This is a genomic window from Pseudomonas sp. YuFO20 (assembly GCF_035064975.1).
In the GTDB taxonomy this organism is placed as follows: Bacteria; Pseudomonadota; Gammaproteobacteria; order Pseudomonadales; family Pseudomonadaceae; genus Aquipseudomonas; species Aquipseudomonas putida_AE.
Genome location: NZ_JAXDEO010000001.1, coordinates 112,150 through 168,556 on the forward strand (window position 1 = coordinate 112,150; position 56,407 = coordinate 168,556).

Sequence of the window (56,407 nt, forward strand, 5' to 3'; positions counted from 1 at the left end):
ATCACCGGCTGCAGGCGCGAGGCCACGGCGTTGGCTTCTTCGAAAGGCGTGGCGCCGTAGAGCATGATGCCCGGACGTACCCAATCGCTCGGCACCTGCGGCCAACCGAGCACCGCCGGCGAGTTACGCAGGCTGACTTCGGCCGACAAACCCTGGCGCGCCGCTTCGAACACCGCGACCTGCTCGGCACTGGCCTGGCTGTGCAGCTCATCGGCGCGGGCGAAGTGGCTCATCAGCACGATCTTCGCCACGTTGCCGCTGGCCAGTAGGCGTTGATAGCCCGCCTGATAATCCTTCGGATGCAGGCCGACCCGGTGCATGCCCGAATCGAGCTTGAGCCAGACCGTGATCGGCTTGCTCAAGGCAGCTTTCTCGATGGCTTCGAGTTGCCACAGCGAATGCACCACGCACCAGAAATCATGCTCGACGATCAGCGACAACTCATCGGCTTCGAAAAAACCTTCCAGCAGCAACACCGGCGCGCGAATGCCCGCCGCGCGCAACTCCAGGGCCTCTTCGACGCAGGCCACGGCAAACCCGTCCGCCTCGGCTTCCAGCGCCTGGGCGCAACGCACCGCGCCATGGCCATAGGCATCGGCCTTGATCACCGCGAGGGCACGGGCTCCCGTGACTTCACGGGCGATCCGGTAGTTGTGACGCAGGGCTTGAAGGTCGATCAGGGCACGGGCAGGACGCATGGCGGCAGACTTCTGGTCGGTCGTTAAAAAAAACCGGTGCTGCCGACGGCGTAAACCGCCAGTAGCACCGGAAGAGGGATCTTTCTGAGCTGTTTACTGCAAGGTAGTCATGGCAGAGCGGCTACAACCGTGGCGCGAGGCCTTATTGGTGAGCTGGCGCAGGGCTGACATGCTTTGCAGTATCCTGGGTTTTGCTGCCATAACGGGAAATATCGAGGCCTTCGGCGCTGATCTGCGGCTTTCTCTTGGCCATCAGGTCCGCCAGCAAGCGACCGGAGCCGCACGCCATGGTCCAGCCGAGAGTGCCGTGACCGGTGTTCAGGAACAGGTTCTTGAACGGGGTCGCACCGACGATCGGCGTGCCGTCCGGCGTGGTCGGACGCAGGCCGGTCCAGAAGCTGGCTTCGGCCAGGTTGCCGCCCTGAGGATAAAGGTCGTTGACGATCATCTCCAGGGTTTCCCGGCGACGCGGGTTCAGCGACAGGTCAAAACCGGCGATCTCCGCCATGCCGCCAACGCGGATGCGGTTGTCGAAACGGGTGATCGCGACCTTGTAGGTCTCGTCGAGAATGGTCGAGGTCGGGGCCATTGCCGGGTTGGTGATCGGCACGGTCAGGGAGTAACCCTTGAGTGGATACACCGGCGCCTTGATGCCGAGCGGCTTGAGCAGTTGCGGCGAGTAGCTGCCGAGCGCCAGTACGTAGCGGTCAGCGGTTTCCAGCTTGCCGTCGATCCACACGCCGTTGATGCGGTCACCGGCGAAGTCGAGGCGCTGAATGTCCTGGCCGAAACGGAACTGCACACCGAGGTTGGCGGCCATTTCGGCGAGCTTGGTGGTGAACATCTGGCAGTCGCCGGTCTGGTCGTTCGGCAGGCGCAGGGCACCGGCGAGGATGTCGGTGACGCTGGCCAGGGCCGGTTCGACGCGGGCAATGCCTTCGCGGTCGAGCAGTTCGAACGGCACGCCGGACTCTTTCAGCACGGCGATGTCTTTCGCGGCGCCATCAAGCTGGGCCTGGGTGCGGAACAGTTGCGTGGTACCGAGGCTGCGGCCTTCGTAGGCGATGCCGGTTTCAGCGCGCAATTCGTCGAGGCAGTCACGGCTGTACTCGGACAGGCGGACCATGCGCTCCTTGTTCACCGCGTAACGGCTGGCGGTGCAGTTGCGTAGCATCTGTGCCATCCAGAGGTACTGATCGATGTCGGCAGTGGCCTTGATCGCCAGGGGTGCATGGCGCTGCAGCAGCCATTTGATGGCCTTGAGCGGCACACCCGGCGCGGCCCACGGCGAGGCATAACCCGGCGAAACCTGCCCGGCGTTGGCGAAACTGGTCTCCATGGCGGCCGCTGGCTGCCGGTCGACCACCACCACTTCAAACCCGGCACGCGCCAGATAATAAGCACTGGTGGTACCGATGACGCCGCTGCCCAAGACCATGACGCGCATTTTCATTTCCCTCATCGCGGCTAACCGCTGACGTTTGTTGTTCAGAGCTTCAGATGTGCGCAGTTTAAAAAAGATTTGCCAGTGCTTTTCACTATATAACCGCCTATATTTGGCGACAATTCTCGGCAAAAACCCTTTTCACGGAGGCGCATCCCCTATGCGTACCAACACTCAGACCAAACGTGAGCTGGACAAGATCGACCGCAACATCCTGCGGATCCTGCAAGCGGACGGGCGCATATCCTTTACCGAGCTTGGGGAAAAAGTGGGGCTCTCGACCACGCCCTGTACCGAGCGGGTGCGCCGCCTGGAGCGCGAGGGGATCATCATGGGCTACAACGCCCGGCTCAATCCGCAGCACCTCAAGGGCAGCCTGTTGGTGTTCGTCGAGATCAGCCTCGATTACAAGTCCGGCGATACCTTCGAAGAGTTCCGGCGCGCGGTCCTGAAGCTGCCCCACGTGCTGGAGTGCCATTTGGTGTCAGGGGATTTCGACTACCTGGTGAAGGCACGGATATCCGAGATGGCCTCGTACCGCAAACTGCTGGGCGACATCCTGCTCAAGCTGCCGCATGTGCGCGAGTCCAAGAGCTATATCGTGATGGAAGAGGTGAAGGAGAGTTTGAGTTTGCCGATTCCGGATTGAAGATCAAAAGATCGCAGCCTGCGGCAGCTCCTACAGGGGAACGCAATCCCATGTAGGAGTTGCCGCAGGCTGCGATCTTTTAAACCAGCACCTGCCGATTCGAGGCCATGTACTCGAATACCTGCTTCTCCACCCGCGGATGAATCAACTCCACCGGCCCTCGCCCATTGGGGCACGGCAGGGTCTTGGTGGTGCCAAACAACCGGCAGATCAGCGGCCGCTCGTCATATACCGTGCAGCCGTTCGGCCCCAGGTGAACGCAGTTGAGTTCGTCCATCGCCGCCTCCTGCTCGGCGCGGCTCTTGCGCGGCAGACGGGACATTTCCTCCGGCGAAGTGGTGACCGGGCCGCAGCAGTCATGGCAACCGGGCACGCACTCGAACGAGGGAATCTGTTGGCGCAGCGTGCGAATTTTCTGACTGTTGCAACTCATCTAAAACACTACCGATCTCGGAACAGGGTCGGATTCTGACGTAAAAGCCCCGATCCAGACAGCACCGGCCGACCAGTGTTGCCCGCCTACGAGGTCCGGCTTATGCTCCGTCAAATTTTCCAGACGCTCGAATCAGGATCACGCACATGAATGGCCGTGCCCAGCCGCCTGCCGCGAATCACCAGCACACCGGCTCTTATTATGCCGCCAGCAGCCTGCCCCAGCCCGACCATCCGGTGCTCACCGGCGAGATGGTGGCTGACGTTTGCGTGGTCGGTGGCGGGTTCTCCGGGTTGAACACCGCGCTGGAACTGGCTGAGCGCGGCCTGAGCGTGGTGCTGCTCGAAGCCCATAAAATCGGCTGGGGCGCCAGCGGCCGCAACGGCGGGCAGTTGATTCGGGGGGTTGGCCATGGCCTGGATCAGTTTGCCAATGTGATCGGTACCGACGGCGTACGTCAGATGAAGCTCATGGGCCTGGAAGCGGTGGAAATCGTCCGACAGAGAGTCGAGCGGTTTCGCATTCCCTGCGACCTGACCTGGGGCTATTGCGACCTTGCCAACAAGCCTCGCGACCTCGAAGGCTTCGCCGAAGACGCCGAAGAACTGCGCAGTCTCGGTTACCGCTATGAAACCCGACTGCTGCAAGCCCATGAAATGCACACGGTGGTGGGCTCCAAACGCTACGTCGGCGGGCTGATCGACATGGGCTCCGGTCATCTGCATCCGCTGAACCTGGCCTTGGGCGAAGCCGCGGCCGCCCGGCAACTGGGGGCCCGGCTGTTTGAACAGTCGGCCGTCACGCGCATCGATTACGGCCCCGAGGTCAAGGTGCACACCGCCCAGGGCTCGGTCCGGGCCAAGACCCTGGTACTGGGCTGCAACGCCTACCTCAATGAACTCAATCCCGAACTCAGCGGCAAAGTGCTGCCCGCCGGCAGCTATATCATCGCCACCGAGCCTTTGAGTGAAGAGCAGGCCCACGCCCTGCTGCCGCAGAACATGGCGGTCTGCGATCAACGGGTGGCACTGGATTACTACCGACTCTCGGCGGACCGACGACTGCTGTTCGGCGGCGCCTGCCATTACTCGGGGCGAGATCCGAAAGACATCGCGGCCTATATGCGCCCGAAAATGCTGGAGGTCTTCCCGCAACTGGCCAGCGTGCGGATCGATTATCAATGGGGTGGGATGATCGGCATCGGTGCCAATCGCCTACCGCAGATCGGGCGGCTCAAGGACCAGCCGAACGTGTATTACGCCCAGGCCTATTCCGGTCATGGGGTGAACGCCACGCACCTGGCGGGCAAGCTGCTGGCCGAGGCCATCAGCGGTCAGCACGGTGGAGGCTTCGACTTGTTTGCCCAGGTGCCGCACATCACCTTCCCCGGCGGCAAGCATCTGCGCTCGCCGTTGCTGGCGTTGGGGATGTTGTGGCATCGGATGAAAGAGTTGGTCTGAACAATTCGAGGCGTCTGTGCCGACGCTTTCGCGAGCAAGCCCGCTCCCACATTTGATATGTGATCGAACACAAAATCCGTGTTCACCAAGATCCAATGTGGGAGCGGGCTTGCTCGCGAATCGATTTAAAGAACACCACTTGAGTCAGATCCGCCAGAACGGCTTAAGCCCCTCCTCCCGCGCCTGCTCGCGCGTCAGCCCGACATCCTTGAGCTGTTCCGCCGTCAGCGCCAGCAATGCCTTGCGCGTGTGCAGTCGCTGCCAGAACAGACCCCAGCGGCTCAGGTGGGACGGCGCATTGCGCATGGGCGCATGGCGCGCACCGTCCCTTTGCCCTGCCGTCAGTTCCTGACTGTGTAACGTCAGCCGCACATCGCTCAAGCCGTTCATTTTGATTGCTCCTGTTTACTTGGGTAGCCAGAGCTTTCATGATGCGGTTGCGAGCAAATGCATTACAGATTCAAAAGACCTGTATTAGATCCATACAGATTCGCCGTTTATGCCGCTGAATCCTGAATTTTTGCCCGATCTGTACTGGTCTACCCCCTCTCCCACGCCGAGACTGCACCATGACCCTTTACGTCAACCTCGCCGAATTGCTCGGCACGCGTATCGAACAGGGCTTCTATCGTCCCGGTGACCGCTTGCCCTCGGTGCGGGCGCTGAGCGTCGAACACGGGGTCAGCCTGAGCACGGTGCAGCAAGCCTATCGGGTGCTGGAAGACAACGGTTTGGCCATGCCACGACCGAAGTCCGGGTACTTCGTGCCCGTCAGCCGCGAACTGCCGGACCTGCCGGCGATTGGCCGTCCAGCCCAACGGCCGGTGGATATTTCGCAATGGGACCAGGTGCTGGAACTGATCCGCGCCGTGCCGCGCAAGGACGTGGTGCAACTGGGTCGCGGCATGCCGGACATCACCAGCCCGACCATGAAACCCTTGCTGCGCGATCTGGCGCGCATCAGCCGGCGGCAAGACATGCCGGGCCTGTATTACGACAACATCCACGGTAACCTCGAACTGCGCGAACAGATCGCCCGCCTGATGCTCGACTCGGGCTGCCAGCTGGGGCCCGGCGACCTGGTGGTGACCACCGGTTGCCACGAAGCGCTGTCCACCAGTATTCGGGCGATCTGTGCACCCGGGGACATTGTGGCGGTGGATTCGCCGAGTTTTCACGGTGCCATGCAGACCCTCAAGGGGCTGGGCATGAAAGCCCTGGAGATTCCCACCGACCCGCTTACCGGGATCAGCCTGGATGCCCTGGAACTGGCACTGGAGCAGTGGCCAATCAAGGCCATACAGTTGACCCCCAACTGCAACAACCCGCTGGGCTACATCATGCCGGAGTCACGCAAACGCTCGTTGTTGACGCTCGCACAGCGTTTCGACGTGGCGATCATCGAAGACGATGTGTATGGCGAACTGGCCTATTCCTATCCGCGCCCACGCACGATCAAGTCCTTCGACGAGGACGGCCGCGTGCTGCTGTGCAGTTCGTTTTCCAAGACCCTGGCCCCTGGCCTGCGCATCGGCTGGGTCGCGCCCGGGCGCTATCTGGAAAGGGTGCTGCACATGAAATACATCAGCACCGGCTCGACCGCTCCGCAACCCCAGATCGCCATCGCCGAATTCCTCAAGGGCGGCCATTTCGAACCGCATTTGCGGCGGATGCGCACGCAATACCAGCGTAATCGCGACATGATGATCGACTGGGTCGCTCGCTACTTCCCACCGGGCACTCGCGCCAGCCGCCCCCAAGGCAGCTTCATGCTCTGGGTCGAGCTGCCGGAAGGATTCGACACGCTGAAACTCAATCGCGAACTGCACGATCAAGGCGTACAGATTGCCGTCGGCAGCATCTTTTCCGCATCGGGCAAATACCGCAATTGCCTGCGCATGAACTACGCTGCCAAACCAACGGCACAGATTGAAGAAGCCGTGCGCAAGGTCGGCGCTGCAGCCATCAGACTGCTGGCTCAAGCCGACTGACCTTTTTGATCACACCAGCGTCCATATGCCTACACTGCCGCCACCCGGAACGATCCCACGTGACAGCCAGACAGTCCCTGCTTGCTCTTGTGTTACTCACTTCGTTCCTCGGCGGCTGCGCCAACTTCGACCTGCAGGTTGAACCGAGCCAGGCGCTACCGGCGAGCGGCTCGGCATTCGGCCGATCGGTCCAGGCCCAGGCCGCCACCCATGAGGGGAAATCGGGCTTTCGCCTGCTGTCCGACAGCACCGAGGCGTTTACCGCCCGCGCCGAGCTGATTCGCAACGCGCAAAGCAGCCTCGACCTGCAGTACTACATCGTGCATGACGGCATCAGCACGCGGATGCTGGTTTCTGAATTGCTCAAGGCCGCGGACCGCGGCGTACGGGTGCGCATCCTGCTCGATGACACCACCAGCGATGGCCTGGACAAGACCATCGCCACGCTGGCGGCGCATGCACAAATCCAGATCCGCGTATTCAACCCGTTGCATCTGGGTCGCAGCACCGGCGTGACGCGCACCATCGGCCGGTTGCTCAATGTGTCGCGGCAACATCGACGCATGCACAATAAACTGTGGCTGGCCGACAACAGCATGGCGATTGTCGGTGGGCGCAACCTGGGGGATGAGTATTTCGATGCCAAGCCCAACCTGAACTTCACCGACATCGACATGCTCAGTGTCGGGCCGGTCGCCGAGCAGTTGGGGCACAGTTTCGACCAGTACTGGAACAGCGCCCTGAGCAAGCCGATCGCTGAATTTGTCTCCAGCAAACCGACTGCCGACGACCTGCAAAACACCCGCACCCGGCTGGAAGAATCCCTGGAGGAATCGCGCAAACAGAACCACGCGCTCTATCAACAGTTGATGAAATTCACCACGCAGCCGCGCCTGGATATCTGGCGCGAAGAGCTGATCTGGGCATGGAATCAGGCGCTGTGGGATGCACCGAGCAAGGTCCTGGCCGACGGCGAGCCTGACCCTCAGTTGCTACTGACGACCCAGTTGGCGCCCGCACTCGATGGCGTCAGCAAAGAGCTGATCATGATCTCGGCCTATTTCGTGCCTGGGCCACCGGGGCTGGTCTACCTGACCGGACGGGCTGACGCCGGTGTAACGGTACGCCTGCTGACCAACTCACTGGAGGCCACTGACGTGCCGGCGGTGCATGGCGGCTATGCACCGTATCGCAAGGCGCTGCTGGAGCACGGCGTGCAACTCTTCGAACTGCGCCGCCAGCCCGGAGACAGCAGCGGTAGCGGACCTCGGCTGTTTTCCAGCAAGTCTTACGGCGATTCCGATTCCAGCCTGCACAGCAAGGCCATGATCTTCGACCAGCAAAAATCCTTCATCGGCTCGTTCAACTTCGACCCGCGCTCGGTACTGTGGAACACCGAGGTCGGGGTGCTGGTGGACAGTCCGGAACTGGCGGCCCACGTTCGCGACCTGGCGTTGCAGGGCATGGCACCGGCCTTGAGTTACCATGTGCAGCTGAAGAATGAACAGGTCGTATGGACCACCGAAGACGACGGCAAAATGCACACCATGACCGAGGAACCGGGCAGCTGGTGGCGGCACTTCAATGCCTGGCTCAGCGATATCGTCGGGCTGGAGCGGATGCTTTAAAAGATCGCAGCCTTCGGCAGCTCCTACAGATGTACGCATTCCCCCTGTAGGAGCTGCCGCAGGCTGCGATCTTTTGATCTTATGCGGGCTGTATCGCGCCAAACGCACCCTGGCGCGACACCAATATCACCAACCCAAACGCCCCCGCCGCCATCAGCAACGGCAACGCATGCCCGCTGATCCACTGGCTGCCGGCACCGGCGATCAACGGCCCGAGCAGGCAACCGATGCCCCACAGCTGGGCAATGTGCGCATTGGCCCGCACCAGCGCATCGTCGCGATACCGCTCGCCAATCAGGATCAGCGACAAGGTAAACAGCCCGCCGGCACTGGCACCGAACAGCACCCACAGCGGCCAGATCAGCAGGGTCTCGATCAGCAACGGGATCGCCAGGCTCGACACCAGCAGCACTACCGCGCAGCCGGTAAACAGCGCACGCCGCGACACGCGATCAGCCAATGCACCGATGGGCAGTTGCAGCAAGGCATCCCCCACCACTACGGTGCTGACCATCGCCAGGGCGATTTCCGTGGTGAAGCCCTGGCGCAGACAGTACACCGGCAGCAGCGTCAGGATCATCGCCTCGAAGGCGGCGAACAGCGACACCGCCCAGGCAATGGCCGGCAGGCCACGGCAGAAGGTCAGCAAATCACCGAAGGTCACGCTGCAGGCCTCGCTGCCGGGCGCACCACTGCGTCCCAGCAACAGGAGCGGCGCCGCCACCAGCAGGCCGACGCCCACCCAGAAACCATAATCGTGTTCGGTACCCAGCACGCCCAGCAGGATCGGCCCGGCCAACTGGCTCAACGCGTAACTGCTGCCGTACAGCGCCACCAGCCGTCCACGCCACTCTTCGACCACCAGCTGGTTGATCCAGCTTTCACCGAGGATGAAGACCAGGGTCAGGATCACGCCGATCATCAGGCGCAGCACCAGCCAGATCGGATAACTCGGCAGCAGCGCAAGCAACCCGATGGACACCGCCCCGGCCCACAGGCACAGGCGCATCAGATTGGCCGTACCCAGACGGGCCGCCAGATGACTGGAAATCTTCGCGCCCAGCAGCACACCAATGGCCGGCATGGCTGCCATCACGCCGATGGCAAACGAGCCGTAACCCCAGCTTTCCAGGCGGAACGACACCAGCGGCATGCTGACACCCAGGGCCAGGCCGACACTCAAGACAGACGCCAACACGGCGAAATACGTCGCCCAACGCATGTTCCACGCTCCTGTGGATATTTTTATGGCCTGCACAAAACACTGTGGGAGCGGGCTTGCTCGCGAAGAGGCCATCACATTCAACATCAATGTTGACTGTCACACCGCCTTCGCGAGCAAGCCCGCTCCCACAGGGGATCTACGTCGTTAAGAAAACCGACTTATAGCTTGATCCAGGTCGCCTTCAGCTCGGTGTACTTGTCGAACGCATGCAGCGATTTGTCGCGACCATTACCAGACTGCTTGAAGCCGCCGAATGGCGCCGTCATGTCGCCACCGTCGTACTGGTTGACCCACACGCTACCGGCACGCAGTGCACCGGCGGTCAGGTGAGCCTTGGAGATGTCCTTGGTCCACACTGCCGCGGCGAGGCCGTACGGCGTGTCGTTGGCGATCGCGATGGCTTCTTCGGCGGTATCGAAAGCGATGACCGACAGCACCGGCCCGAAAATTTCTTCCTGGGCGATCTTCATCGCGTTGCTCACGCCATCGAAAATCGTCGGCTCAACGTAGGTGCCACCGGTTTCCTGCAGCGTGCGCTTGCCACCGGCAACCAGCTTGGCGCCATCGCTGTGACCCGATTCGATGTACGACAGCACGGTGTTCATCTGCTGGGTGTCCACCAGCGCACCGACGTTGGTCGCCGGGTCCAGCGGGTTGCCCGGCTTCCAGGCTTTCAGCGCTTCGATCACCAGTGGCAGGAACTGGTCCTTGATCGAACGCTCCACCAGCAGGCGCGAACCGGCGGTGCAGACTTCGCCCTGGTTGAACGCAATGGCGCCGGCAGCGGCTTCGGCAGCCTCTTGCAGGTTCGGTGCATCGGCGAACACGATGTTCGGGCTCTTGCCACCGGCTTCGAGCCAGACGCGCTTCATGTTCGACTCGCCAGAGTAGATCAGCAGCTGCTTGGCGATCTTGGTCGAACCGGTGAACACCAGGGTGTCGACATCGTTATGCAGGGCCAGGGCCTTGCCGACGGTGTGACCGTAACCCGGCAGCACGTTGAGCACGCCTTTCGGGATCCCGGCTTCAACGGCCAGGGCTGCGATACGGATGGCGGTCAGCGGGGATTTTTCCGACGGCTTGAGGATCACCGAGTTACCGGTGGACAGCGCCGGGCCGAGCTTCCAGCAAGCCATCATCAGCGGGAAGTTCCACGGCACGATGGCGCCGACAACGCCGACTGGCTCGCGAGTGACCAGGCCCAGTTGATCATGCGGGGTAGCGGCCACTTCATCGTAGATCTTGTCGATGGCCTCGCCGCTCCAGCTCAGGGCTTGCGCCGCGCCAGGAACGTCGATGTACAGGGAGTCGCTGATCGGCTTGCCCATGTCCAGGGTTTCAAGCAGGGCCAGTTCTTCGGCGTGCTTTTTCAGCAGGCCGGCGAAACGGATCATGGTGGCTTTGCGCTTGGTCGGCGCCAGGCGCGACCAGGCACCGGAATTGAAGGTGGCGCGGGCGTTTTCAACAGCGCGTTGGGCATCGGCGGCATCGCAGCTGGCGATCTTGCCCAGCAGGCGACCATCGACCGGGCTGATGCACTCGAAGGTCTCGGCGGAGACAGCATCGGTGTATTCGCCATTGATGTAGGCGCGGCCTTCGATCTTCAGATCGCGAGCGCGTTGCTCCCAGTCGGCACGAGTCAGGGTGGTCATGCGAGTGTCCTCCTCTTATTGAATACGACACCCGCGTTCTTCGCGGGCGCTGTCAGGAATTCTGCCTGGCCAGCCGGCTTACGGCCCAAGGCAACCACCACCCTAAACCAGCGGCAGGTGAAGTTTCAATATATTTGACATAACGCCGGCAAACGGCCTTGCGATGTTCATTTTAATAAACATAGACTTCGGCATTACCAACCACTCGCACCGCAATGACGGGGGAATACAACAATGAGCATCCAGAACATCGTCGACTTCAGCCAGGCCACCACGGCCGTCGAACGCTATCGCCCAGACCCGGCAAAAGTCCTCAAGGGCGATCCCGAACAAGCAGTGTACAACCACTACAACAGTCCTTGCGGCCAACTGAATGCCGGCGTGTGGGAAGGCGCCGTCGGCCAGTGGCTGGTGAATTTCACCGAGCATGAATACTGCGAAATCGTCCAGGGCGTTTCCGTGCTGCGCGACAACGACGGCAACAGCAAAACCGTGCGCGCGGGCGATCGCTTCGTGATCCCGGCCGGGTTCCGCGGTACCTGGGAAGTGCTGGAGCCGTGCCGCAAGATCTATGTGGCGTTTGAGCAGAAGGCCTGAGGATTTTTGTTGCCAGGGAAGCCCTCTCCCACATTTGTCCGGGTCCACACCGCTCAAATGCGGGAGCGGGCTTGCTCGCGAAGGGGCCCTGACAGGCAACACACAAACCACAGGCAACAAAAAAGGCCCGTATCTCGCGATACGGGCCTTTTTCGTAAGTCGGGAAAAATCAATTACTTGATTTTGCCTTCCTTGTAGATCACGTGCTTGCGAACAACCGGATCAAATTTCTTGATCTCGATTTTGTCCGGGGTAGTGCGCTTGTTCTTGTCGGTAGTGTAGAAGTGACCAGTACCGGCGCTCGAAATCAAACGAATCAATTCACGCATGATTAGCTCCCTTAGATCTTGCCAGCGGCGCGGATTTCGGCCAGCACGACAGTGATGCCACGCTTGTCGATGATACGCATGCCTTTGGCAGATACGCGCAGACGCACGAAACGTTTCTCTTCTTCAACCCAGAAGCGGTGATGCTGCAGGTTCGGCAGGAAACGACGACGGGTTTTGTTATTTGCGTGGGAAATGTTATTCCCAGTCACCGGACCCTTACCGGTAACTTGACAGACTCTCGACATGCCTCAGCCCTCTAAAACCACATGCCCAACCCGGCATGGGTTGGCCGCTTAATCTCTCAGTCATTTGGCGCCAGGCGCCGCGTTTCTTTAAGGGTCTTACCGGCTACACCTACAAACGAAGGAACCGGGCCCCTAGAAAAGAGCGCTGCTTTATACCAGAAAGACTCGAGAGCAACAACATTCGGTGTGCGTTGAGTTGATAAAAAACCCGTTTTTCAGGCGCCAGGCGCCTTGGATCAAGGCTGCCGTCGATTTCTACCGCTCGTCGCAGAGAATTCGCTCGACCGGCAAAATCCAGCTTTTTTCCAACCCGTGCCCACCCGAATCGATCGGCTATAGTCCCCTGAAATCGAAAAAGGGGATAGTCATTTGCAATCCAGCCCACTAGGGTAAGCCTTTTCCAGACTGCACTTGCAGATGGGCCTTCGATCTGTAAAGGAACCCGACCATGCGCCTCGCTGCCCTACCGCTGTTGCTTGCCCCGCTCCTGCTGGGCCCACAGGCCTTCGCCGCCGCCCTGAGCGTCTGCACCGAGGCCAGCCCGGAAGGGTTCGATGTGGTGCAATACAACTCGCTGACCACCACCAACGCCTCGGCCGACGTGTTGATGAACCGCCTGGTGGATTTCGACACCGCCAGCGGCAAAGTGGTCGCCAGCCTCGCGGACAGCTGGGAGGTCACCCCTGATGGCCTGAGCTACGTCTTCAAGTTGCACCCGCAGGTTAAATTTCACCGCACCGACTATTTCAACCCGACGCGCGAATTGACCGCCGAGGACGTGAAGTTCAGCTTCGACCGCATGCTCGACCCGGCCAACCCATGGCACAAAGTCGCCCAGAGCGGCTTTCCCCACGCGCAATCGATGCAATTACCCGCGCTGATCAAGAAGATCGATGCGCTGGACCCGCTGACCGTTCGCTTTACCCTGGATCACCCGGACTCCACCTTCCTCGCCACCCTGAGCATGGGGTTCGCTTCGATCTACTCGGCTGAGTACGCCGACAAGCTGATGAAGGCCGGCACGCCGGAGAAGCTTAACAGCCAGCCGATCGGCACCGGCCCGTTCGTATTCACGCGCTTCCAGAAGGACGCCACCGTTCGCTACAAGGCCAATGCCGAGTACTTCGGCGGCAAGCCCTCGGTCGACCCGCTGATCTTTGCCATCACCCCTGACGCCAACGTGCGCCTGCAGAAACTGCGCCGCAATGAATGCCAGATCGCCCTGTCGCCCAAACCGCTGGATGTCCAGGCCGCGCTGAAAGAGCCGACCTTGAAAGTCGAAAAAACTGACGCCTTCATGACCGCGTTCGTCGCCATCAACAGTCAGCACCCGCCCTTGGACAAACCTGAAGTGCGCCAGGCGATCAACCTCGCCTTCGACAAGGCCAACTACGTCAAGGCCGTGTTCGAGGACACCGCCGAACCCGCCAACGGCCCCTACCCTCCCAACACCTGGAGCTATGCGAAAGCGTTGCCGGGCTACCCCCATGACATCGAGAAGGCCAAGGCGTTGATGGCCAAGGCCGGGCTCAAGGACGGCTTCCAGACCACGATATGGACCCGCCCGTCCGGCAGCCTGCTGAACCCCAACCCGAGCCTGGGTGCCCAGATGCTTCAGTCCGACCTGGCGGAAATCGGCATTCAGGCGGAAATTCGCGTGATCGAATGGGGCGAGCTGATCCGCCGCGCCAAGGCCGGTGAACACGACCTGCTGTTCATGGGCTGGGCCGGTGACAACGGCGACCCGGACAACTTCCTCACGCCGCAGTTTTCCTGTGCTGCGCTCAAGTCCGGCACCAACTTTGCCCGCTATTGCAACCAGGACCTGGACAAGTTGATCAGCGCCGGCAAAACCACCGGCGAGCAAGGCGTGCGCACCAAACTCTATGAGCAGGCCCAGACGCAGATCCAGCAACAGGCGCTGTGGCTGCCGCTGGCTCATCCGACTGCCTTCGCGCTGACGAACAAGGATGTCGAGGGCTACTCGGTCAGTCCGTTCGGGCGGCAGGACTACTCCAAGGTCAACATCAAGTAATAGCCGCCGCACACAAAACCCTGTGGGAGCGGGCTTGCTCGCGAAGAGGGAGAGTCAGTCGCCATCAATGCTGACTGATACACCGCCTTCGCGAGCAAGCCCGCTCCCACATGGGTTTCGCTCGCCCCGACTATCTCCTACATCCAGCCATACTCGGCCATCGACAACGGATCGCCGTCGCCGATGATGAAATGGTCGAGTACCCGCACATCGATAAGGTCCAGCGCCTTTTGCAGGCGCTTGGTCAGCACCCTGTCGGCCTGGCTGGGGTCAGTGTTGCCCGACGGATGGTTGTGGCAGAGGATCAATGCCGCCGCATTGTGAGCCAGGGCGCGCTTGACCACTTGCCGCGGATGGACGCTGGTGTTGTCGATCGAGCCACGGAACAGCACCTCAAATCCCAGTACCTGATGCCTGGAGTCGAGAAACAGGCAGCCGAACACCTCGTGGGGCTCATGGCGCAGCATCGATTTGAGGTAGTCACGCACCGCCTGCGGGTTTTCCAGCGCCGACTTGTCCCGCGCCCGCTCGGCCAGGTGGCGTCTGCTCATTTCTTGAGCAGCCTGCAGCTGCGCAAATTTCGCCGGCCCGAGCCCCAACTGTTTGCTGAACGTTTCCTGATCAGCCTCCAGCAACAAACGCAGGCTGCCAAACTGAGTCAACAGGTGTCGCGCCAGATCCACGGCGCTTTTACCCACCACGCCGGTGCGTAAAAATATCGCCAGCAACTCGGCGTCCGAAAGACTTCCCGAGCCTTGTTCAAGCAACCTCTCCCGCGGCCGTTCCGCCGACGGCCAATCGCGAATACTCATAGCACCTCCCTGTCTGTGGGCGCCGCTGTTCCGTAGCGGTCGCTGTGATATCGTAGCCCATCTTTTTTGCGGGCGATTTCACTCCTGGGGAGGGGGTATCGCAACGCAGTCATCAACGAAATGAAAGGCAGGCCTATGCAGCGGCTGTATCGGAAACGCATTGTTCTGGGCGTCGGCGGCGGTATCGCTGCCTACAAGAGCGCCGACCTGGTTCGCCGCCTGATCGATCAGGGCGCGGAGGTGCGCGTGGTCATGACCCGTGGCGGTGCTGAGTTCATCACGCCACTGACCATGCAGGCCCTGTCCGGGCACCCGGTCCACCTGGACCTGCTGGACCCGGCGGCCGAGGCCGCGATGGGCCACATCGAACTGGCCAAATGGGCCGATCTGGTGCTGATCGCCCCCGCCACCGCCGATCTGATCGCGCGACTGGCCCAAGGCATTGCCGATGACCTGCTGACCACGCTGGTACTGGCGACCGACGCCGTGGTTGCCGTCGCACCGGCGATGAACCAGGCCATGTGGCGCGACCCGGCCACCCAGGCCAACCTGCAAACCCTCGAAAGCCGTGACATCAAAGCCTTCGGTCCGGCCTCCGGTAGCCAGGCCTGCGGTGACGTTGGCCTGGGGCGCATGCTCGAAGCCACGGAACTGGCCCAATGCGCGGCAGACTGCTTCCAGCGCCAGGCCCTGACCGGCAAGCACGTGCTGATCACCGCCGGCCCGACCCAGGAAAACATCGACCCGGTGCGCTACATCACCAACCACAGCTCCGGAAAAATGGGCTTTGCCCTGGCCGAAGCGGCGGTGGAAGCCGGCGCCCGCGTCACCCTGATCACCGGCCCGGTGCATCTGCCAACGCCGGATCGTGTTACGCGCATCGACGTCGTCAGCGCCCGCGACATGCTCGCCGCGTGTGAAGCGGCGATTCCCTGCGACTTGTTTATCGCCTCCGCAGCGGTCGCGGACTACCGCCCGGAAGTCGTCGCCCCACAGAAACTCAAGAAAGATCCTACGAACGGCGACGGCTTGTTGCTACAAATGGTACGCAACCCGGACATCCTGGCCAGCATCGCCACACGCCCCGACCGTCCGTTCAGTGTCGGTTTCGCCGCCGAGACCGAACACCTGCTCGATTACGCTGCCCGCAAGCTGAAAGACAAGAACCTCGATTTGATCGTCGCCAACGACGTCGCCAACCCGAGCATTGGCTTCAACAGCGAAGAAAACGCCTGCAGCGTGATCGACCGTGAGCTTCACGCCACACTCTTCGCCCAGACCAGCAAGAGCAAGATTGCTCGCCAGCTGATCACTTTTATCGCCGAACGTCTGAACCAGGTTTAATTTACATGCACGCTTTGCAAGCCAAGATCCTCGACCCCCGCATCGGTACCGAATTCCCGCTGCCGCAGTACGCCACGCCAGGCTCCGCCGGCCTCGACCTGCGCGCCATGCTGGAGCAGGACATCGTGATCAAGCCGGGTGAAACCGTACTGATCCCCACTGGCCTGTCGGTCTACATCGGCGATCCGAACCTGGCAGCGCTGATCCTGCCGCGCTCCGGCCTGGGCCATAAGCACGGCATCGTCCTGGGCAACCTGGTCGGGCTGATCGACTCCGACTACCAGGGTCCGCTGATGGTCTCGTGCTGGAACCGTGGCCAGACCGATTTCACCATGGCCGTCGGCGAACGCCTGGCGCAACTGGTGCTGGTACCGGTTGTGCAGGCACATTTCGAGATGGTCGAAGAGTTCGTCGAGACCCAGCGTGGTACCGGCGGTTTCGGTCATTCCGGAAGCCACTGACACCTTATCTACACGCCTGAAATCAAGGGATTGATCGGCCAAGAAGCCGCTCGCGTCGCTGGCATGGCCTTTTCGCACCACGAACTCTGCGCGAAAAACGCCGTCATACCTTTCAGTTTGAACCTGCCGGCGAGTCATTCGCCGGCCTGTCCAGCCACTTTCAAGATGGAGCATTACCCCAGATGAGCACCCCAGTGCGCGTTGCCCCCAAGTTCCCCGACAGCATTTTCCGCGCCTATGACATACGCGGCACAGTCCCGGAATTTCTCAACGCCGAAACGGCTTACTGGCTCGGTCGCGCCATCGGTGCCCAGAGCCTGGCCCAGGATGAACCGAACGTTTCCGTTGGCCGTGACGGTCGCCTGTCCGGCCCGGAGCTGGTTGAACAACTGATCCAGGGCCTGGCCGACAGCGGTTGCCACGTCAGTGACGTCGGCCTGGTGCCGACCCCGGCGCTGTACTACGCGGCCAATGTGCTGGCGGGCAAGTCTGGCGTGATGCTCACCGGCAGCCACAACCCATCGAATTACAACGGTTTCAAGATTGTCATTGCCGGCGATACCCTGGCCAATGAACAGATCCAGGCCCTGCATGACCGCCTCAAGACCAACAACCTGACCAGCGGCAAGGGCAGCATCACCCAGGTCGAAATCCTCGACCGCTACACCACCGAAATCGTCCAGGACATCAAGCTGGCCCGCCGCCTGAAAGTCGTGGTGGACTGCGGCAACGGCGCGGCCGGCGTGATCGCCCCGCAATTGATCGAAGCGTTGAACTGCGAAGTCATCCCGTTGTTCTGTGAAGTCGATGGCAACTTCCCCAACCATCACCCGGATCCGGGTAAGCCTGAAAACCTCGTCGACCTGATCGCCAAGGTCAAGGAAACCAACGCTGATATCGGCCTGGCTTTCGACGGCGACGGCGACCGCGTCGGCGTAGTGACCAACACCGGCAGCATCGTCTTCCCGGATCGCCTGCTGATGCTCTTCGCCCGCGATGTGGTGGCACGCAACCCGAATGCGGAAATCATTTTCGACGTCAAATGCACCCGTCGCCTGATCCCGTTGATCAAGGAATACGGTGGTCGTCCGCTGATGTGGAAGACCGGTCATTCGTTGATCAAGAAGAAAATGAAACAATCCGGCGCCCTGTTGGCCGGCGAAATGAGCGGGCACATCTTCTTCAAGGAGCGCTGGTTCGGTTTCGACGACGGCATCTACAGCGCCGCACGGCTGCTGGAAATCCTCAGCAAGGAAAAATCCACGGCGGAGGAGCTGTTCGCGACCTTCCCGAACGATATTTCTACGCCAGAGATCAATATCCATGTGACCGAAGAGAGCAAATTCAGCATCATTGATGCATTGCACGACGCGAAGTGGGGCGAAGGCGCCGACCTGACCACTATCGACGGCGTGCGAGTCGACTATGCCAAAGGCTGGGGCCTGGTTCGCGCCTCCAACACCACACCGGTGCTGGTCCTGCGTTTCGAGGCCGATGACGAGGCTGAATTGCAACGCATCAAGGACGTTTTCCACGCCCAGTTGAAGCGTGTTGCACCTGATCTCCAACTACCGTTCTGATTCACCCGGAGCCCTGAATGACCCTCGAACGCGAAGCCGCCGCCAACACCGCCAAGGTCCTGTCCGAAGCGCTGCCTTACATTCGCCGCTATGTCGGCAAGACACTGGTGATCAAATACGGCGGCAACGCGATGGAAAGCGAGGAGCTCAAGACCGGCTTCGCCCGCGACATCGTGTTGATGAAGGCCGTGGGTATCAACCCGGTCGTGGTTCACGGTGGCGGCCCGCAAATCGGTGATCTGCTCAAGCGCCTGTCGATCGAGAGCCACTTTGTCGACGGCATGCGCGTGACCGATGCCGCGACCATGGACGTGGTCGAGATGGTCCTCGGTGGCCAGGTCAACAAGGACATCGTCAACCTGATCAACCGTCACGGCGGCAGCGCCATCGGCCTGACCGGCAAGGACGCCGAGCTGATTCGTGCGAAGAAGCTCACCGTCACCCGCCAGACACCGGAGATGACTACCCCGGAGATCATCGATATCGGCCATGTCGGCGAAGTAGTCGGTATCAATACCGATCTGCTGAACCTGCTGGTCAAAGGTGATTTCATCCCGGTGATCGCGCCAATCGGCGTTGGCGCCAATGGCGAGTCGTACAACATCAACGCCGACCTGGTGGCCGGCAAGGTGGCCGAGGCGCTGAAAGCCGAGAAACTGATGTTGCTGACCAATATCGCGGGCCTGATGGACAAATCGGGCACGGTCCTGACCGGCCTGACCACCCAGCAGGTCGACGACCTGATCGCCGACGGCACGATCTATGGCGGCATGCTGCCAAAGATCCGTTGTGCACTGGAAGCGGTCCAGGGCGGCGTGGGCAGCTCGCTGATCATTGACGGTCGTGTGCCTAACGCGATCCTGCTGGAAATCTTCACCGACACCGGTGTGGGCACCTTGATCAGCAATCGCAAGCGTCCATAAGCAGCACCCACAAAAAAGACCCCGTTCGGCTTGGCTGAACGGGGTCTTTTTTTGCCTGCGGGGGACCGTGTTACACGCCGAATTGGGCGCGGTAGGCTTCTACGGCTGGCAGGTGTTGCTTGAGCTGCGGATCGTCGGCCAGGAATTCCAGTACCTGGTTCAGCGAAACGATGCTGATCACCGGAATACCGAAATCACGCTCCACTTCCTGGATCGCTGACAATTCACCGTTGCCACGCTCCTGGCGGTTCAGGGCGATCAGCACGCCGGCCGCCTTGGCGCCGTCCTGGGAAGCGATGATCTGCATCACTTCGCGGATCGCGGTGCCGGCCGTGATCACGTCGTCGATGATCAGCACTTCGCCGGTCAGCGGTGCGCCGACCAGGCTGCCGCCTTCACCGTGGGCCTTGGCTTCCTTGCGATTGAAGCACCATGGCAGGTCACGGTTGTGATGCTCGGCCAGTGCAACGGCGGTGGTTGCCGCCAGCGGGATGCCTTTGTAGGCCGGGCCGAACAGGACATCGAAGGCAATGCCGCTTTCGGCAATGGCTGCGGCGTAGAACCGACCCAGCTGCGCCAGGGCCGAACCCGAATTGAACAGGCCCGCATTGAAGAAGTAAGGACTGGTGCGCCCGGACTTCAGGGTGAACTCACCGAAGCGCAAAACGCCGCGATCGATGGCAAAACGAATGAAATCGCGCTGATACGCTTGCATGAAAAAAACCCCAAATACCACGGATTTAGCTAATTAGGTTGACGCCGTGTATCATACACGCACGCGATTTTTGGGGCCATTTATGCGGATCATCAGTGTGAACGTCAATGGTATTCAGGCTGCAGTCGAGCGAGGTTTGCTCAGTTGGCTGCAGGCACAGAATGCCGACGTCATCTGCCTGCAGGACACCCGTGCCTCCGCCTTTGAACTGGACGATCCAGCCTTCCAACTGGATGGATACTTCCTTTATGCCTGCGACGCCGAAGTTCCCGCCCAAGGCGGCGTGGCTTTGTACTCGCGGTTGCAACCGAAGGCTGTCATCAGCGGTCTCGGTTTCGAGACGGCGGACCGCTACGGGCGCTACCTGCAAGCAGATTTCGACAAAGTCAGTATTGCAACCCTGTTGCTTCCTTCCGGGATGAACGGCGATGAGGACTTGAACCAGAAGTTCAAGCTCATGGACGACTTCGCCAAATACCTGGACAAGCAGCGGCGCAAACGCCGCGAGTACATTTATTGTGGCTCGCTGTACGTGGCGCAACAGAAACTGGACATCAAGAACTGGCGTGACAGCCAGCAATCTCCGGGCTTCCTGGCGCCTGAACGGGCCTGGATGGACGAGATTGTCGGCAACATGGGTTATGTCGACGCCCTGCGCGAAGTCAGCCGTGAAGGTGACCAGTACAGCTGGTGGCCGGATAACGAACAGGCCGAAATGCTCAACCTCGGCTGGCGCTTCGATTACCAGATCCTGACCCCGGGCCTGCGCCGCTTCGTACGCAGTGCGCGCCTGCCACGTCAGCCACGGTTCTCGCAACACGCGCCGTTGATCGTGGACTACGACTGGACGCTGACTATCTGAGTCTGGCCGGTAAAGGAAAATGCCCGTATCGCAAGATACGGGCATTTTTTATGGCCGGATGTAACCTGAACTTCAGGCAGCGGCAAATAACGGCAGAGCAAGGTACATCTTTATTACAATTACATTAATGATGTCGATGAAGAAAGCACCCACCATTGGCACCACCAGGAACGCTATTTGAGACGGTCCGTAGCGCTGTGTCACCGCTTGCATGTTGGCGATAGCAGTTGGCGTAGCCCCCAGTCCGAAACCGCAATGCCCTGCCGCCAATACGGCCGCATCGTAGTTACTGCCCATGACCCTGAACGTCACGAATATCGCAAACAGTGCCATGACCAAAGTTTGCACGGCCAAGATAATGAAGAACGGCAAAGCAAGTGCCGCCAAGTCCCACAACTTGAGCGACATCAAGGCGATCGCCAGAAACAGTGACAGGCTGACATTCCCCAGCACCGAAACTTCACGCTCAAACACCTGATACACACCAAGCGCTGAAAGCCCGTTGCGTAAAAGTACGCCCACAAACAATACGCAAACGAAAGTCGGCAATTCAAACGCGGTTTCGTGTAGCAGTCCATTGAGGAGGGAGCCTGCCAGCAAGCTGACCGAAATCAGTGCGAGTGTCTCGATAAACGAAAAGGCCGTGATCGAGCGCTCTTTATTCGGCTGCTCGAAGCCCTTTGGCAGCCGTGGCTTATCTTGCTCAAGGCCAGGTGCCTGAACCCTGTTGATGAGCAGGCGAGCAACAGGCCCACCAATCAAACCTCCCAGCACCAAGCCAAAGGTCGCAGAGGCCATCGCCAGTTCAGAAGCGGACGCCAGTCCGAACTTCTCACTGAACGTCGCTCCCCACGCAGCACCCGTACCGTGGCCGCCGGCCAAGGTAACCGAGCCTGTCAGCAAGCCCATCAAAGGATCGAGCCCCAGAGTCGTTGCGAGTCCGATGCCCATGGCATTCTGGACCACCAGTAGTCCGGTGACCGCCAGCAGGAAAATCCCCACTACGCGTCCGCCCTTCTTCAGGCTGGCGAAGTCTGCACTCAAGCCAATGGTGGCAAAAAACGCCAACATCAACGGAGTTTGCAGCGAGGTATCAAATCTAACTTGAACATCAAGGCCTCGCAAAAACAAAAGAACCAGGGCCACCACCAGGCCGCCAGCTACAGGTTCCGGGATATTATAAGTGCGTAAAAAACCGAAACGTGCAACGAGACCGCGCCCCAATAACAAAACTAAAGAGGCGGCGACAAGTGTTCCATAAAAATCGAGCTCAATCATTAATGGTTTCCTTGAATTACATTCATGGGCGAACTTTTTACCTGGACACGCCGCATGAACAGGTTGATTCATCTCAACACTGATTTGTTTTAGATTCAGGGACCCTCAATGGTCTGAATGTATCGAAATATTTCTTAGTGAATATAACTTAGTGCGGACTTTAACAATCGCCAAGTCTCATTGCCAAGCACATGGCCCGTATTGAACCATTGCAGTTTGTGACTAAATTGAGTTTAAAAAAATACCCCGACAGGTCGGGGCATTCATTTTAAATCGAGATTCTTTTCTGGGTTACTTGATCAGCCGCCAGGTGAACGGATACCGATAAGGCACCCCTTCATTGGCTTTTACGCCGCCAATGATGGTCAAGACCAGCGCCCCGATCGCCACCAGCCCAAACAGGAAAAACCCGATAATCACCAGCATCAGCAGTAAGCAAATGGCGGAGGCAATGGCGACGGTGATCTGAAAGTTCAGCGCCTCCTTGCCCTGTGCGTCGATGAACGGGTCCATCTCGCGCTTCATCTGCCACAGAACCAGCGGGCCGAGCAGCGTGCCGAACGGAATCCAGATGCCCAGCAAGGCGGACAAGTGACAAAACATTGCCCACTGCCGAACTTCTTTGCTCGGTGCGGGAAGCAACTGTTGCTCGTCACCCATGGCGTCCTCCTTGTCCGTGGCTATTCGATCAGTCAGCCAGTGCAGCCTTTTGCAGATCGAAGATTTCGTTCATGCCTTTTTTCGCCAGTTCCAGCATGGCGTTCAGCTCTTCAGGCTGGAACGGCGCGCCTTCGGCAGTGCCCTGGACTTCGATGAAGCCGCCAGTGCTGGTCATCACCACGTTCAGGTCGGTCTCGGCAGCCGAGTCTTCCAGGTAGTCGAGGTCGAGCACAGGTTCGCCCTGGTACATGCCCACCGATACCGCACCGATCATTTGCTTGAGCGGGTCGCCACCTTTGAGGCCGCCACGCTTCTTGATCACTTTCAAGGCATCGACCAGGGCAACCATGGCGCCGGTGATGGACGCGGTGCGTGTACCGCCGTCAGCCTGGATCACGTCGCAGTCGACGTACAGGGTGACGTCGCCCAGCTTTGACATGTCCAGCGCAGCGCGCAGGGAACGGCCGATCAGGCGCTGGATTTCCAGGGTACGCCCGCCTTGCTTGCCGCGGCTGGCTTCACGCTGGTTACGCTCGCCAGTGGCGCGCGGCAGCATGCCGTACTCGGCCGTCAACCAGCCCTGGCCCTGGCCCTTGAGGAACCGCGGCACGCCGTTCTCGACGCTGACGGTGCAGATGACCTTGGTGTCGCCGAACTCGACCAGCACGGATCCCTCGGCGTGTTTGGTGTAGTTGCGGGTAATGCGGATCGAGCGGAGCTGATCGGCAGCGCGACCACTTGGACGTTTCATAAGGGATACCTGTACGGGGACGGAAAACTGCGGAGCATTATAGAGCCGCCAGCCCCGACTGGGCACTTCTAAAAAACTCCTCGGACCAGCGAAGGCTCTGCACGGCCCGCAACCGACGACGAGCAGGCCTTTGTAACACCCTGTGTTTGGGCGCATCCACGCCACTGCGCTACAATCCTGCGCCTTTGCTGCCCGTCAGCTTAAATTCATTGATATCGGATCGGCGGAACGTCAGTTGCGCGCCGATCTGCATTGCGAGGTCCCTCCATGGTGCACAGCATGACCGCCTTTGCCCGCGTCGAGAAAGCCGGGGTCCAGGGCACCCTGAGCTGGGAACTGCGCTCGGTCAACAGCCGTTACCTCGAACCCCACCTGCGCCTGCCGGAATCCTTTCGCGACCTTGAAGGCGCCGTCCGTGAAGCCTTGCGCCAGGGCGTATCGCGGGGCAAGCTCGAATGCACCCTGCGCTTTACCGAAGAAAACACCGGCAAAGCGTTGCAAGTGGATCAGGCACGCGCGGCGCAACTGGTTGCAGCCGCCGAGACGATCGCCAGCCTGATCAAGAATCCGGCGGCGCTGAACCCGCTCGAAGTCCTGGCGTGGCCCGGCGTACTGGTGGGCGATGCAAGCGACCCGCAAGCGCTGAACGCCGAGGCATTGGCACTGTTCAACCAGGGCCTCAAGGAACTCAAGGCCGGCCGCGAGCGCGAAGGCGCGGAGCTGGCGCGACTGATCAACGAGCGCCTGTCGTCCATCGAAGAAGACGTGGTGACCCTGCGCGAGCTCGTTCCGCAAATGCTCGCCACCCAGCGCCAGAAAGTGCTCGACCGTTTCGCCGACATGAAGGCCGAGATGGACCCGCAGCGCCTGGAGCAGGAAATGGTCATGCTCGCGCAGAAAAGCGACGTCGCCGAAGAACTGGATCGCCTGAGCACTCACATCATCGAAGTTCGTCGGGTGCTCAAGTCCGGCGGTGCCGCCGGGCGGCGCCTGGATTTCCTGATGCAGGAGCTCAACCGCGAAGCCAACACACTGGGCTCCAAAGCCTTCGACCCGCGCAGCACCCAGGCTGCGGTCAACCTCAAGGTGTTGATCGAGCAGATGCGCGAACAAGTGCAGAATATTGAGTAAGGCAACCCCGACATGACCCACAGCACTGGCACCCTGTACATCATTTCCGCCCCTTCCGGCGCGGGCAAGAGCAGCCTGGTCAAGGCCCTGACCGACGCCGATCCGGAGATCCGCGTCTCGGTCTCCCACACCACCCGCACCATGCGTCCCGGTGAAGTGAATGGCGTGAACTATCACTTCGTCGACCGCAGCGAGTTCGTGAAGATGATCGAGCACGGCGATTTCCTCGAGCGCGCCGAAGTATTCGGCAATCTCTACGGCACTTCGCAAAGCCACCTGCAACAGACCCTGGATGAAGGCCACGACCTGATTCTGGAAATCGACTGGCAAGGCGCCGAGCAGGTGCGCAAGCTGATGCCCCAGGCCCGCTCGATCTTCATTCTTCCGCCGTCATTGCAGGCCCTGCACCAGCGCCTGACCAACCGTGGCCAGGACAGTGACGAGATCATTGACGGCCGGATGCGCGAAGCCGTCAGCGAAATGAGCCACTACGTCGACTACGACTACCTGGTCATCAACGACGATTTCGCCCACGCGCTGCACGATCTGAAGGCGATTTTCCGCGCCAATCAGCTGCAGCAGAAACGCCAGCAGCAACGTTTTGGCAAATTGCTGGCTGAATTGCTCGGCTAAAGAGGGCTTCCCAAAACAGCTGCAAGGGCTTTACATTGGCACTTGCAGCGCGTTGAAGGGCTTGGTCAAAAAATCAGCGCTTCCCTAATCGCTGGTGATTTTTTAAACTGTTGAGTCCGCTTGCCCATCCGGGCAGCGCGCATATTGCATTTGCTACGAGGAAGACCATGGCCCGCGTAACCGTTGAAGACTGCCTAGAACACGTGGATAACCGCTTTGAGCTGGTCATGCTCTCTACCAAGCGTGCCCGTCAACTGGCCACCGGCGGCAAAGAGCCGAAAGTAGCATGGGAAAACGACAAGCCTACCGTCGTCGCCCTGCGTGAAATCGCTGAAGGCCTGATCGACTACGCAGCTATCGCCGAAGCCGAAATCGTTGAAGATGAACCGCTTTTCGCTGCATTCGAGGACGAGTCCAACGAGGCCGTCTAAGCCTATGCCTGGTCGACGTAGCACGGCGCGGGATAAAAGCTTACGGCAGGAGACATCATGCCGAGCATAGACGCCCTCGCCGATCGCTTATCGACCTACCTCGGCAAAGACCAGGTCAACCTGGTCCGCCGAGCGTATTTCTACGCCGAACAAGCCCACGACGGCCAACGCCGCCGTAGCGGCGAGGCGTACGTCACGCATCCCCTTGCGGTGGCGAATATTCTTGCCGACATGCACATGGACCATCAGAGCCTGATGGCGGCCATGCTGCATGACGTGATCGAAGACACCGGCATTGCCAAGGAAGCGCTGCAAGCGCAATTTGGCGAAACCGTGGCCGAACTGGTCGACGGGGTCAGCAAACTGACCCAGATGAACTTCGAGACCAAGGCCGAAGCCCAGGCTGAAAACTTCCAGAAAATGGCCATGGCCATGGCCCGCGACATTCGCGTGATCCTGGTCAAGCTGGCTGACCGCCTGCACAACATGCGCACGCTGGAAGTGCTGTCTGGCGAAAAGCGCCGGCGCATCGCCAAGGAAACCCTGGAAATCTATGCGCCCATCGCCAACCGGCTGGGCATGCACGCCATCCGCATAGAATTCGAAGACCTCGGCTTCAAGGCCATGCACCCGATGCGTTCCGCGCGGATCTACCAGGCAGTCAAGCGCGCCAGGGGTAACCGCAAGGAAATCGTCAACAAGATCGAAGAATCCCTCAGCCACTGCCTGGCCATCGATGGCATCCAGGGCGAGGTCAGCGGTCGCCAAAAACACCTCTACGGTATCTACAAGAAGATGCGCGGCAAGCGCCGGGCCTTCAACGAGATCATGGACGTGTATGCGTTCCGGATCATCGTCGACAAGGTCGATACCTGCTACCGCGTACTGGGCGCTGTACATAATTTGTACAAACCATTACCGGGGCGCTTCAAGGATTACATCGCGATCCCCAAGGCCAACGGCTATCAGTCGCTGCACACCACGCTGTTCGGCATGCATGGCGTACCGATCGAGATCCAGATCCGCACCCGTGAAATGGAAGAGATGGCCAACAACGGCATCGCTGCCCACTGGCTGTACAAATCCAGCGGCGACGAGCAGCCAAAAGGCACCCACGCCCGTGCGCGCCAGTGGGTCAAAGGCGTGCTGGAAATGCAGCAACGTGCCGGCAACTCGCTGGAATTCATCGAGAGCGTGAAGATCGACCTGTTCCCGGACGAGGTCTACGTGTTCACGCCCAAAGGCCGGATCATGGAGCTGCCCAAGGGCTCCACGGCGGTCGACTTTGCCTACGCGGTGCACACCGACGTCGGCAACAGCTGCATTGCCTGCCGGATCAACCGTCGCCTCGCGCCGCTGTCCGAACCGCTGCAAAGCGGTTCCACGGTCGAGATCGTCAGCGCTCCGGGCGCACGGCCGAACCCGGCGTGGCTCAACTTCGTGGTCACCGGCAAGGCACGCACGCATATTCGCCATGCGCTGAAACTGCAGCGCCGTTCCGAGTCCATCAGCCTGGGCGAACGCCTGCTGAACAAGGTGCTCAACGGTTTCGACAGCTCGCTGGAAAAAATCCCGGCAGAGCGCGTCAAGGCGATGCTCGCCGAGTACCGCCTGGAACTGATCGAAGATTTGCTCGAAGACATCGGCCTGGGCAATCGCATGGCCTATGTGGTGGCTCGGCGCCTGCTGGGCGAAGGCGAGCAGTTGCCAAGTCCGGAAGGCCCGCTGGCGATTCGTGGCACCGAAGGCCTGGTCCTCAGCTACGCCAAGTGCTGCACGCCGATCCCGGGCGACCCGATTGTCGGCCACCTGTCCGCCGGCAAAGGCATGGTCGTGCACCTGGACAACTGCCGCAACATCAGCGAAATCCGCCACAACCCGGAAAAATGCATCCAGCTCTCGTGGGCCAAGGATGTCACCGGCGAATTCAACGTCGAACTGCGCGTCGAGCTGGAACACCAGCGCGGCCTGATCGCCCTGCTGGCCAGCAGCGTCAACGCGGCCGACGGCAACATCGAGAAAATCAGCATGGATGAACGCGATGGTCGCATCAGCGTGGTCCAACTGGTGGTCAGCGTACACGACCGTGTGCACCTGGCCCGCGTGATCAAGAAACTGCGCGCCCTGACCGGGGTGATTCGCATCACCCGCATGCGCGCCTAAGCCATCCCCTTACAAGGAGTCATTCATGACCAAGACTGTTATCACCAGCGACAAGGCCCCGGCCGCCATCGGCACTTACTCCCAGGCGATCAAGGCTGGCAACACCGTCTACATGTCGGGCCAGATTCCCCTGGACCCGAAAACCATGGAACTGGTCGAAGGCTTCGAAGCCCAGACCGTCCAGGTGTTCGAGAACCTCAAGGCCGTGGCTGAAGCCGCTGGCGGTTCTTTCAAGGACATCGTCAAGCTGAACATCTTCCTCACCGACCTGAGCCACTTCGCCAAGGTCAACGAGATCATGGGCAAGTACTTCGACCAGCCTTACCCTGCCCGCGCCGCCATCGGCGTAGCCGCCCTGCCAAAGGGTTCGCAGGTTGAAATGGATGCCATCCTGGTCATCGAGTAATACGTCCGGCGCAGCCCTATGAAGGCTGCGCCGCTGCCGTATGTATAAAAAGCGTTTTGAAAGGATTCCACCATGCGCGCTGCGCTAGCCCTCTCGCTGGTCGCCCTGTTCTTGGGCGGTTGTGCCAGCAACCCTGCCGACCGTGATATCAGTGGCACCTGGATCAACCAGGCGGCAATCGATGCTGCGGCCAAAGGCGGCCCCCTGCGTGAAGCCCTCCAGGCCTATGGTCCGAACCTGGAGTGGGACGTCAACACCAAGGCCAGCCAGGCCCGCTACACCAATGGTTTTGAAAATGTCGAAGGCAAGTTGCTGGGCGAGCAGTCCGGCGCCTGGAAAGTCGACTTTTATGGCAGCTCTGCCAGCGAGCTCAAGCGAGACGGCAAGCAGCTGAGCCAGGCCGCCAGCGACAACGAACCCGAGCAGGTCTTCGACCGCGCGCCGATTCCGGTTCCGGATGGTGCACCGATGGGCGCCAGCTTCGAACGCGCACTGTACACGGCGTACATGGGCGGTAGCTGGAAGGTCGTCAGCGGCCCCGGCGAAGGCAATAGCGTGCAATTCCAGGCCGACGGCCAGGTCATCGGGCTGCCGGAAGCCGATCGTTATGCCCTGTGCCTGGCGGGTGACTGTGCGTCGATGAGCGGTGGCAACGACAACATGTGGTTGCAACTCAATGGCCAGGGAAACCCCTGGATCTTTGCCCGCAAAGGCAAGGAACTGGAAATTTTCCAGGCCGTGAATGCCGCCCAGGCAGACGAAATGCCCCAGTACACGCCGGGTAACCGCAAGTGGTTGCTGGAAAAGCAATAAGCAACACATAACTCCTGTAGGAGCGAGCTTGCTCGCGAAGAGGCCATAACATTCAACAATTTGTTGCCTGTTAGGCCGCTTTCGCGAGCAAGCTCGCTCCTACAAGGGATTTGTGGCGTTTACAAATCAGCAACGCCCTTCAATGATCGCTGCATAACCTTCGCGGAAACTCGGATACTTCGGCACCCAACCCAACGCCCTCGCCCGCGCATTGCTGCAACGCTTGCTCCCCGTACGGCGCACAGTGGCGTCCTCCGCCCATTCGGTCACCCCCAGATATTCACGCAGCCAGCCCACCACATCCGCCAGCGCTGCGGGCGCGTCGTCAACGCCTATATAAACGTCATCCAGTGCCACGCCACGCCGATCCGCCTCGAGCAGACAGGCCATCAGCCCGGCGGCGTCATCGGCATGAATTCGATTGGCGTAAAGCGGTGGATCGACCGCCACGCGATACCCCCGGCGAACCTGAGTCAGCAACCACTCGCGACCCGGGCCGTAGATGCCGGTCAATCGCACGATACTGGCCGGGATGCCGCTGTTGAGCGCAATCTGCTCGGCCTCGAGCATCACACGCCCTGAATAACCCGCCGCCACGGCTGGCGACGCCTCGTCAATCCACTCGCCCTGCTGCTGGCCGTAGACACTGCTGCTGGACACGAACAGCAGGCGATTAGGCACCTGCCCATAGTCGCCCAGCCACTCCAGCACATGCTGCAGGCCCTGGACATAGGCGGCGCGGTAACCGGCCTCATCGTGATCGGTGGCGGCCGCGCAATACACCAGGTAATCCACCGCACCGACCGGCCAGGTCGCTGGACATTCTTTGTCGAACAAGTCGCCGGCCACCCCGACAACGCCGTCGGGCAGGCGCGAAACGTCACGGCGCAGACCATGGACCTCCCACCCGCCAGCCAGCAATTGCGTGGCCAGGCGACTGCCGACATCACCGCAACCGGCGATCAAAACAGAGGGTGCGGACATCAGGAAACTCTCCTCAAAAAGGGACAAACCAGCGCTGGCAATGGACGAGCGGCTAGCAATACAGGAAAAAAAGAGACGCTATTACTTCTGTTAACAAGAATTAATTGCAATAATGCGGACCACTTTGTTCTCGGCCTCACGAGGCCTGGAAGAACATTAACTGTCTTTTCCTCTCAGGTCCGGCCCAGCATGACACGTAATCAACTCTCCGCTTCGCCAACCAAACGACCTCGCGCCTGGAGCGCGGTGGCCGCCCTGCTACTCAGCCTGATGCTGGCGCCAACCGCCACCTTTGCTGACGCACAAGCCCCCGCCACCCCGGCTGCGGCCGCCGTACCTGCGCCGACCGATCATACCGCTCCGGCAGTGACCCCGGCCGCCACCGATCCTGCCCAGGCAGTACCGGCAGATGCTATCGGTGAAGACGCTCCCGAAGTCCTCGAAGCCGACAACACCCTGGGCATGGCCCATGACCTGTCGCCGTGGGGCATGTACCAGAACGCCGACATCATCGTGAAAATCGTGATGATCGGCCTGGCCATCGCCTCGATCATCACCTGGACCATCTGGATCGCCAAAGGCTTTGAGCTGATGGGTGCCAAGCGTCGTCTGCGCACTGAAATCGTGCACTTGAAAAAAGCCGCCACGCTCAAGGAAGCCGCCGCATCGGCGACCAAACCAGGCACCCTGGCCAACCTGCTGGTTCATGACGCCCTGGAAGAAATGCATCTGTCGGCCAGCAGCCGCGAGAAAGAAGGCATCAAGGAACGCGTCAGCTTCCGTCTTGAGCGCCTGGTGGCGGCCTGCGGTCGCAACATGAGCAGCGGCACTGGCGTGCTCGCCACCATCGGTTCCACCGCGCCGTTCGTCGGCCTGTTCGGTACCGTATGGGGCATCATGAACAGCTTCATCGGCATCGCCAAGACCCAGACCACTAACCTCGCCGTCGTCGCCCCCGGCATCGCCGAAGCCCTGCTGGCGACCGCACTGGGCCTGGTTGCAGCGATCCCTGCGGTGGTGATCTACAACGTGTTCGCCCGCTCCATCGCCGGTTACAAGGCGCAGGTATCCGATGCGTCGGCAGAAGTCCTGCTGCTGGTCAGCCGCGACCTCGACCACCAGCCCGAGCGCAGCTCGCATCCGCACATGGTGAAAGTGGGGTAATCGGCCATGGGCCTGCATTTGAAAGAAGGGGCAGACGACGATCTGTCCGAAAACCACGAAATCAACGTCACGCCGTTTATCGACGTGATGCTGGTGTTGCTGATCATCTTCATGGTGGCGGCTCCGCTGGCCACCGTGGACATCAAGGTCGACCTGCCTGCGTCCACCGCCAAACCGGCGCCGCGGCCGGAGAAACCGGTGTTCCTCAGCGTCAAGGCTGACCAGCGCCTGTTCCTTGGCGAAGACGAAGTGAAGGCCGAAGCACTGGGCGCCACGCTCGACGCAAGGACCCAGGGCAAGAAAGACACGACGATCTTCTTCCAGGCCGATAAAGGTGTGGATTACGGCGACCTGATGAGCGTGATGGATAATCTGCGTGCCGCCGGTTACCTGAAGGTGGGCCTGGTCGGACTTGAGACGGCAGCCAAGAAATGATCACTACGCGCCATAAGTTGACGCGTTACAGCGGTAGCCTGGCGATTGTGCTGGGCATTCACGCGCTGGCGATCGCGCTGGCTGTGAACTGGACCGCCCACCCGCCCATCGAATTGCCGCCCCAGGCAATGATGGTCGAGCTGGCGCCGGTTCCCGCCCCGCCACCGCCTGCACCGCCGAAGGTCGTCACGCCACCGCAACCACCCGCTCCGGTTGAAGAACTGCCGATACCCAAGCTTGCCGAAGCGCCGAAGGCCGAAATTGCCGTGCCCAAGCCGGCCAAACCCAAGCCGAAGCCGCAACCGCCCAAGCCGGTAGAGAAAAAGCCCGAGCCGCCGAAGGAAAAACCGTCGGAAGCCAAGCCGAGCGAGGCGCCACCGACCCCGGCTCCGACGGAGAAATCCGCCCAGCCTGCGCCGGGTCCGTCCCCTGCTCAACTGGCCGCCAAAGCGAGCTGGCAAGGCACCCTGCTCGCCCACCTGGCCAAGTACAAGAAGTACCCGGCCAGTGCACAGGCTCGGGGCAAGGAAGGCATGAACCGGCTGCGCTTTGTGGTGGATGGGGAAGGCAACGTGCTGTCGTTTGAGCTGGTGGGTGCCTCCGGCACCGCGGACCTGGACCGGGCAACCCTGGAAATGATCCGCCGCGCGCAACCGCTGCCCAAGCCACCGGCAGACATGCTGACCAATGGCTCCATCGAAATTGTTGCGCCGTTTGTTTATTCGCTGGAGAAGCGTCGGCGGTAAACGCAACAAATCAAAAGATCGCAGCCTTCGGCAGCTCCTACAGGGATCGCAGTAACCCGTGTAGGAGCTGCCGCAGGCTGCGATCTTTTTTGCCTTTTGCATCGCCCTGTGTCACGCGGCACACACAGTCTGATAACGTGCGTCTATCGATTGCAGCCGGTATGCTTGGCCTGCAACTTCATGGACGCTTGCTATGACCCTCACAGAATTACGCTACATCGTTACCCTCGCCCAAGAACAGCACTTCGGCCATGCCGCCGAGCGTTGTCACGTCAGCCAGCCAACCCTGTCGGTGGGCGTGAAAAAGCTTGAAGACGAACTCGGTGTGCTGATTTTCGAGCGCAGCAAAAGCGCCGTGCGCTTGACCCCGGTCGGCGAAGGGATCGTCGCCCAGGCGCAAAAAGTGCTTGAACAGGCCCAAGGCATCCGCGAACTGGCCCAGGCCGGCAAGAACCAGCTCACCGCCCCCCTGAAGGTCGGTGCGATCTATACCGTCGGCCCGTACCTGTTTCCGCACCTGATTCCGCAACTGCACCGGGTTGCCCCGCAGATGCCGTTGTACATCGAAGAAAACTTCACCCACGTGCTGCGCGACAAACTGCGCAACGGCGAGCTCGACGCGATCATCATCGCCCTGCCGTTCAACGAAGCCGACGTGCTGACCTTGCAGCTCTATGACGAGCCGTTCTATGTCCTGATGCCGGCCCAGCACCCGTGGACACAGAAAGAAACCATCGACGCCAGCCTGCTCAACGACAAGAGCCTGCTGCTGCTCGGCGAAGGCCATTGCTTCCGCGATCAGGTACTCGAAGCCTGCCCGACCCTGACCAAGGGCAACGACGGCGCCAAGCACACCACGGTGGAGTCCAGCTCACTGGAAACCATCCGCCACATGGTGGCTTCCGGCCTCGGCATTTCGATCCTGCCGCTGTCGGCAGTCGATAGCCATCACTACGCCCCCGGCGTGATCGAAGTTCGCCCGCTGTCGCCACCAGCGCCCTATCGCACCGTGGCCATCGCCTGGCGTGCGAGCTTCCCGCGGCCGAAGGCCATTGAAATCCTCGCTGATTCCATTCGCCTGTGCTCGGTGGCCAAACCCGCGGCACCGGTAACGGCGGGTTAAGCAACGCCATGACCGAGTTGTCGCAAGTGTCGGTGACGGCACTCAAGGGTGTTGGCGAAGCCATGGCCGAAAAACTCGCCAAGGTCGGCCTGGAAAATCTCCAGGACGTTCTGTTTCACCTGCCGCTGCGTTACCAGGATCGCACCCGCGTGGTGCCGATCGGCCACTTGCGACCGGGACAGGACGCCGTCGTCGAAGGCACCGTCAGCGGCGCCGACGTGGTCATGGGCCGGCGCCGCAGCCTCGTCGTGCGCATGCAGGACGGCACCGGCGGCCTGAGCCTGCGCTTCTACCATTTCAGCAACGCACAGAAAGAAGGCCTCAAGCGTGGCACACGGATTCGCTGCTACGGCGAAGTGCGGCCCGGCGCCTCGGGGCTGGAGATCTACCACCCGGAATACCGCGCCATCACCGGCGACGAACCGCCGCCCGTGGATGAAACCCTGACCCCGGTGTACCCGCTCACCGAAGGCCTGACTCAACAGCGCCTACGCCAGCTGTGCATGCAAACCCTGACCCTGCTCGGCCCCAGCAGCCTGCCCGACTGGCTGCCAAAGGAGCTGGCCCGGGATTACCAACTGGCGCCGCTGGCCGATGCGATCCGCTACCTGCACAACCCGCCTGCCGATGCCGATGTGGACGAACTCGCCCTGGGTCATCACTGGGCCCAGCATCGCCTGGCCTTCGAAGAACTGCTGACCCATCAACTGTCCCAGCAACGGCTGCGCGAGAGCATGCGTTCGCTGCGCGCACCGGCGATGCCCAAGGCCACCCGGCTGCCGGGCAAGTACCTGGCCAACCTCGGCTTCAGCCCCACAGGCGCACAGCAGCGGGTCGGCAACGAAATTGCCTACGACCTCAGTCAGCACGAGCCGATGCTGCGCCTGATTCAAGGTGACGTCGGCGCCGGCAAGACAGTGGTCGCCGCGCTTGCCGCCCTGCAGGCCCTGGAGGCGGGTTATCAGGTCGCGCTGATGGCACCGACCGAGATTCTCGCCGAGCAGCACTACATCACCTTCAAGCGCTGGCTCGAACCGCTGGGCATCGAAGTCGCCTGGCTGGCCGGTAAGCTCAAGGGCAAGAACCGTGTGAGCGCGCTGGAGCAGATCGCCAACGGCACACCCATGGTGGTAGGCACCCACGCGCTGTTCCAGGACGAAGTGCAGTTCCAGAACCTGGCGCTGGTGATCATCGATGAACAGCACCGTTTCGGCGTGCAACAACGCCTGGCGTTGCGGCAGAAAGGGGTCGGCGGGCGCATGTGCCCGCATCAGTTGATCATGACTGCCACACCGATCCCTCGCACCCTGGCCATGAGCGCCTACGCCGACCTCGACACCTCGATCCTCGATGAGTTGCCACCTGGCCGAACCCCGGTGAACACCGTACTGATCACCGATACACGGCGCGTCGAAGTCATCGAACGGGTACGGGGTGCGTGCGCCGAAGGGCGTCAGGCCTACTGGGTATGCACGCTGATCGAAGAGTCGGAAGAGTTGACCTGCCAGGCCGCGCAAACCACCTACGAAGACCTCACCGCGGCCCTCGGCGAGTTGAAAGTGGGGCTGATTCACGGCCGCATGAAACCTGCCGAAAAAGCCGAAGTGATGGCCCAGTTCAAGGCGGGCAACCTGCAGCTGCTGGTCGCCACCACCGTGATCGAAGTCGGCGTCGACGTGCCCAATGCCAGCCTGATGATCATCGAAAACCCCGAACGCCTGGGCCTGGCGCAACTCCACCAGTTACGCGGCCGCGTCGGACGGGGCAGCGCGGTCAGCCATTGCGTGCTGCTCTATCATCCGCCGTTGTCACAGATCGGACGCCAGCGGCTGGGTATCATGCGCGAAACCAACGACGGCTTCGTGATCGCCGAAAAGGACCTCGAGCTGCGCGGCCCCGGCGAAATGCTCGGCACCCGGCAAACCGGCCTGCTCCAATTCAAGGTCGCCGACCTGATGCGCGACGCCGATCTGCTGCCCGCCGTACGCGACGCCGCCCAGGCCTTGCTGGAACGCTGGCCTGAGCATGTCAGCCCATTACTCGACCGCTGGTTGCGCCATGGGCAGCAATACGGCCAAGTGTGAGCACCGTCTCAGTTTCCAGGCCATGGCTTTGAGCAAGCTGGTTATACTCCTGAAATTGTTTTGAACCGGATACAGACCATGACCGAAGTTGCCCTCGCACCTGATACTCCGCACGCTCCGTCGGTCATTCGTCTGCTGCTGGACAAAATGGGCATCGCCTTCGAAGAAGTGCTCGACCACCACGGCCTGAATGCCGCGCGCAAAGTCCAGGCCGTGCTGCTCGACGACAGTGTCGGTTCGCTGATGGTGTTGTATCCGCAGAGCCAATTGCTCGACCTCAATCGCCTGACCGAACTCACCGGCCGGCGGCTCACGGCCGTGTCGACCGAACGCCTGGAAAAAATGCTCGGCAAGCACCACCTGAGCCTGCTGCCGGGCTTGCCATCGCTGACCAGCTCGCCCTGCCTGTACGAAGAAAGCCTGTTGCGCGAGCCCATGGTGTTGGTCAACTCGGGGGAGCCGGGCGTACTGCTGGAGATCAGCAGTGAAGCCTTCCGGTCCATGCTGACCAAGGCCAGCGCCGCCAACTTCGGCGAGAACCTGAGCAGCATCCGCCCCAACCTCGATCGCCCTGACGATGACCGCGAGGAAATCTCCCAGGCCGTCCAGGCGTTCACCGCGCGCCGCATCCAGCAACGACTGGAAGCGACCATCGAGATTCCACCGCTGGCCGAAACGGCGCAGAAGATCATCAAGCTGCGCGTCGATCCCAACGCCACCATCGACGACATTACCGGCGTGGTCGAAACCGACCCGGCGCTGGCCGCACAAGTGGTGAGCTGGGCGGCATCGCCGTACTACGCCTCACCGGGCAAGATCCGTTCGGTGGAAGACGCGATCGTCCGGGTACTGGGTTTCGACCTGGTGATCAACCTGGCGCTGGGCCTGGCCTTGGGCAAAACCCTGAGCCTGCCCAAGGACCACCCGCAACACAGCACACCCTACTGGCAGCAATCGATCTACACGGCCGCGGTCATCGAAGGCCTGACCCGCGCCATGCCCCGCGCCCAGCGCCCGGAAGCGGGCCTGACCTACCTGGCGGGCCTGCTGCACAACTTCGGCTACCTGTTGCTGGCCCACGTGTTCCCGCCGCACTTCTCGCTGATCTGCCGGCACATGGAGGTCAACCCGCACCTGTGCCACAGCTTTGTGGAACAACACCTGCTGGGCATCAGCCGTGAACAGATCGGCTCATGGCTGATGCGCTACTGGGACATGCCGGAAGAGCTCACCACCGCGCTGCGCTTCCAGCACGACCCGACCTACGACGGCACGTTCGCCGAGTACCCGAACCTGGTGTGCCTCGCCGTGCGCCTGCTGCGCAGCCGAGGCATCGGCTCCGGACCGGACGAAGACATCCCCGACGCCCTGCTGGAGCGCCTCGGCCTGAGCCGCGCCAAGGCTGAAGACGTCGTCAGCAAGGTGCTTGAAGCCGAAGTGATGCTGCGCGAACTCGCGTCGCAATTCAGCCAGGGGTGAAGTACCTCATCGGAACGCCACCCCTTTAGGAGCGAGCTTGCTCCTACACCTTCTTCGGCTTCTTCGGCTTCAAATACTTGGTCAACCCCTGGAACCAGATCACCAGCGCCGGGTTGCCCTTGATCTGAATCGACTTGTCCTGGATCCCCGTCATGAACGCCAACTGCTTGTTCTTCGCCTGCATCGTGGCAAAGCCGTACGCCGCGTCCTTGAAGGCAATCGCAAACGCCGGCTCATCGTGCACACCCGCCTTGCTGGTAATGCGCTGATCCTTCACCCGGAAGTGCCGCGCTACTTTCCCGTCCAGGGTCTGCAGCTGAAACACCAACGCCTTGTCACCCAGCTGCTGCTGGAACGCAGGATTGGAGCGACTGGCCCGGCTCATCAATAGACCCATCATCCACAGCAGAAAACGAAATTTCATGTGCACAGCCTCAAAAGAAAAATGAACGGCCGGCGCAGTGTAGCGATTAAAAGCCAGAATGCCACCTTCGCGATACGTTAGGAGGAGATGCCAGGTTTTTTGACGCCGATGACTACCAAGTCACTGACGACAGCTCTCCTTTTAGGGCTCAAACAGGTTGCGACGGGGCAACATTATCCAGCACCCGATTGACCGCCAACTCACCGAGCATGATCACCTGCTGCAGCGCCAACATCGTGCTGCGGTGCGCCCCTTCCAGCATCGCGGCGATTTCACTCGCCATCACGTTCGCCGAGGCCAACGACTCACAGGCGTGGGCCAACAGCGTTTCGTTGTCGATGTCCGGTGCCACGACAAAGATCGTGCTGGGCGTATGGGCGCCGGTCATGACCAGGGCATTGGGTTTCAGGTAATGGTCCAGGGCGCGATTGGCAGCCTGGTGCAACTTTCTGGAAGTCGCGGACATGTACGGGGTAGTGCTTTCGGTTTCCGATCCGGCGGGTAAATCATTGACCTTGGGCATGGTGAATCTCCGAGGAATATTGGAGTGACCACGCTAACCTTCGCGCTTCCGAAGGCCAACCTTAAAAAAGCGTCGGATGCTTCCTCAATTTTGTAAGCAATTTCATCATTTTCGAACCGTGTTTAAGGATTTGAAACTCGCCGTTTGTAAGCCCCCCACCTCGCGCGTGCACTCTCCTGTAGGAGCTGCCGCAGGCTGCGATCCTTTGATTTTTCCCTCTCGCAAACCTTTCGGAAATTTCCTTCAAACTTAAGGATCCTCCGATTGGTGGCGGCCGCGTATCGCTTGCAGTTTGATGGTGCCTGACACACCGCCTTCGCTGGCAAGCCAGCTCCTACAAAGGGCGGAGTCGAGACAAAAAAATAGGCACCCAACCTTGTTGGCGTGCCCATTTTTTCAGCAACCCCGCAAAGGGGAGGCAAATTACGGATTAACACTATCCTTCAACGACTTACCCGGCTTGAACGCAACAGTGTTGCTGGCCTTGATTTTAACCGGCTCACCGGTTTGCGGGTTTTTGCCGGTGCGGGCACCGCGGTGGCGTTGCAGGAAGGTGCCGAAACCTACCAGCGTCACGCTGTCCTTGCGGTGCAGGGCGCCGGTGATTTCTTCGAGAACGGCATTGAGGACGCGGTTGGCCTGCTCTTTGGTGAGATCTGCTTTTTCAGCAATGGCTGCGGCGAGTTCTGGTTTACGCATATGAGTGAAGCCCCTTTGACGGTTTGTTGTTGTTATGTCCGTGCTGCTCTCTGCGGAGCAGCGCCCAAAGCGCCGCAGGTGCTCTACTCTGCGGCAGACGGGAGTGAGGATGGCACGCAGCGAGGAGCCGCGCCAGTGTCGGCGCGGCCAATGTTTGAGCAAAAGGGGGGTTATTCCGACAGAACGACCGGTATTTACGCCAGCAGTGCCGGAAGCTCTTTGTTGAGGGCCAGTTTTTCCATCACGGCCGCGCCTGTCAGGGCATATCCGAGCAGTTTGCCGTTGCTATCGCGGCATAAAACCTTGATGTCGGCGCCCTGCCCTTCGACCGTCCAGACGCCCTCCGAACCCCGTGGTGGCGGCGATACCACCAAGGGGCAGACCGGGGTTTTCACGGTAATGGGCATCGGACCATAGTTGACCACCGTCGGGTTACCGGCGAGAGTCTGGGCCAGCGCTCTCGCACAACTCATCAGGGGCATCACGTACAACAGATTCAGCCCATCGACCTCGGCGCAGTCACCCAAGGCGTAGATGTTGGCGTGGGAGGTTTGCAGGTGCCGGTCGACCATCACACCACGATTAACCTGCAAACCGGCAGCCGCGGCCAGGTCGATGCGCGGACGCAGGCCAATGGCCGAGACCACCACGTCGCACGGAATGACCTGACCGTCGGAAAGATGGGCTTCCAGGCCGTCAGCAACCCGCTGCAGGCGATTGAGTACCGGGCCGAGGTGGAAGCGTGCGCCCAGGCTTTCCAGCCCGGCCTGGACCGCTGCGGCCGCCGCCGGGTGCAACAGGGTCGGCATGACCTGCTCGCACGGCGCAACCAGTTGCACCTCGTAGCCACCCAGGGTCAGGTCGTTGGCGAATTCGCAGCCGATCAGGCCGGCGCCCAGCAACAATACCCGTCGCTTGCCCTTCGCTGCCGCGCGAAAGCGCGCGTAGTCTTCCAGGTCGTTGATCGGGAATACGCAATCCGCTGCGTCGCCTTCGATGGGCACGCGCACGGTTTCGGCGCCCCAGGCCAACACCAGGTCACGGTAGATCACCGCTTCCTCGCCGATCCACAGCCGCTTGTGGCCCGGGTCGATGCCACTGATGCGGGTATGGGTACGCACTTCGGCCTTCAACTGCTCGGCCATCGCGCCCGGTTCGGCCATGCTCAGGCCGTCGGCATCCTTGTTCTTGCCGAATCCAGTAGAGAGCATGGGCTTGGAGTAGGAGCGCCCGTCATCGGCGGTAATCAGCAGCAGCGGGGTTTCGCTGTCGAGTTTGCGAAACTCGCGGGCGACGTTGTAGCCAGCCAGCCCGGTACCAATGATGACGACAGGTGCGTTCATTCCTTACTCCTCTAATTGTCTCAGTTGATTTCGATCATTTCGAAATCCATTTTGCCGACGCCGCAATCCGGGCACAGCCAGTCTTCCGGCACGTCTTGCCACAGGGTGCCCGGCGCGATGCCGTCATCGGGCCAACCGTCGGCTTCGTTATAGATCAGGCCGCAGACGATACATTGCCACTTTTTCATTCAGGTACTTCCTCAAATTCAGGCTTTTACTGGCGCGAACGGTCGATGGATAAAGTGCTGCTGTCCGGCTCAGGGCGTTTTGTACTGATGGGGCCGGACAGATGCAAGCGTGTTCGGCGCAATGGACGCCCGGATCACTCAAACTTATCAGCTGACATGGTAAGCTCGCCGCCTCATTTGCTGCCAATAATGACTCACTGTGCCGCACTCAAAACCCCCATTCTGGGTGACCAGAAGCCAACTCGCTCCCCTCCCCGACACGTCTACCCTCGACTGGTTGTTCGACGAAGGATCACTGACCCGTCGCCTGACCCGTTTGTCGAATGACGGCTTCAGCGTCACGCCGCTGTTCGAAGGCTGGCAGCCTCTGCGCGCTGACGAATGTGCCGCCCTGGACCTGGCCGAAGCCAGTGAGGGCTGGGTGCGCGAGGTGTATCTGCGTGGTCATGGCGAGGCTTGGGTGTTTGCCCGCAGCGTCGCGGCACGCAGTGCGCTACAGGGCGACGGCTTGCACATGGACGAGCTGGGCAGTCGCTCCCTGGGCGAATTGCTGTTTTGCGATCACGCCTTCCAGCGCCGGGCCATCGAGGTTTGTCACTATCCTCAGGCGTGGCTGCCGACGGACGTGCGAGCGCCTGGGCTGTGGGGCCGTCGCTCGCGCTTCGACCGTGGCGCCTTGAGTGTGCTGGTGGCCGAGATCTTCCTGCCGACCCTGTGGAGCGCCGCCGGCGCCGATCCGGAGAATTGCTGATGTACCAGAGCCTGCTCAAGTCCTTGAACCGCTTGAATCCCCGGGCCTGGGACTTCATTCAGCTGACGCGCATGGACAAGCCGATCGGCATCTACCTGCTGCTGTGGCCGACGCTGTGGGCGCTGTGGATTGCCGGCAAGGGCTCGCCGTCCCTGGCCAATATCGTGATTTTCGTCCTCGGCGTGGTGCTGACCCGTGCGGGCGGCTGCGTGATCAATGATTGGGCGGACCGCAAGGTCGACGGCCATGTGAAACGCACCGAGCAGCGACCGCTGGTGAGCGGCAAGATCAGTTCCCGGGAAGCCCTGGTGTTCTTTGCGCTGCTGATGGGCGTGAGTTTCCTGTTGGTGCTGTGCACCAATGCCGCCACCATCTGGTTGTCACTCGGCGGCCTGGCGTTGGCGTTCAGCTACCCATTCATGAAGCGCTACACCTATTACCCACAGGTGGTGCTGGGGGCGGCGTTCTCCTGGGGCATGCCGATGGCGTTCACCGCTGAAACCGGCGAACTGCCGGCGGCAGCCTGGCTGCTGTACATCGCCAACCTGATGTGGACGGTGGGTTATGACACCTACTACGCGATGACCGACCGCGACGATGACTTGAAGATCGGCGTGAAATCCACGGCAATCCTGTTTGGCGAGGCCGACCGGGTGATCATCCTGACCTTGCAGGGGTTGGCGTTGAGTTGCCTGTTGCTGGCCGGTTCGAAATTCGAGCTGGGGGGCTGGTTCCACCTCGGTCTGGCGGTGGCGGCGGGCTGTTTTGCCTGGGAGTTCTGGTACACCCGTAGCAAAGACCGGATGCGTTGTTTCAAGGCGTTCTTGCACAACCATTGGGCCGGGTTGGCGATTTTTGTCGGGATTGTGCTGGATTACGGGTTGCGTTGAGGATGTTAAAAGATCGCAGCCTTCGGCAGCTCCTACAGGGGCTGCGATCTTTTTGCGAATTACGGCACCGGTTATTTTTGCGACTCATGCATGACGTGCCAGACGTCCTTCATCTTGTCGCCCTTCATGTCTCCCGGCTTTTCATCTTTCACGAACGTATACATCGGCTTGCCGTCGTAAGCGTATTGACTGGTACCGTCATCGCGCTTGATGACGCTCCACTTGCCAGACGCCGTGGCACCCGCCGGAGCCATCAATGGCGGCCAGTTCTTGGCGCACTCGTCGTTACACATCGACTTGCCGCCCGAGTCTTTGTCGAACGTGTACAGGGTCATGCCCTTATGGTCGACCATCATCCCATCTTTCATCATCGCCGGGTCGGCGGCGAAGGCCATGGTCGGCAGCGTTAGCGCAGCAGTCACCAGCAAAGCCTTCCAGGATTGAGCAATGTGTTTCATGGAAACCTTCCGTTTGTGGTTGTCAGGATTCGGACTTAGAGCTTAGTCCAGGTTCATGACAATCGCCGGGGGACTAAAATACTGTCACACGACTGCAATAATTCCGTTATCTAATGCGGCGCAAGACAGTTAAATGACAAGAGGATTAACGCATGGTTGGCAGGAGCATTCTGATCGTCGACGACGAAGCACCCATTCGCGAAATGATCGCCGTTGCGTTGGAAATGGCCGGCTATGACTGCATGGAGGCGGAGAACTCCCAGCAGGCCCACGCCATTATCGTCGACCGCAAGCCGGACCTGATCCTGCTCGACTGGATGCTGCCCGGCACGTCCGGCATCGAGCTGGCCCGCCGCCTCAAGCGCGACGAGCTGACCGGGGACATCCCGATCATCATGCTCACCGCCAAGGGCGAAGAGGACAACAAGATCCAGGGCCTGGAAGTCGGCGCCGATGACTACATCACCAAACCCTTTTCCCCCCGCGAGCTGGTCGCGCGCCTCAAGGCAGTGCTGCGCCGAGCCGGCCCTAGCGATGGCGAAGCGCCAATCGAAGTCGGCGGCCTGCTGCTCGACCCGATCGGCCACCGCGTGACCATCGACGGCAAACCGGCGGAAATGGGGCCGACCGAATACCGTCTGCTGCAATTCTTCATGACCCACCAGGAACGCGCCTACACCCGTGGCCAGTTGTTGGACCAGGTCTGGGGCGGCAACGTGTATGTCGAGGAGCGCACCGTCGACGTGCACATCCGGCGCCTGCGCAAAGCCCTCGGCGATGCCTACGAAAACCTGGTACAAACCGTGCGCGGAACCGGATATCGTTTTTCTACCAAAGCCTGATCCGGACGTTCACCGCCCGACAAGCTGACAAGGACGCGCTTCAAGTGAACCAAAACTGGCATGGCACCCTGATTCGCCACATGCTGCTGCTGGTCACCGCCTGCCTGGTGATCGGCCTGATCACCGGCTACTACGGCTGGAGCCTCGCCGCGGGACTTGGCGTTTACCTGGCCTGGACCCTCAAGCAACTGCTGCGCCTGCACGAATGGCTGCGCCTGCACAAACCCGATGAAGCGCCACCCGATGGCTACGGCCTGTGGGGCGAAGTATTCGACAGCATCTACCACCTGCAACGTCGCGACCAACGCGTTCGCGGACGCCTGCAAGCGGTCATCGACCGGGTCCAGGAGTCCACCGCCGCCTTGAAGGACGCGGTGGTCATGCTCGACAGCGATGGCAACCTGGAATGGTGGAACCGCGCCGCTGAAACCCTGCTGGGCTTAAAGACGCCGCAGGACAGCGGCCAGCCGGTGACCAACCTGGTACGCCATCCGCGCTTCAAGGAATACTTCGAGCAGGACAGCTACGCCGAACCGCTGGAAATCCCTTCGCCGACCAACGATCGGATGCGGATCCAGCTGTACATCACTCGCTACGGCAACAATGAACACCTGATGCTGGTGCGCGACGTGACGCGCATCCATCAGCTGGAACAGATGCGCAAAGACTTCATCGCCAACGTTTCCCACGAACTGCGCACGCCGCTGACGGTGATCTGTGGCTACCTGGAAACCCTGCTCGACAACGTCGAGGAAGTGAACCCGCGCTGGACCCGCGCCCTGCAGCAAATGCAGCAGCAAGGTGGGCGCATGCAGACCTTGCTCAACGACCTGCTGTTGCTGGCCAAACTGGAAGCCACCGATTACCCGTCGGATAACCAGCCGGTGGCCATCGACGGCTTGCTGCAATCGATCAAGGGTGACGCCCAGCAGCTGTCCGGCCAGAAAAACCAGAAAATCACCCTGGAAGCCGACCCGACGATCCTGCTCAAGGGCAGTGAAGCGGAATTGCGCAGCGCGTTTTCCAACCTGGTGTTCAACGCGGTGAAATACACCCAGGCCGAAGGCAACATCCGCATTCGCTGGTGGGGCGACGACCAAGGCGCGCACCTGAGCGTGCAGGACTCCGGGATCGGCATCGACAGCAAACACCTGCCGCGCCTGACCGAACGTTTCTACCGCGTCGACTCCAGCCGCAACTCCAACACCGGCGGCACCGGGCTGGGCCTGGCCATCGTCAAACACGTGCTGTTGCGCCACCGCGCGCGGATGGAAATCAGCAGTGTGCCGGGGCACGGCAGCACGTTTACCTGCCACTTTTCGCCCGCGCAGGTCAGCAGATCACGGGTTATCAGCACCACTGACTGATACCGGCCAGCACGCGCCACTAGGCAATCGCACGGTCAGCCGCTACATTGGCTGACTTGTGCCTGCCTTTCAGGTGCACTTTTTTCTTTCCTTTCGATTACACGGAACCCGCAAAACTCCATCATGGACCCTTCCCCTGGCTTGACCCTCGCAACAATATTCGCCGACTTCGGCATGATTCTTTTTGCTCTGATCCTGGTGTTGCTCAACGGCTTTTTCGTTGCGGCGGAATTTGCCATGGTCAAATTGCGCTCGACCCGGGTCGAAGCCATCGCTGAACAACACGGCTGGCGCGGACACATCCTGCGCACCGTGCACAGTCAGCTCGATGCCTACCTGTCGGCGTGTCAATTGGGTATCACCCTCGCCTCCCTCGGCCTCGGCTGGGTCGGTGAGCCGGCGTTCGCGCACATTCTCGAGCCGGTGCTCGAAACGGTCGGCGTACAGTCGCCGGAAGTGGTCAAGGGCGTGTCGTTCTTCACCGCGTTCTTCATCATTTCGTACCTGCACATCGTGGTCGGCGAGCTCGCCCCGAAATCCTGGGCCATCCGCAAACCGGAATTGCTGTCGCTGTGGACCGCGGTGCCGCTGTACCTGTTCTACTGGGCCATGTACCCGGCCATTTACCTGCTCAACGCCAGCGCCAACCAGATCCTGCGCATCGCAGGGCAAGGCGAACCCGGCCCGCATCACGAGCACCATTACAGCCGCGAAGAACTGAAACTGATCCTGCACTCCAGCCGTGGCCAGGACCCGAGCGACCAGGGCATGCGCGTACTGGCCTCGGCCGTGGAAATGGGTGAACTGGAAGTGGTCGACTGGGCCAACTCCCGCGAAGACCTGGTGACCCTGGAGTTCAATGCACCGCTCAAGGAAATCCTGGCGATGTTCCGTCGCCACAAGTTCAGCCGTTACCCGGTATATGACAGCGAGCGCCAGGAGTTCGTCGGCCTGCTGCACATCAAGGACCTGCTGCTTGAACTGGCGGCCCTGGACCACATTCCCGAGTCGTTCAACCTGGCCGAACTGACCCGTCCGCTGGAGCGCGTGTCGCGGCACATGCCGTTGTCGCAATTGCTGGAGCAGTTCCGCAAGGGCGGCTCGCACTTCGCCGTGGTCGAGGAAGCCGATGGCAACATCATCGGTTACCTGACCATGGAAGACGTGCTGGAAGTGCTGGTAGGCGATATCCAGGACGAACATCGCAAGGCCGAGCGCGGCATCCTCGCCTATCAACCGGGCAAGCTGCTGGTACGGGGTGATACGCCACTGTTCAAGGTCGAGCGGCTGCTGGGCATTGACCTGGACCACGTCGAAGCCGAAACCCTCGCAGGCCTGGTCTACGAAAGCCTCAAGCGTGTACCGGAAGAGGAAGAAGTGCTGGAAGTCGAAGGCCTGCGCATCATCATCAAGAAGATGAAAGGGCCGAAGATTGTGCTGGCCAAGGTGTTGATGCTCGATTGATGGGCTGATCTGGATTCGCGGCGCGCCCTTCGCGAGCAAGCTTGCTCCTACAGGTTATGCGCAGATCCTGTAGGAGCTGGCTTGCCAGCGAAGGCGTCACGTCAGACTATCCATCACCGCTTGCCCAACGCAAAGTTGGGCAACGCGCCCATCGGTTGCTTGAACTGGTACGGAATCGACACCAATCCCATCCCGGTATTGCGCTGCACCACGAAGTGCAGATGCGGCCCGCTGCTGTTGCCGGTATTGCCCGATAGCGCCAGCGGGCTGCCCACCCCCACCCGCTGCCCTTCGCGAACGCTGACCGAACCTTTTTGCAGGTGCAGGTACACGCCCATGGTCCCGTCATCGTGCAGCACCCGCACGAAATTGCCTGATGGATCGGTGCCACGCCCGGTCTGCCCGTTTTCGGTCTTCACCACCATCCCGCCCCGCGCGGCAATGATCGGCGTGCCCTCCGGCATGGCGATGTCAATGGCATAGCGATTCCTCGGGCCGAAGTGGCTGTACTGGCCTTCGGCGCCTTGGCTCACGCGAAACGGCCCGCCACGCCAGGGGTACGGATATCGGTAGGCCACGGCAGCGCCTGCGGGGTCACCCAGGGAATATTCGAACTTTGGCAGATACGCGAGTGGCTGTCCGGCCTTGGTCGGCGTGAGCTGCGCAAGGCGAATGCTGCTACGCAAAGGCATCACCCGACGAATGGGTCGACTCGGCGCACCGCTGACGTTCTTCAAACCGGTGAAACTCAATTCGATTTCTACCGGCGCATAGAGGTCATTGCGCACGTAGACACTGTCCACGCCGTCCTTTTTCATGACGACGAGATACACCTGACGCTCGAGGTTCTCGACCATGCGATCGCGGAACGTGAACACGCTGGAGCCTTTGGTGGGGCGGTCGCTGTAGGAGACCACGCCATCGGCGTCGGTGGACTTGTAGATGGTCACTGCCATGGCCGAAGTCGAGGCGATGAAAAGACCACAGAAAAACAGCAGGCGCGCGAACATGGGCGGGATTCTGTCGAGTCAGGTTTGGGTTTGAGCCTAGCAGGCGCAATGGACCTGTGAAGTCGGCAGATGTTCAGATGGATGTACGGTGATTTCCAGGGCCTCTTCGCGAGCAAGCCCGCTCCCACATTTGAAATGCATTCCAATGTGGGAGCGGGCTTGCTCGCGATGGCGGTCTTAAGCGCCAGGAATAAAGTGTTTCTGCGCGGTACCACGAGCAATCAGGCGGGAGATGTAGTCCAGTTTCTGAGCGTCCTGATCGACGAAGCGGAAGGTCAGTTGCAGCCAGTCGCTGTCGGGCTTTGGCTCGTGGGCCACCACGGCGTGCAGGTAACCGTTGAGCCGCGCCACTTCGGCACTCTCGCCCTGCTCCAGATCCAGTACGGCGCTGTCGAGCACCTGCGGCAGGCTGTCGGTGCGCTTGACCACCAGCAGCGCTTCCTTGAGGCTCAGCGCCTTGATCACGCACGGCTGGATGCCGTTGGGCAGCCGCAGCTGACCCTGGCCACGCCCGCCGCCGCCAGCAGCAGCAACCACTGGAGCCTTGACCGGCGGGCTGTTGAGCAAGCCTGGGGACGGTACAGCGGCCGCCGGTGCGCTCACGGCAGGCTTGGCGCCGGTCAATGCGTTCAGGGTGTCGGTACCGAATGCCGAGATCGTTTTGGTCGCCGCTACGCTCGTCAGGCTGTCGAGTTTGCCAACCTTGTGCAGCGCCTGCTTGACCTTGGTGATCAGTTGCTCGTTGGTGAACGGCTTGCTGACGTAACCGGAAACGCCGGCCTGGATCGCCTGGACGACGTTTTCCTTGTCGCCGCGGCTGGTCACCATCACGAATGGCATGCCTTTGAGGCTGTCTTGCCCGCGGCACCAGGTCAGCAGTTCCAGGCCCGACATCTCCGGCATTTCCCAGTCGCACAGCACCAGGTCAAATGCTTCCCTGGCCAGCAGCGACTGAGCCTTGCGGCCGTTGACCGCGTCTTCGATGCGCATGCCCGGAAAATAGTTGCGCAGGCATTTCTTCACCAGGTCACGAATGAACGCAGCATCGTCCACGACCAACACACTGACCTTACTCATCCACAACCCCTTTAAAAAATCCCGGTGAACCCCAAACGAAAACGCCCGGCCAATAGGCCGGGCGCTTTAGTTGGGCAATCTTACTTATCGTCAGATTTGCCCGGAACATTAGCGGTTTCGCCGCTGGTCCCTTCAACTTCTTCCTTCATGCGCTTGAGGCCCAGGTGACGAACGTCAGTGCCGCGCACCAGGTAGATCACCAGTTCCGAGATATTGCGCGCGTGGTCGCCGATACGCTCCAGCGAACGCAGGACCCAGATGATGCTCAAGACCCGCGAGATAGAGCGCGGGTCTTCCATCATGTAGGTTGCCAGCTCACGCAGGGCGGTCTTGTATTCGCGGTCGATGATCTTGTCGTACTGCGCCACCGACAACGCCAGGTCGGCGTCGAAACGGGCAAAGGCATCCAGCGCATCACGGACCATGTTGCGCACCTGGTCGCCGATGTGGCGCACCTCGACGTAACCGCGCGGTGCTTCGCCTTCTTCGCACAGCTGGATGGCGCGACGGGCGATCTTGGTCGCTTCGTCACCGATGCGCTCCAGGTCGATCACCGACTTGGAGATGCTGATGATCAGGCGCAAGTCAGACGCCGCCGGCTGGCGACGGGCCAGGATGCGAAGGCATTCTTCGTCGATGTTGCGTTCCATCTGGTTGATTTGGTCGTCGATCTCGCGCACCTGCTGGGCCAGGCCGGAATCGGCCTCGATCAGCGCGGTGACCGCGTCGTTGACCTGCTTCTCGACCAGCCCGCCCATGGCCAGGAGGTGGCTGCGCACTTCCTCCAGTTCGGCGTTGAACTGCGCGGAAATGTGGTGGGTAAGGCCTTCTTTGCTAATCATGTTGGCGTCCTTGGAGCGTCCGGTAAGGTGCGGTGGGCCGCAGCGTCAGTTCAGTGAGCAACCACAGCTTTCCTAGCCGTAACGACCGGTGATGTAGTCTTCGGTCTGCTTCTTCGCCGGATTGGTGAACAGAGTATCGGTGTCGCCGAACTCCACCAGTTTGCCCATGTACATGAATGCCGTGTAGTCGGAAACCCGCGCGGCCTGTTGCATGTTGTGGGTCACGATGACGATGGTGAACTTCGATTTCAGTTCGTAGATCAGCTCTTCGACTTTCAGCGTCGAGATCGGGTCGAGTGCCGAGCAGGGTTCGTCGAGCAACAGCACTTCCGGTTCCACGGCGATGGTGCGGGCGATCACCAGACGTTGTTGCTGACCACCGGACAGGCCCAGTGCCGACTCGTGCAGACGATCTTTGACTTCGTCCCACAAGGCCGCGCCTTTCAATGCCCACTCAACGGCTTCGTCCAGTACGCGCTTCTTGTTGATGCCCTGGATGCGCAGGCCGTAGACCACGTTTTCGTAGATGGTTTTCGGGAACGGGTTCGGCTTCTGGAACACCATGCCGACGCGACGACGCAGCTCGGCCACGTCTTCGCCCTTGCGGTAGATGTTGTTGCCGTACAGGTTGATCGCGCCTTCGACACGGCAACCGTCCACCAGGTCGTTCATGCGGTTGAAGGTGCGCAGCAGCGTCGACTTGCCGCAGCCGGACGGGCCGATGAAGGCGGTCACGCGCTGTTTCGGGATGTTCATGCTGACGTCGTACAGCGCTTGTTTGTCGTCGTAGAACAGGCTCAGGCCCGGCACTTCGATGGCTACGGTTTCCTGCTCGAGGCTCAGGCTCTGTTTGTCGCGACCCAGGGCCGACATGTTGATGCCGTGGGTATGTGCTTCGTGCTGCATGGGAGGCTCCCTGTGCTAACAAATTCGGTTCGGGGCCGCAGGCCGGGCCTGCGGGTTACTCAAATTCTGTGTGTTGCGCCGGTCCCCTGTAGGAGCTGGCTTGCCAGCGAAGGCGTACTCACTGACGCCAAAAGCTTCGCTGGCAAGCCAGCTCCTACAGGGGCCGCGGTGATTAGCTATCCAGCGCCTTGTACTTCTCGCGCAGGTGGTTACGGATGTACACCGCCGACAGGTTCAACGTGGCGATCACCAGCACCAGCAGCAGCGCCGTGGCATACACCAGCGGCCGCGCGGCTTCGACGTTCGGGCTCTGGAAGCCGACGTCATAGATGTGGAAGCCCAGGTGCATGATTTTCTGGTCCAGGTGCAGATACGGGTAGTTGCCATCCACCGGCAGCGACGGCGCCAGTTTCACCACACCCACCAGCATCAGCGGCGCCACTTCACCGGCGGCGCGGGCCACGGCGAGGATCATGCCGGTCATCATGGCCGGGCTGGCCATTGGCAGCACAATCTTCCACAAGGTTTCCGCCTTGGTCGCGCCGAGGGCCAACGAGCCTTCGCGCACGGTGCGAGGAATCCGCGCCAGGCCTTCTTCGGTGGCCACGATCACCACCGGCACCGCCAGCAGCGCCAGGGTCAACGAAGCCCACATCAAGCCCGGTGTACCGAAGGTCGGTGCTGGCAAGGCTTCAGGGAAGAACAGACGGTCGAGCGAGCCACCCAGTACGTAGACGAAGAAACCCAGGCCGAACACGCCGTAGACGATGGCCGGAACACCCGCCAGGTTGTTCACCGCGATGCGGATCACCCGGGTCAGCGTGTTCTGCTTGGCGTATTCACGCAGGTACACCGCCGCCAGCACGCCGAAGGGGGTCACGATCATCGCCATGATCAGGGTCATCATCACGGTGCCGAAGATCGCCGGGAAAATCCCGCCTTCGGTGTTGGCTTCACGCGGGTCGTCGCTCAGGAATTCCCAGACCTTGCTGAAGTAGAAACCGATCTTGGTGAAGGTACCCATGGCGTTCGGCTGGTAGGCGTGAACCACTTTACCCAGGCCGATTTCGATTTCCTTGCCGTTGGCATCGCGGGCGGTGAGGCTGTCGCGGTTGAACTGCGCGTGCAGGTCACCCAGGCGTGCTTCGATGTCCTGATAACGGGCATTGAGTTCGGCACGATCGGATTCCATGTCCGCTTGCGCGGCCGCGTCGAGCTTGCCGTCCAGCTCCAGTTTGCGACCGTGCAAGCGGATCCGCTCGAGACCGGCGTTGATCGCGCCGATATCGCTTTTTTCCAGGGTCTTGAGTTGCGCGGCCAGTTGATTCACGCGGTTGATCCGCGTCTGCAGCTCGGGCCATGCAGCCTCGCCCTCGGCAATGACCTTGCCGTCCTGCTTGACGTTGACCAGGTAGCCGTAGAAATTGCCCCACTCGCGACGCTCGATCGCCATCAGCTCAGGCGGTGTCTTCTGGTTGGTCAGCCACTCGCCGACGATCCACGTGAAGTCGTTGCCGTTCAGGTCACGGTTGCCGACCTTGATCAGCTCGCGGGTCATGAACTCCGGGCCATCCTCAGGCACCGGCAGGCCGGCGCTCTTCAGACGTGCACGCGGCACTTCTTCCTTCTGCACCACTTCGCCGATGACCAGGTGATTGGCCTGGCCCGGCACGTCGTAGCTGGCGTGGATCAGGTCCGCCGGCCAGAAGTGACCCAGGCCGCGCACGGCAATCACCGCCAGCAGGCCAATGGTCATGATGACCGCGATGGACACCGCGCCACCGCTGATCCAGACGCCCGGGGCGCCGCTCTTGAACCATCCTTTCAGGGAGTTCTGTTTCACAGACTTCTACCTTTCTTAAAGCGACGAGTATTTCTTGCGCAGACGCTGACGAATCAGTTCTGCGAGGGTGTTCATGACGAAGGTGAACAGCAACAGCACCAACGCCGAGAGGAACAGCACGCGGTAGTGGCTGCCGCCGACTTCCGACTCCGGCATTTCTACCGCGACGTTGGCGGCGAGGGTACGCAGGCCTTCGAACAGGTTCATTTCCATGACCGGGGTGTTACCGGTGGCCATCAACACGATCATGGTTTCACCGACCGCACGGCCCATGCCGATCATCAGTGCCGAGAAGATGCCCGGGCTGGCGGTGAGAATCACTACGCGGGTCATGGTCTGCCACGGCGTTGCACCAAGGGCCAGGGAGCCCAGGGTCAGGCCGCGAGGCACGCTGAACACGGCGTCTTCGGCGATGGAGTAGATGTTCGGGATGACCGCGAAGCCCATGGCCAGACCGACCACCAGTGCGTTGCGCTGGTCGTAGGTAATACCCAGGTCGTGGGAGATCCACATGCGCATGTCGCCGCCGAAGAACCAGTTCTCCATGAACGGGCTCATGTACAGCGACAACCAGCCCACGAACAGGATCACCGGAATCAGCAGCGCACTTTCCCAGCCATCCGGGACTTTCAGGCGGATCGACTCAGGCAGGCGGCTGAAGGTGAAACCGGCGACCAGGATGCCGATCGGTAGCAACATCAGCAGGCTGAAGATGCCCGGCAAGTGCCCTTCTACATATGGCGCGAGGAACAGGCCGGCGAAGAAACCGAGGATCACCGTCGGCATCGCTTCCATCAGCTCGATCACCGGCTTGACCTTGCGGCGCATGCCCGGGGCCATGAAGTACGCGGTGTAGATCGCAGCGGCGACGGCCAGTGGCGCGGCCAGCAGCATGGCGTAGAACGCGGCTTTGAGGGTACCGAAGGTCAGTGGCGACAGGCTCAGTTTCGGTTCGAAGTCGGTGTTGGCGGCGGTCGATTGCCAGACGTATTTAGGCTCGTCGTAGTTTTCGTACCAGACCTTGCTCCACAACGCGCTCCACGACACTTCCGGGTGCGGGTTGTCGAGCAGCAACGGTTGCAGCTTGCCGCCGGCTTCGACGATCACACGGTTGGCCCGTGGCGACAGACCGAACACGCCCTGGCCCTCGACCACCTGGTCGACCAGCAAGGTACGGTGCGCGGTGCTGTGGAACACGCCGAGCTTGCCGGCGGCATCGAGGGCAACGAAGCCCTTGCGGCGCTCCTCAGCGGTGATTTCAACGATAGGCGTGGTGCCCATCTGGAAGGTACGAATCTGCTTCAGGCGCTGCTCGCCATCCGGGTCGCGGGCCATGAACCACTGGGCCAGGCCACCCTTGGAATCGCCGAGGATCAGCGAGATGCCACCCACCAGTTGGGTACTGGCGGTGATTTGCGCTTCGCCGTCTTCCAGCAGTTTGTAGCGACCGTTGAGGCTCTTGTCGCGCAGGCTGAACACATCGGCCTGGGCGCGACCGTTGATCACGTACAACCATTGCTGGCGCGGGTCGACGAAGATGTTCTTCACCGGCTCGGTCATCTGCGGCAGGTCGATGCGCTTCTGCTCGTTGGTGATCTCGCCGGTCATCATGTTTTCTTCGCTGGTCAGCGACAGAACATTGAGTTGCGAACCGGTGGAACCGACCAGCATCAGGGTCGAATCGTTGGCGTTGAGGCTGACGTGCTCCAGGGCACCACCGGCTTCATTCAGCGCGATTGGCGTTTCGCCGTACGGGTACTCGATGGCCGGCGTAATGGTTTTCTTGCCGTCCGGGTAGCTGACTTTGTAGGTGTGACGGAATACCAGTGCCTGGCCGTTGGAGAAGCCCACCGCCACCAGTGGTTGACCTGGCTGGTCGTCACCAATCGACGTCACAGTGGCACCCACCGGGACCGGCAGATCGACGCGTTTGAGTTCAGCGCCATTGTCGATATCGAAAAACAGTGCCTGGCCCTTGTCGGAAACCCGCATGGCGACCTGGTTCTGCTCTTCCAGGGAGATCATCAACGGCTTGCCGGCGTCTTGCATCCACGCCGGCGTGATGGCGTCGCTGGACGTCAGGCTGGCACCCTGGAACAGGGGCGCAACGACGTAGGCGAGGAAGAAAAAGATCAGGGTGATCGCACCGAGAACGGCAAGGCCGCCCACCAGGACGTACCAGCGGGTCAGGCGATCCTTGAGCGCGCGGATGCGGCGCTTGCGTTGCAGCTCAGGCGTATTGAAATCAATTCGCTTGGGGGGATTTGTAGTCATTGTGGAATTGGCCAGATCATTCATTCGCACACCCTAGCGATCCTGTATGACAGAAAGATGACAGTGCAGTGACGCAACAAATCCGCCGCCTGGTGAAACCGGCAGCGGAGCGAGAATTTGGGGGGTGTAGGAGCCGGCTTGCTGGCGAAAAATGGTACATCCGACACATTTTCTGCGGATGGATGACCATCGCCAGCAAGCCGGCTCCTACAGAGTCCGAGGTTACCTCGGGCTCAGGGTTTTACTTTTTTGCGACTTCTGCGCCGCCTTCCTGCAGACCCAGGTCAGCCAGTGCTTTTGCTGCAACCTTGGCTGGCAGCGGGATGTAGCCGTCTTTCACCACGACTTCCTGGCCCTGCTTGGACAGAACCAGCTTCACGAACTCGGCTTCCAGCGGGGCCAGAGGCTTGTTCGGGGCCTTGTTGACGTAGACGTACAGGAAGCGCGACAGCGGGTACTTGCCGTTCAGGGCGTTTTCTTCGGTGTCTTCGATGAACTCGCCGCCTTCTTTCTTGGACAGGGCAACGGTTTTCACGCTGGCAGTCTTGTAGCCGATGCCCGAGTAGCCGACGCCGTTAAGCGAGCTGCTGATCGACTGCACAACCGAAGCCGAACCTGGCTGTTCGTTGACGTTTGGCTTGAAGTCGCCTTTGCACAGGGCTTCTTCCTTGAAGTAGCCGTAAGTACCGGATACCGAGTTACGACCGAACAGTTGAAGGGGCTTGTTGGCCAGGTCACCGGTCACGCCCAGGTCACCCCAGGTCTTGACGTCGGTCTTGGCGCCGCACAGGCGAGTCGAGGAGAAAATCGCGTCGACCTGAGCCATGGTCAGGCCCTTGATCGGGTTGTCCTTGTGCACGAATACAGCCAAGGCGTCCACGGCAACCGGGATAGCGGTTGGCTTGTAGCCATACTTGGTTTCGAAGGCTTGCAGCTCGTTGTCCTTCATCTTGCGGCTCATCGGGCCCAGGTTAGCGGTGCCTTCGGTCAGCGCAGGTGGCGCGGTAGACGAACCGGCGGCCTGAATCTGGATGTTGACGTTCGGGTATTCTTTTTTGTAGTTCTCGGCCCAGAGGGTCATGAGGTTGGCCAGGGTATCGGAACCGACGCTGGACAGGTTGCCCGACACACCAGTGGTCTTGGTGTAGCTCGGGATAGCAGGGTCAACAGCGGCAACCGCGTTGGCAGTCGCAACGCCAGCAGCGACAAAAGTCATTGCCGCCATCAAACGCTTCAGTTTCATGCCTTACTCCTAGCAGATAGGGTGTGTTATTCGGGGCCAAGTATCAGCAGGCCGTGTGAACACTCTATGGCTGAAATATGACAATTGGATGAAAGGCCAGTATTCGAGTTTTTAGAACATGATTTATGGCGCCCCAATCGCCAGCAGGCTGGCTCCCACATTGGAATGCATTTCAATGTGGGAGCCAGCCTGCTGGCGATTGGGACGGTACAGACGATAGGAAAGTCGAAAATTATCGACCCTTCTTCCACAGATAAGCACCCACCAGAATCCCGACTCCGCAAAGCACCGCCACATAATAGGCAGGCCCCATCGGGCTCTCCTTGAGCAACAGGCTGACGATCATCGGCGTCAACCCACCGAAAATCGCATAGGCCACGTTGTAGGAGAACGACAGGCCGCTGAAACGCACCACCGGCGGGAACGCCTTGACCATCACGTACGGCACCGCACCGATGGTGCCCACCAGCAGGCCGGTCAGGGCGTACAGCGGGAACAACCAGTCAGGATGGTCGGCCAGGCTGTGATAGAAGGTCCAGGAACTGGCCAGCAATGCCGTGCAACCGACCACGAACACGCGCCCCGCGCCAAAACGATCCGCCAGGGCGCCGGCAATGATGCAGCCAATGCTCAGGAACACGATGGCCACACTGTTGGACTGCAACGAGATGGTTGGCGAGAAGTGATAGACCGTCTGCAGCACGGTCGGGGTCATCAGGATCAACACCACGATGGCGGCGGACAACAGCCAGGTCAGCAGCATCGAAATGGCAATCGCGCCACGATGGTCACGCAGCACCGCACGCAATGGCACTTCTTCGGCCAGGGCCTTGCGCTGTTGCAGCTCTGCAAACACCGGAGTTTCGTGCAGCCAGCGGCGCAGGTACACCGAGAACAGA

Annotated in this window: 55 protein-coding genes and 1 pseudogene (2 of these 56 running past the window's edge); 28 read left to right on the forward strand and 28 right to left on the reverse strand. The window is 60.8% G+C overall.

Annotated elements, in window-relative coordinates; all coding sequences use genetic code 11:
- A protein-coding gene (gene alr, locus SOP85_RS00555; RefSeq protein ID WP_323625716.1) for an alanine racemase crosses the window boundary here: on the reverse strand, positions 1–698 show its 5' portion. Its footprint begins 376 nt before the window's first position; 698 of the gene's 1,074 nt are visible here — the first part of the coding sequence; its start codon is at positions 696–698; its stop codon lies off the left edge, out of view.
- Between the two features lie 142 nt (positions 699–840).
- Positions 841–2,145 carry a D-amino acid dehydrogenase gene (gene dadA, locus SOP85_RS00560; RefSeq protein WP_274073708.1) on the reverse strand — a complete coding sequence of 435 codons (1,305 nt, stop codon included), beginning with the start codon at positions 2,143–2,145 and terminating at the stop codon, positions 841–843.
- Between the two features lie 157 nt (positions 2,146–2,302).
- Between dadA and SOP85_RS00565 the strand changes: the two genes are divergently transcribed.
- A complete protein-coding gene (locus SOP85_RS00565; RefSeq protein WP_003177284.1) occupies positions 2,303–2,791 on the forward strand; it encodes an Lrp/AsnC ligand binding domain-containing protein in 489 nt (162 codons plus the stop codon).
- Positions 2,792–2,870: 79 nt separating this feature from the next.
- Here the strand turns inward: SOP85_RS00565 and SOP85_RS00570 are convergent, their stop codons facing one another.
- Complete coding sequence (locus SOP85_RS00570; RefSeq protein WP_274073709.1) at positions 2,871–3,224, reverse strand: YkgJ family cysteine cluster protein; 354 nt, start codon at positions 3,222–3,224, stop codon at positions 2,871–2,873.
- Between the two features lie 146 nt (positions 3,225–3,370).
- Here SOP85_RS00570 and SOP85_RS00575 point away from each other — a divergent pair, with 146 nt between their 5' ends.
- A complete protein-coding gene (locus tag SOP85_RS00575) occupies positions 3,371–4,684 on the forward strand; it encodes an NAD(P)/FAD-dependent oxidoreductase (protein ID WP_323607403.1) in 1,314 nt (437 codons plus the stop codon).
- A gap of 144 nt (positions 4,685–4,828) precedes the next feature.
- Here SOP85_RS00575 and SOP85_RS00580 read toward each other — a convergent pair whose 3' ends face one another.
- Entirely contained in the window at positions 4,829–5,074 is a 246-nt protein-coding gene (locus SOP85_RS00580) for a DUF1127 domain-containing protein (protein ID WP_274073712.1), read from the reverse strand.
- Positions 5,075–5,253: 179 nt separating this feature from the next.
- Between SOP85_RS00580 and SOP85_RS00585 the strand changes: the two genes are divergently transcribed.
- Both SOP85_RS00585 and SOP85_RS00590 read left to right on the forward strand, forming a co-directional pair.
- A complete protein-coding gene (locus tag SOP85_RS00585) occupies positions 5,254–6,675 on the forward strand; it encodes an aminotransferase-like domain-containing protein (RefSeq protein WP_323625717.1) in 1,422 nt (473 codons plus the stop codon).
- A 59-nt stretch (positions 6,676–6,734) separates the two neighbouring features.
- Complete coding sequence (locus tag SOP85_RS00590) at positions 6,735–8,303, forward strand: phospholipase D family protein (protein ID WP_323625718.1); 1,569 nt, start codon at positions 6,735–6,737, stop codon at positions 8,301–8,303.
- A gap of 79 nt (positions 8,304–8,382) precedes the next feature.
- Here the strand turns inward: SOP85_RS00590 and SOP85_RS00595 are convergent, their stop codons facing one another.
- Positions 8,383–9,525 carry an MFS transporter gene (locus SOP85_RS00595; protein ID WP_323625719.1) on the reverse strand — a complete coding sequence of 381 codons (1,143 nt, stop codon included), beginning with the start codon at positions 9,523–9,525 and terminating at the stop codon, positions 8,383–8,385.
- 161 nt (positions 9,526–9,686) lie between these two features.
- Positions 9,687–11,180 carry an aldehyde dehydrogenase gene (locus SOP85_RS00600; RefSeq protein WP_323625720.1) on the reverse strand — a complete coding sequence of 498 codons (1,494 nt, stop codon included), beginning with the start codon at positions 11,178–11,180 and terminating at the stop codon, positions 9,687–9,689.
- Positions 11,181–11,414: 234 nt separating this feature from the next.
- On the opposite strand from SOP85_RS00600, the gene SOP85_RS00605 reads away from it, so the two are divergent.
- Complete coding sequence (locus SOP85_RS00605; protein WP_008054608.1) at positions 11,415–11,777, forward strand: cupin domain-containing protein; 363 nt, start codon at positions 11,415–11,417, stop codon at positions 11,775–11,777.
- Between the two features lie 173 nt (positions 11,778–11,950).
- Here SOP85_RS00605 and rpmG read toward each other — a convergent pair whose 3' ends face one another.
- Together rpmG and rpmB are read right to left on the reverse strand one after the other, a co-directional pair.
- Complete coding sequence (gene rpmG, locus SOP85_RS00610) at positions 11,951–12,106, reverse strand: 50S ribosomal protein L33 (protein WP_007894709.1); 156 nt, start codon at positions 12,104–12,106, stop codon at positions 11,951–11,953.
- Between the two features lie 11 nt (positions 12,107–12,117).
- Positions 12,118–12,351, reverse strand: coding sequence for a 50S ribosomal protein L28 (gene rpmB / locus SOP85_RS00615; protein ID WP_003176907.1), 234 nt, complete (start codon positions 12,349–12,351; stop codon positions 12,118–12,120).
- Positions 12,352–12,799: 448 nt separating this feature from the next.
- Between rpmB and SOP85_RS00620 the strand changes: the two genes are divergently transcribed.
- Entirely contained in the window at positions 12,800–14,386 is a 1,587-nt protein-coding gene (locus tag SOP85_RS00620) for an ABC transporter substrate-binding protein (RefSeq protein WP_323625721.1), read from the forward strand.
- 137 nt (positions 14,387–14,523) lie between these two features.
- Here SOP85_RS00620 and radC read toward each other — a convergent pair whose 3' ends face one another.
- Positions 14,524–15,198 (reverse strand): RadC family protein, encoded by a 675-nt coding sequence (gene radC, locus SOP85_RS00630; RefSeq protein WP_274073718.1) that lies wholly within the window; start codon positions 15,196–15,198, stop codon positions 14,524–14,526.
- A 135-nt stretch (positions 15,199–15,333) separates the two neighbouring features.
- Between radC and coaBC the strand changes: the two genes are divergently transcribed.
- From coaBC to argB, 4 genes and pseudogenes are all read left to right on the forward strand, one after another.
- Positions 15,334–16,542 (forward strand): bifunctional phosphopantothenoylcysteine decarboxylase/phosphopantothenate--cysteine ligase CoaBC, encoded by a 1,209-nt coding sequence (gene coaBC / locus SOP85_RS00635; protein ID WP_008054605.1) that lies wholly within the window; start codon positions 15,334–15,336, stop codon positions 16,540–16,542.
- A gap of 5 nt (positions 16,543–16,547) precedes the next feature.
- Positions 16,548–17,003 (forward strand): dUTP diphosphatase, encoded by a 456-nt coding sequence (gene dut / locus SOP85_RS00640; RefSeq protein WP_047535088.1) that lies wholly within the window; start codon positions 16,548–16,550, stop codon positions 17,001–17,003.
- 176 nt (positions 17,004–17,179) lie between these two features.
- A pseudogene (locus SOP85_RS00645) lies at positions 17,180–18,583 on the forward strand (phosphomannomutase/phosphoglucomutase); the annotation flags it as partial.
- A gap of 17 nt (positions 18,584–18,600) precedes the next feature.
- Positions 18,601–19,506, forward strand: a complete 906-nt coding sequence (gene argB, locus SOP85_RS00650) for an acetylglutamate kinase (RefSeq protein ID WP_008047078.1) — start codon at positions 18,601–18,603, stop codon at positions 19,504–19,506.
- 70 nt (positions 19,507–19,576) lie between these two features.
- Here argB and pyrE read toward each other — a convergent pair whose 3' ends face one another.
- The gene (gene pyrE, locus SOP85_RS00655) at positions 19,577–20,221 is read right to left on the reverse strand and encodes an orotate phosphoribosyltransferase (RefSeq protein ID WP_007975175.1); all 645 of its coding nucleotides are present in this window, start codon (positions 20,219–20,221) and stop codon (positions 19,577–19,579) included.
- A gap of 82 nt (positions 20,222–20,303) precedes the next feature.
- Between pyrE and SOP85_RS00660 the strand changes: the two genes are divergently transcribed.
- Positions 20,304–21,083 (forward strand): exodeoxyribonuclease III, encoded by a 780-nt coding sequence (locus SOP85_RS00660; RefSeq protein WP_008062840.1) that lies wholly within the window; start codon positions 20,304–20,306, stop codon positions 21,081–21,083.
- Between the two features lie 72 nt (positions 21,084–21,155).
- On the opposite strand, the gene gltS is transcribed toward SOP85_RS00660, so the two are convergent.
- From gltS to rph, 3 genes are all read right to left on the reverse strand, one after another.
- The gene (gene gltS, locus SOP85_RS00665; RefSeq protein WP_323607399.1) at positions 21,156–22,361 is read right to left on the reverse strand and encodes a sodium/glutamate symporter; all 1,206 of its coding nucleotides are present in this window, start codon (positions 22,359–22,361) and stop codon (positions 21,156–21,158) included.
- A gap of 291 nt (positions 22,362–22,652) precedes the next feature.
- Positions 22,653–23,021 (reverse strand): DUF4870 domain-containing protein, encoded by a 369-nt coding sequence (locus tag SOP85_RS00670; protein ID WP_274073720.1) that lies wholly within the window; start codon positions 23,019–23,021, stop codon positions 22,653–22,655.
- A gap of 28 nt (positions 23,022–23,049) precedes the next feature.
- Positions 23,050–23,772, reverse strand: coding sequence for a ribonuclease PH (rph, locus tag SOP85_RS00675; RefSeq protein ID WP_047535109.1), 723 nt, complete (start codon positions 23,770–23,772; stop codon positions 23,050–23,052).
- A gap of 267 nt (positions 23,773–24,039) precedes the next feature.
- On the opposite strand from rph, the gene SOP85_RS00680 reads away from it, so the two are divergent.
- The 6 genes from SOP85_RS00680 (at position 24,040) to SOP85_RS00705 (ending at position 29,349) form a co-directional block, all read left to right on the forward strand.
- Positions 24,040–24,903, forward strand: coding sequence for a YicC/YloC family endoribonuclease (locus tag SOP85_RS00680; protein WP_323625722.1), 864 nt, complete (start codon positions 24,040–24,042; stop codon positions 24,901–24,903).
- 12 nt (positions 24,904–24,915) lie between these two features.
- A complete protein-coding gene (gmk, locus tag SOP85_RS00685; protein ID WP_274073722.1) occupies positions 24,916–25,536 on the forward strand; it encodes a guanylate kinase in 621 nt (206 codons plus the stop codon).
- Between the two features lie 167 nt (positions 25,537–25,703).
- On the forward strand, positions 25,704–25,967 hold the full coding sequence (gene rpoZ / locus SOP85_RS00690) for a DNA-directed RNA polymerase subunit omega (RefSeq protein ID WP_007921129.1): 264 nt from the start codon (positions 25,704–25,706) through the stop codon (positions 25,965–25,967).
- A gap of 57 nt (positions 25,968–26,024) precedes the next feature.
- Positions 26,025–28,130 (forward strand): bifunctional GTP diphosphokinase/guanosine-3',5'-bis pyrophosphate 3'-pyrophosphohydrolase, encoded by a 2,106-nt coding sequence (gene spoT, locus SOP85_RS00695; RefSeq protein ID WP_008062824.1) that lies wholly within the window; start codon positions 26,025–26,027, stop codon positions 28,128–28,130.
- A gap of 25 nt (positions 28,131–28,155) precedes the next feature.
- On the forward strand, positions 28,156–28,536 hold the full coding sequence (locus SOP85_RS00700; protein ID WP_003229509.1) for a RidA family protein: 381 nt from the start codon (positions 28,156–28,158) through the stop codon (positions 28,534–28,536).
- A gap of 72 nt (positions 28,537–28,608) precedes the next feature.
- Positions 28,609–29,349, forward strand: a complete 741-nt coding sequence (locus tag SOP85_RS00705) for a hypothetical protein (protein WP_274073723.1) — start codon at positions 28,609–28,611, stop codon at positions 29,347–29,349.
- A 126-nt stretch (positions 29,350–29,475) separates the two neighbouring features.
- Here SOP85_RS00705 and SOP85_RS00710 read toward each other — a convergent pair whose 3' ends face one another.
- The gene (locus SOP85_RS00710) at positions 29,476–30,333 is read right to left on the reverse strand and encodes an SDR family oxidoreductase (protein WP_274073724.1); all 858 of its coding nucleotides are present in this window, start codon (positions 30,331–30,333) and stop codon (positions 29,476–29,478) included.
- Positions 30,334–30,522: 189 nt separating this feature from the next.
- Between SOP85_RS00710 and exbB the strand changes: the two genes are divergently transcribed.
- The 6 genes from exbB (at position 30,523) to SOP85_RS00740 (ending at position 37,364) form a co-directional block, all read left to right on the forward strand.
- Complete coding sequence (exbB, locus tag SOP85_RS00715; protein WP_323625724.1) at positions 30,523–31,497, forward strand: tonB-system energizer ExbB; 975 nt, start codon at positions 30,523–30,525, stop codon at positions 31,495–31,497.
- A gap of 6 nt (positions 31,498–31,503) precedes the next feature.
- Positions 31,504–31,932 carry a TonB system transport protein ExbD gene (gene exbD, locus SOP85_RS00720; protein ID WP_008064483.1) on the forward strand — a complete coding sequence of 143 codons (429 nt, stop codon included), beginning with the start codon at positions 31,504–31,506 and terminating at the stop codon, positions 31,930–31,932.
- Positions 31,929–32,678, forward strand: a complete 750-nt coding sequence (locus SOP85_RS00725) for an energy transducer TonB (RefSeq protein ID WP_323625725.1) — start codon at positions 31,929–31,931, stop codon at positions 32,676–32,678. Before exbD ends, SOP85_RS00725 begins: the two co-directional genes overlap by 4 nt.
- 193 nt (positions 32,679–32,871) lie before the next feature.
- Positions 32,872–33,801, forward strand: coding sequence for a hydrogen peroxide-inducible genes activator (locus tag SOP85_RS00730; protein ID WP_274073727.1), 930 nt, complete (start codon positions 32,872–32,874; stop codon positions 33,799–33,801).
- Between the two features lie 8 nt (positions 33,802–33,809).
- Complete coding sequence (recG, locus tag SOP85_RS00735) at positions 33,810–35,885, forward strand: ATP-dependent DNA helicase RecG (protein ID WP_274073728.1); 2,076 nt, start codon at positions 33,810–33,812, stop codon at positions 35,883–35,885.
- Positions 35,886–35,963: 78 nt separating this feature from the next.
- Positions 35,964–37,364, forward strand: coding sequence for an aminoacyl-tRNA deacylase and HDOD domain-containing protein (locus tag SOP85_RS00740; protein ID WP_323625726.1), 1,401 nt, complete (start codon positions 35,964–35,966; stop codon positions 37,362–37,364).
- Positions 37,365–37,407: 43 nt separating this feature from the next.
- Here SOP85_RS00740 and SOP85_RS00745 read toward each other — a convergent pair whose 3' ends face one another.
- From SOP85_RS00745 to SOP85_RS00765, 5 genes are all read right to left on the reverse strand, one after another.
- Positions 37,408–37,788, reverse strand: coding sequence for a helicase (locus tag SOP85_RS00745; RefSeq protein WP_274073730.1), 381 nt, complete (start codon positions 37,786–37,788; stop codon positions 37,408–37,410).
- Between the two features lie 148 nt (positions 37,789–37,936).
- Positions 37,937–38,311: a DUF6124 family protein gene (locus SOP85_RS00750; protein ID WP_274073731.1), complete on the reverse strand. Its 375-nt coding sequence runs from the start codon at positions 38,309–38,311 to the stop codon at positions 37,937–37,939.
- A gap of 423 nt (positions 38,312–38,734) precedes the next feature.
- Positions 38,735–39,010: an HU family DNA-binding protein gene (locus SOP85_RS00755; RefSeq protein WP_003213368.1), complete on the reverse strand. Its 276-nt coding sequence runs from the start codon at positions 39,008–39,010 to the stop codon at positions 38,735–38,737.
- Between the two features lie 194 nt (positions 39,011–39,204).
- Positions 39,205–40,353 carry an NAD(P)/FAD-dependent oxidoreductase gene (locus SOP85_RS00760; RefSeq protein WP_323625727.1) on the reverse strand — a complete coding sequence of 383 codons (1,149 nt, stop codon included), beginning with the start codon at positions 40,351–40,353 and terminating at the stop codon, positions 39,205–39,207.
- A gap of 20 nt (positions 40,354–40,373) precedes the next feature.
- Positions 40,374–40,541 (reverse strand): rubredoxin, encoded by a 168-nt coding sequence (locus tag SOP85_RS00765; RefSeq protein ID WP_003437744.1) that lies wholly within the window; start codon positions 40,539–40,541, stop codon positions 40,374–40,376.
- A 199-nt stretch (positions 40,542–40,740) separates the two neighbouring features.
- Here SOP85_RS00765 and SOP85_RS00770 point away from each other — a divergent pair, with 199 nt between their 5' ends.
- Both SOP85_RS00770 and ubiA read left to right on the forward strand, forming a co-directional pair.
- Entirely contained in the window at positions 40,741–41,292 is a 552-nt protein-coding gene (locus SOP85_RS00770; protein ID WP_323625728.1) for a chorismate--pyruvate lyase family protein, read from the forward strand.
- Positions 41,292–42,182 (forward strand): 4-hydroxybenzoate octaprenyltransferase, encoded by an 891-nt coding sequence (ubiA, locus tag SOP85_RS00775; protein WP_323625729.1) that lies wholly within the window; start codon positions 41,292–41,294, stop codon positions 42,180–42,182. The genes SOP85_RS00770 and ubiA overlap by 1 nt, the downstream gene beginning before the upstream one ends.
- Positions 42,183–42,253: 71 nt before the next feature.
- Here the strand turns inward: ubiA and SOP85_RS00780 are convergent, their stop codons facing one another.
- Entirely contained in the window at positions 42,254–42,640 is a 387-nt protein-coding gene (locus SOP85_RS00780; protein ID WP_323625730.1) for a COG4315 family predicted lipoprotein, read from the reverse strand.
- A 152-nt stretch (positions 42,641–42,792) separates the two neighbouring features.
- Here SOP85_RS00780 and phoB point away from each other — a divergent pair, with 152 nt between their 5' ends.
- The 3 genes from phoB (at position 42,793) to SOP85_RS00795 (ending at position 46,313) form a co-directional block, all read left to right on the forward strand.
- Entirely contained in the window at positions 42,793–43,482 is a 690-nt protein-coding gene (gene phoB / locus SOP85_RS00785) for a phosphate regulon transcriptional regulator PhoB (RefSeq protein WP_020797927.1), read from the forward strand.
- A gap of 80 nt (positions 43,483–43,562) precedes the next feature.
- A complete protein-coding gene (gene phoR, locus SOP85_RS00790) occupies positions 43,563–44,849 on the forward strand; it encodes a phosphate regulon sensor histidine kinase PhoR (RefSeq protein ID WP_323625777.1) in 1,287 nt (428 codons plus the stop codon).
- 123 nt (positions 44,850–44,972) lie between these two features.
- Positions 44,973–46,313, forward strand: a complete 1,341-nt coding sequence (locus SOP85_RS00795) for a hemolysin family protein (RefSeq protein ID WP_274073736.1) — start codon at positions 44,973–44,975, stop codon at positions 46,311–46,313.
- Positions 46,314–46,426: 113 nt separating this feature from the next.
- On the opposite strand, the gene SOP85_RS00800 is transcribed toward SOP85_RS00795, so the two are convergent.
- From SOP85_RS00800 to SOP85_RS00835, 8 genes are all read right to left on the reverse strand, one after another.
- The gene (locus SOP85_RS00800; RefSeq protein WP_323625731.1) at positions 46,427–47,323 is read right to left on the reverse strand and encodes a peptidoglycan DD-metalloendopeptidase family protein; all 897 of its coding nucleotides are present in this window, start codon (positions 47,321–47,323) and stop codon (positions 46,427–46,429) included.
- 177 nt (positions 47,324–47,500) lie between these two features.
- Positions 47,501–48,400: a response regulator gene (locus tag SOP85_RS00805; protein ID WP_323625732.1), complete on the reverse strand. Its 900-nt coding sequence runs from the start codon at positions 48,398–48,400 to the stop codon at positions 47,501–47,503.
- 80 nt (positions 48,401–48,480) lie between these two features.
- A complete protein-coding gene (gene phoU / locus SOP85_RS00810; protein ID WP_008064514.1) occupies positions 48,481–49,242 on the reverse strand; it encodes a phosphate signaling complex protein PhoU in 762 nt (253 codons plus the stop codon).
- 72 nt (positions 49,243–49,314) lie between these two features.
- Positions 49,315–50,148, reverse strand: coding sequence for a phosphate ABC transporter ATP-binding protein PstB (gene pstB, locus SOP85_RS00815; RefSeq protein WP_323625733.1), 834 nt, complete (start codon positions 50,146–50,148; stop codon positions 49,315–49,317).
- Between the two features lie 172 nt (positions 50,149–50,320).
- Positions 50,321–51,991 carry a phosphate ABC transporter permease PstA gene (gene pstA, locus SOP85_RS00820; protein WP_323625734.1) on the reverse strand — a complete coding sequence of 557 codons (1,671 nt, stop codon included), beginning with the start codon at positions 51,989–51,991 and terminating at the stop codon, positions 50,321–50,323.
- A 15-nt stretch (positions 51,992–52,006) separates the two neighbouring features.
- On the reverse strand, positions 52,007–54,040 hold the full coding sequence (locus tag SOP85_RS00825; protein WP_323625778.1) for an ABC transporter permease subunit: 2,034 nt from the start codon (positions 54,038–54,040) through the stop codon (positions 52,007–52,009).
- A 466-nt stretch (positions 54,041–54,506) separates the two neighbouring features.
- Positions 54,507–55,508 carry a phosphate ABC transporter substrate-binding protein PstS gene (locus SOP85_RS00830; protein WP_274073741.1) on the reverse strand — a complete coding sequence of 334 codons (1,002 nt, stop codon included), beginning with the start codon at positions 55,506–55,508 and terminating at the stop codon, positions 54,507–54,509.
- A 232-nt stretch (positions 55,509–55,740) separates the two neighbouring features.
- On the reverse strand, positions 55,741–56,407 hold the 3' portion of the coding sequence (locus SOP85_RS00835) for an MFS transporter (protein ID WP_274073742.1). Its footprint extends 632 nt past the window's final position; the window shows 667 of its 1,299 coding nt (coding positions 633–1,299); its start codon lies beyond the right edge, outside the window — the gene reads right to left on this strand; the stop codon is at positions 55,741–55,743.

Excerpts from the sequence above, each read along its gene's own strand:
- dadA (WP_274073708.1), bottom strand. The coding sequence starts at position 2,145 with ATGCGCGTCATGGTCTTGGGCAGCGGCGTCATCGGTACCACCAGTGCT.
- SOP85_RS00565 (WP_003177284.1), top strand. The coding sequence starts at position 2,303 with ATGCGTACCAACACTCAGACCAAACGTGAGCTGGACAAGATCGACCGC.
- SOP85_RS00570 (WP_274073709.1), bottom strand. The coding sequence starts at position 3,224 with ATGAGTTGCAACAGTCAGAAAATTCGCACGCTGCGCCAACAGATTCCC.
- SOP85_RS00575 (WP_323607403.1), top strand. The coding sequence starts at position 3,371 with ATGAATGGCCGTGCCCAGCCGCCTGCCGCGAATCACCAGCACACCGGC.
- SOP85_RS00580 (WP_274073712.1), bottom strand. The coding sequence starts at position 5,074 with ATGAACGGCTTGAGCGATGTGCGGCTGACGTTACACAGTCAGGAACTG.
- SOP85_RS00585 (WP_323625717.1), top strand. The coding sequence starts at position 5,254 with ATGACCCTTTACGTCAACCTCGCCGAATTGCTCGGCACGCGTATCGAA.
- SOP85_RS00595 (WP_323625719.1), bottom strand. The coding sequence starts at position 9,525 with ATGCGTTGGGCGACGTATTTCGCCGTGTTGGCGTCTGTCTTGAGTGTC.
- SOP85_RS00600 (WP_323625720.1), bottom strand. The coding sequence starts at position 11,180 with ATGACCACCCTGACTCGTGCCGACTGGGAGCAACGCGCTCGCGATCTG.
- SOP85_RS00605 (WP_008054608.1), top strand. The coding sequence starts at position 11,415 with ATGAGCATCCAGAACATCGTCGACTTCAGCCAGGCCACCACGGCCGTC.
- rpmG (WP_007894709.1), bottom strand. The coding sequence starts at position 12,106 with ATGCGTGAATTGATTCGTTTGATTTCGAGCGCCGGTACTGGTCACTTC.
- rpmB (WP_003176907.1), bottom strand. The coding sequence starts at position 12,351 with ATGTCGAGAGTCTGTCAAGTTACCGGTAAGGGTCCGGTGACTGGGAAT.
- SOP85_RS00620 (WP_323625721.1), top strand. The coding sequence starts at position 12,800 with ATGCGCCTCGCTGCCCTACCGCTGTTGCTTGCCCCGCTCCTGCTGGGC.
- radC (WP_274073718.1), bottom strand. The coding sequence starts at position 15,198 with ATGAGTATTCGCGATTGGCCGTCGGCGGAACGGCCGCGGGAGAGGTTG.
- coaBC (WP_008054605.1), top strand. The coding sequence starts at position 15,334 with ATGCAGCGGCTGTATCGGAAACGCATTGTTCTGGGCGTCGGCGGCGGT.
- dut (WP_047535088.1), top strand. The coding sequence starts at position 16,548 with ATGCACGCTTTGCAAGCCAAGATCCTCGACCCCCGCATCGGTACCGAA.
- argB (WP_008047078.1), top strand. The coding sequence starts at position 18,601 with ATGACCCTCGAACGCGAAGCCGCCGCCAACACCGCCAAGGTCCTGTCC.
- pyrE (WP_007975175.1), bottom strand. The coding sequence starts at position 20,221 with ATGCAAGCGTATCAGCGCGATTTCATTCGTTTTGCCATCGATCGCGGC.
- SOP85_RS00660 (WP_008062840.1), top strand. The coding sequence starts at position 20,304 with ATGCGGATCATCAGTGTGAACGTCAATGGTATTCAGGCTGCAGTCGAG.
- gltS (WP_323607399.1), bottom strand. The coding sequence starts at position 22,361 with ATGATTGAGCTCGATTTTTATGGAACACTTGTCGCCGCCTCTTTAGTT.
- SOP85_RS00670 (WP_274073720.1), bottom strand. The coding sequence starts at position 23,021 with ATGGGTGACGAGCAACAGTTGCTTCCCGCACCGAGCAAAGAAGTTCGG.
- rph (WP_047535109.1), bottom strand. The coding sequence starts at position 23,772 with ATGAAACGTCCAAGTGGTCGCGCTGCCGATCAGCTCCGCTCGATCCGC.
- SOP85_RS00680 (WP_323625722.1), top strand. The coding sequence starts at position 24,040 with ATGGTGCACAGCATGACCGCCTTTGCCCGCGTCGAGAAAGCCGGGGTC.
- gmk (WP_274073722.1), top strand. The coding sequence starts at position 24,916 with ATGACCCACAGCACTGGCACCCTGTACATCATTTCCGCCCCTTCCGGC.
- rpoZ (WP_007921129.1), top strand. The coding sequence starts at position 25,704 with ATGGCCCGCGTAACCGTTGAAGACTGCCTAGAACACGTGGATAACCGC.
- spoT (WP_008062824.1), top strand. The coding sequence starts at position 26,025 with ATGCCGAGCATAGACGCCCTCGCCGATCGCTTATCGACCTACCTCGGC.
- SOP85_RS00700 (WP_003229509.1), top strand. The coding sequence starts at position 28,156 with ATGACCAAGACTGTTATCACCAGCGACAAGGCCCCGGCCGCCATCGGC.
- SOP85_RS00705 (WP_274073723.1), top strand. The coding sequence starts at position 28,609 with ATGCGCGCTGCGCTAGCCCTCTCGCTGGTCGCCCTGTTCTTGGGCGGT.
- SOP85_RS00710 (WP_274073724.1), bottom strand. The coding sequence starts at position 30,333 with ATGTCCGCACCCTCTGTTTTGATCGCCGGTTGCGGTGATGTCGGCAGT.
- exbB (WP_323625724.1), top strand. The coding sequence starts at position 30,523 with ATGACACGTAATCAACTCTCCGCTTCGCCAACCAAACGACCTCGCGCC.
- exbD (WP_008064483.1), top strand. The coding sequence starts at position 31,504 with ATGGGCCTGCATTTGAAAGAAGGGGCAGACGACGATCTGTCCGAAAAC.
- SOP85_RS00725 (WP_323625725.1), top strand. The coding sequence starts at position 31,929 with ATGATCACTACGCGCCATAAGTTGACGCGTTACAGCGGTAGCCTGGCG.
- SOP85_RS00730 (WP_274073727.1), top strand. The coding sequence starts at position 32,872 with ATGACCCTCACAGAATTACGCTACATCGTTACCCTCGCCCAAGAACAG.
- recG (WP_274073728.1), top strand. The coding sequence starts at position 33,810 with ATGACCGAGTTGTCGCAAGTGTCGGTGACGGCACTCAAGGGTGTTGGC.
- SOP85_RS00740 (WP_323625726.1), top strand. The coding sequence starts at position 35,964 with ATGACCGAAGTTGCCCTCGCACCTGATACTCCGCACGCTCCGTCGGTC.
- SOP85_RS00745 (WP_274073730.1), bottom strand. The coding sequence starts at position 37,788 with ATGAAATTTCGTTTTCTGCTGTGGATGATGGGTCTATTGATGAGCCGG.
- SOP85_RS00750 (WP_274073731.1), bottom strand. The coding sequence starts at position 38,311 with ATGCCCAAGGTCAATGATTTACCCGCCGGATCGGAAACCGAAAGCACT.
- SOP85_RS00755 (WP_003213368.1), bottom strand. The coding sequence starts at position 39,010 with ATGCGTAAACCAGAACTCGCCGCAGCCATTGCTGAAAAAGCAGATCTC.
- SOP85_RS00760 (WP_323625727.1), bottom strand. The coding sequence starts at position 40,353 with ATGAACGCACCTGTCGTCATCATTGGTACCGGGCTGGCTGGCTACAAC.
- SOP85_RS00765 (WP_003437744.1), bottom strand. The coding sequence starts at position 40,541 with ATGAAAAAGTGGCAATGTATCGTCTGCGGCCTGATCTATAACGAAGCC.
- ubiA (WP_323625729.1), top strand. The coding sequence starts at position 41,292 with ATGTACCAGAGCCTGCTCAAGTCCTTGAACCGCTTGAATCCCCGGGCC.
- SOP85_RS00780 (WP_323625730.1), bottom strand. The coding sequence starts at position 42,640 with ATGAAACACATTGCTCAATCCTGGAAGGCTTTGCTGGTGACTGCTGCG.
- phoB (WP_020797927.1), top strand. The coding sequence starts at position 42,793 with ATGGTTGGCAGGAGCATTCTGATCGTCGACGACGAAGCACCCATTCGC.
- phoR (WP_323625777.1), top strand. The coding sequence starts at position 43,563 with ATGCTGCTGCTGGTCACCGCCTGCCTGGTGATCGGCCTGATCACCGGC.
- SOP85_RS00795 (WP_274073736.1), top strand. The coding sequence starts at position 44,973 with ATGGACCCTTCCCCTGGCTTGACCCTCGCAACAATATTCGCCGACTTC.
- SOP85_RS00800 (WP_323625731.1), bottom strand. The coding sequence starts at position 47,323 with ATGTTCGCGCGCCTGCTGTTTTTCTGTGGTCTTTTCATCGCCTCGACT.
- SOP85_RS00805 (WP_323625732.1), bottom strand. The coding sequence starts at position 48,400 with ATGAGTAAGGTCAGTGTGTTGGTCGTGGACGATGCTGCGTTCATTCGT.
- phoU (WP_008064514.1), bottom strand. The coding sequence starts at position 49,242 with ATGATTAGCAAAGAAGGCCTTACCCACCACATTTCCGCGCAGTTCAAC.
- pstB (WP_323625733.1), bottom strand. The coding sequence starts at position 50,148 with ATGCAGCACGAAGCACATACCCACGGCATCAACATGTCGGCCCTGGGT.
- SOP85_RS00825 (WP_323625778.1), bottom strand. The coding sequence starts at position 54,040 with ATGCAAGACGCCGGCAAGCCGTTGATGATCTCCCTGGAAGAGCAGAAC.
- SOP85_RS00830 (WP_274073741.1), bottom strand. The coding sequence starts at position 55,508 with ATGAAACTGAAGCGTTTGATGGCGGCAATGACTTTTGTCGCTGCTGGC.